Source organism: Cobetia sp. 4B (assembly GCF_018831605.1).
Classification (GTDB): Bacteria; Pseudomonadota; Gammaproteobacteria; order Pseudomonadales; family Halomonadaceae; genus Cobetia; species Cobetia amphilecti.
The window spans coordinates 4,257,034-4,314,704 of the sequence record NZ_CP059843.1 but is presented as its reverse complement, the minus strand read 5'-3'; the positions used below and the strand labels follow the sequence as shown (position 1 = coordinate 4,314,704).

The following is a 57,671-nucleotide window of genomic DNA, read 5'->3' as shown; positions in this document are numbered from 1 at the left end:
ATGCCGAGCTGGCACGCCACCAGGCCAGCGTGGTGCGCATCTCGGCGCGCGACAATCAGGGCCTCGATGCGCTGCGCGATCACCTCAAGGACATCATGGGCTTCACCGGCACCGCAGAGGGTCGCTTCAGCGCCCGCCGCCGCCACCTGGATGCGCTGGAACGCGCTGGCGAGTCTCTCGACAACGGCGACGCCCAGCTGCATGGCGCCGGTGCCGGCGAGCTGCTGGCCGAAGACCTGCGCGCCGCCCAGATGGCGCTGTCCGAGATCACCGGCGAATTCTCCGCCGATGATCTGCTCGGGGAAATCTTCGGCAGCTTCTGCATCGGCAAGTGATCGCGCCGAGCTGACTCCCGCCCGCAGGCGGGCTCTCTTGCCGACAGTGCTTGCGTCTGGCTGTCTCCCTCTCGTTATACTGCCTCTGCCGACCCCTCCGAGTGGCGGAGGCGGGCAGGGGCAGACCGGGAGCCGACATGGCGGGACGCGCGACATCGAACAGACCGCAGGATGCCCATCGCGAGTCCCGTGACTCCAGCGCCTCTCCCCCGCCGGCCCCCGCCGCTGAACTGACTTCCGGGCCTCTCCCCGAGGCCCCGTTGCGCCACCTGCTGCTCGACTTCTTCACCCGCCATTGGCCCCGCTATCTGCTGGCCATCGCGTTCCTGATCGGGGTCGCGGGGCTGAATCTGCTGTTGCCGTGGGCGATCGGCGCCACCATCGATGCGTTGCGTGATGGCAGCCTCGACCACGAGGCCTTGCTGAGCCGCCTGTTGTGGCTGGTAGGTGCAGGGCTTGCGCTCTATGCACTGCGCTATGCCTGGCGCGTGACGCTGTTCGGCACCGCCTATCAGCTGGGGACGGAACAGCGTGATGCCTTTCATGCCAAGCTGACGCGCCTGGACCCCGGCTTCTATCAGCGCCATCGCACCGGAGACCTGATGGCGCACGCCAGTCAGGACATCGATGCCGTGGAGATGGCCGCCGCGGAAGGTGTGCTGTCCAGCGTCGATGGCGCCATGACCTTCGTGCTGGTGCTCGGCATCATGCTGATCGCCATCGATGTGCCACTGACGCTGCTCGCCTTGTTGCCCTTCCCCTTCATGGCCTGGGCCTTCGCACGTATCTCGCGACGGATCGGAGAGCGTTTCCGCGAATCGCTGGAGCGCTTCTCGGACCTGAATGACCAGACCCAGGAAGCCTTCGCCGGCATTCGCATGCTCAGAAGCCATGCCTTGCTGGAGGATGAAGGCGCAAGATTCTCGCAGCGTGCCGCCGCCGCCGAAGCCGTCGATTATCGCGTCCAGAAGCTGGAGGCGGCCTTTGATCCGGTGGTGTTCATTGCGCTCTCGGCGGCGACGCTGCTGACGCTGGGCGTGGGGAGCTGGCGCTATCTGGATGACGCCATCACCCTGGGCCAACTGACCAGCTTCACGCTCTATCTGGCGCAGCTGATCTGGCCGATGTTCGCGCTTGGCTGGTGCCTGAATATCCTGCAGCGCGGCGCGGCAGCCGCACGGCGGCTGGCCACCTTCCACGCCGCACCACAAGCCCTTGAAGATAGCGGCACCCTAGACAAGGTCAGTGACCATTCACTACGCCTTGAGATCAATGAATTCCACTACCCGGGCAGCCAGCAACGTGCTCTGGGGCCTCTCTCTCTTCAGGTGGCGGCAGGGGGCAGTCTAGGGATCGTCGGCGCGACCGGCAGTGGCAAGTCCACCTTGCTGCGTCTGCTGTCGCGCAGCTGGCCTCTGACGCCTGAGCAAGGGGTCTTGACGCTCGGCGGCAGAGAAGCGAGTGAGTACACACTATCTGCCTGGCGCCAGCAGTTCTCACTGGTCCCCCAGGACCCGTTCCTGTTTGCGCTCTCGGTAGCCGACAATGTCGCCCTCGCCTGCCCCGAGGCCTCCGACGAGCGAATTCGAGAGGCGCTGCGCGCGGCAGCCTTCGAGGAAGATCTGCGCCGCCTCCCCCAGGGGTTGGAAACGCTGGTGGGTGAGCGAGGCATCACGCTCTCTGGCGGCCAGCGTCAGCGGCTGGCACTGGCACGCAGCCTGCTCAGCGAGGCGCCTATCCTGCTGCTGGACGACACCCTGTCGGCGGTCGACCAGGTCACCGAACGCACCCTGCTGAAGACTCTCGCGCGCCTGCAGCAACCCGATCACCACGGCCTCAAGCGCACGCTGATCATCAATTCCCATCGCCTGTCTGCCGTGCAGGCCTGCCAGCAGATCCTGGTGCTCGAGGATGGGCGCATCCTGGAACAGGGCGATCACGCCAGTCTGCTGGCCGCCCGCGGCGCCTACTGGCGCCTATGGCAGGCCCAGCAGGTCAACCGCGAAGACGATGCCAAGGCGGAGCGCTCATGAGCCACGATGCCGCGACACGACCCGACACCCTCAGCGGCACTCGCCTGCTCAGCCGACGGCGCCTGGCATTGCTCTGGCAACCGCTGGGCAGGCGCCGCGCAGAGGTCCTGCGCGCGCTGTTGATCCTGATCGCGGCGACCGTACTGGATGTGCTTGGCCCGTGGCTGACCCAGCGCTATCTGGATGACTACCTGATTCCCGGCAACCTCGCCCCCGAGGCCCTGGCAGGATTGGTGGGCATCTACGTGATCACCCAGCTGGGCGCCGCCGCCGGACGCTATTTCCAGCAGCTGCGCTTTGCCCGCCTGGCCCTCGCCAGCGTGCGCGATATCCGTGAGCGAGTCTTCACACACCTGTTGCATCAACCACTATCGACCCTCGACAATATCGCTGCCGGTGAATTGGTGGCCCGCGTGACCAACGACACCGAGTCGCTCAAGGAGCTGTATATCGGGGTGCTGGCGACACTGATCGGCAATGTGGTGCTGTTGATCGGCATCCTGTCGGCGATGGCCCTGATGGATGGCACCCTGGCGATGATCGCGACGGCGCTGGTACCGCTCTCCATCGGCATGATCTGGCTGTATCAGCGCTTCTCCGGACGTGCTGCACGCGAGGTGCGCCGCCTGCGTGCCTTGCAGAATGCCAGAATCGCCGAGGCGATCGGCGGCATGAGTGTGCTGCAGGCAAGCGACCAGACCGAACGCTTCAGTCGGCGCTATCACCACCTCAACGTCTCCCAGTATCAGGCGCGCATGCGCACGGTGCGTGTGTCGGGGCTGCTGTTGCGTTCGGCCATCGACCTGATGGCGATGCTGATCACGCTCTCGCTGGTCGCCGTGTTCGGGCTGCGCGAATTGGGGGGCGGTGCGGAACTGGGAGTGCTCTACGCGTTCATCGCCTGGCTGGGGCGCATCAGCGAGCCCCTGATCCAGATCACGCAGCGACTGCAGGTCTTCCAGTCGGCGCTGGTGGCGACTGGCCGGCTGGAAGAGGTCCTGGACCGGCCACGCGAGACGCCTGAGCCAGACACGCGCGCCGCGAAGGCGGCCACGCGTCGGCAGTCGGACAACACCGTGATAGCGAGTGGTCACTATCAGCTCGAGCAGCTGACCTTCCACCATCAGGGTGCGGAGGGGCCGGCCCTCGATGGCCTGACGCTTGCCATCGAGAGCGGTGAGTTTCTCGGCGTGGTCGGCCCGACGGGCAGCGGCAAGTCCACCCTGCTCGATCTGCTCAGCGGGCAGCGCCCTGCCCCGGCGTCTCAGCTGCTGCTGGATGGTCGTCCGCTGATGGAGTGGTCGGCTCAACAACGCGCTACCGCGATAGCCGTCGTCCCGCAGGAGCCCTTCCTCCGCGCCACGACACTGCGCGACAACCTGCTGCTGGGGCGTGAGATCAGTCAGCAGCACCTGTCACGGGTTCTGCACAAAGCGCATCTGGCGCCGCTGGTCGATAGTCTGCCGCTGGGGCTCGACACCTTGCTGGGCGAGCGCGGCCTCAGTCTCTCCACGGGTGAGCGACAATTGCTGGCGCTCGGACGCGCACTGGTCACGACACCACGCGTGCTGTTGCTGGATGAGGCCACCGCCAGCATCGATAGCCATACCGAAGCCCTGTTGCAGCAGGCACTGCATGAGCTGCGTGGCGAAGTGACCTTGATCGTGGTGGCACACCGGCTTGCCACGGTGCGCGATGCGGACCGCCTGCTGGTGCTGGAACAGGGCCGCATCACCCAGCTGGGGGCCCATGATGCCCTGATGACAGAACCCGGCCTCTATCGGCGGTTATGGCGGGAAGACATCGCGCACTGATCAGGCCACTGGTCACCACAATACAAACGCCCCACGATGCACACGCCCCCGCGATCTAGACGCCCCACAATCTAGAAGCCCCACAATCTAGAAGCCCCACAATGCAAACGCCCCCACAGGCATGGCCTATGGGGGCGTTGTCAGTCCGAGCTCTTGATATGGCGCTCAGCGTTCTGCATTCACACCTGTCATCACGGCTTGCGCGGGCCGCGTGGCTTGTTGCCCTGTTTCTTGCCAGAGCTGTCCTTGCCAGCTGCTGACTTTCCAGAGCTTTCCTTGCTGGCGCCGCCCTTGGCAGCCTTGCCTCTCATGGCATTGCTTTCCTGCTTCTCACGCAGGGCACGCGCTTCACGCGCATCCAGCGGCTTGCCGACATCCTTGTTGTCTTCAGGACGTTGCTTGGCCGCGTACTTCCTGGGCAGTTTGGTCGTGCTGTTCGGGTTGACCTGACCATCACGACCGATCGCCGGCGTGCTGCGCATGCTGACCCGCGTGGAGCCTTCGCGGCGGCCCTTGCCCGGCACGCTGGAGGACCAGTCGCTCCAGCTGGCAGAATCCTTGCCCGCTCCCTTGCCTGCCGTCTCGCCCTTGCCACGCGGACGAGTCGGCTCGACAGCGGCCGTCGACTTGCGCTCGGCAGGCTTCTCGCTGACGCGCTTCTGGCTCGGCGCGGAATGCCCATGCACCTCATCCTTGACCTGCGCCTTGATGCTGGTCTTGGGCTTGGCAGTCGCGGAATGGCGCTTGCCCTTGGCCTTGGGCGTCGCACTGTCATTGCGCACGCGAGGCTTGGCCCAGCCTTCACCACGCTTGAGCTTCTCGCGCTTGGGCTTGGCCTGGGTCACCTCGACATCGCTGTCGCGCTTGACCTTCTGGTTGAGCTTGCGCAGCGACAGCAGGCGCTCACGCGGCATCGGCTTGGGCTCGTTGCGTTCGCGGGCGACTTCCTCCGACAGCCACCACAGGCCCTTGTGCTCGACGGCAACCGACTGCGGAGCCGGCAACGCGCCCTTGAGCACCTCGACCACTTCCTGCATGGCGGTGGAGAACTGACGATCGAACTGCCACGGCGGGTTGATCACCAGCATGCCGGAGCCGTACATGCCGTGCTCGCCTTCCGGCGAATCGATCGTCAGCTCGCTGCGCCACATCGGTGCCGGCGAATGCTTCTTGAGGCGCTCGAGCAGATCATGCTGACGACCCGCCGGCAGCAGCGGATACCAGATCATGATGGTGGCATGACGTGACTTGCGCAGGGTCTCGACCACGACCTCGGCGACATCACGGTAATCATTCTTCAGCTCATAGCTGGGGTCGATCAGCACGGCGACGCGCGGCGTGGTGACCGGCACGGCCGCCAACAGACCGGACAGACCATCCTGCTGACGACGCATGACCTTGCCGAGGCTGTCACGCTGCACCGGGGCCTGATCGAAGTGGTAGATCTCGCCCGGATGCAGCTCATAGGCCAACAGGCGATCGCCGCGACGCAGCGACTGGCTCAGCCACCAGGGCGAACCGGGATAGACGCTCAGCTCGCTGGCGCTGCCCTTGGCGGCATCCGGCTGCATGTCCGCCAGACGTGCCAGCCAGCGAGCCAGCGGCTTGTCAGCGGACGGGGACTTCGGCTCACCCGCATCGGTCAACCAGCGATCACGCACCTGCCACAACGGCAGAACGCCCTGCTCGTATTCGCGCAGCTGTTCCGTCTCGCGGGCCGCCAGCGGATACCAGCCACGACCGGCGTGAGTGTCGATAAACGTAACGGGAGATTCTTTACGTAATAGCTGCTCGGCCAGGGTGGTGGCGAGCAGGTGCTTGTGCAGGTCGGCAAAATTGCCAGCGTGATAGGCGTGCTGATAGGCGAGCAAGAGCGCCTCCTTGATACGGCGATACCTGCCACATCCAGCGAGGCAGCAGATAGAAATCGGGGGGCGGCGACGAGAGGAAAACCAGACAAGGCCGCCGAAGGGGCTGAAGGATAGCAGAGATGATCACTTGTCACCCCAAAAGCCGTGCTTGCCAAGCAACGAGGCCCACGCAAATGCGCAGGCCTCGTGGTCATTCACCGTCATGTCGCCATGACAGCTGATGGGGCTCAGCTTTCCATCGGCGTCAGCGTGATCTCGACGCGACGGTTCTGGGCGCGCCCGGAGGCGGTGTCGTTGGATGCCACCGGGCTGGCTTCACCATAACCGCGCATGTTCAGTCGGTTGAAGGCGATGCCACCACTGGCCAGATAGTTGCCGACGGCCTGGGCACGCAGCTCGGACAGATTCTGGTTGTAGTTGCTGGCACCGGTGGAATCGGTATAGCCCGCGATGTTGACGCGAGTCTCGTCGTATTCCTTGAGCACGGTGATGACGCCATCCATGACCGGCTGAATCTGGCCGGACAGGGTGCTGGAGTCGGAACCGAAGGTGACGTTGGACGGCATGTTGAGGATGATCTGGTCGCCGACACGGGTCACGCTGACACCGGTGCCCTGCAGCTGATCACGCAGCTTGGCTTCCTGAACATCCATGTAATAGCCGATACCACCGCCCGCGGCGGCACCCGCAGCGGCGCCGATCAGCGCCTTGTCGAGACGATGGTTACCACTCTTGGTCGCCCCGGCGATTGCGCCGACGACCGCACCGATGCCGGCACCCTTCGCCGCACTGGAGGTCTGCTGCTCATTGGTATACGGGTTGGTCGTGGAACAACCCGCCATCGCGACGGCGGCTGCCAACGGCAGGGCCAGGAGTACAGACTTCTTCATGGTAACGCTCCCTATCTACACACTCATTAAAGGCAAGACGACAATTGCGCAAATAATCGTCATGCCTCCGATAATGCCTGATCAATCAGGTGTCGAACATGGCCAGCAGGTCATTGAGGAACAATAAGCCCTGGGGCGTGGCGCGCAACAGCACGTCATCCTCAACGATGAGCCCGCGCGAGCGCGCCTGGCTCAGGCCCGGCTCCAATGCCTCGCGATCCAGCCCGGTCGTGCGACGCAGATCCTCGAAGCTGACACCCCCGGTCAAGCGCAGTGCATTCATCATGAACTCCAGCGCCAGCTCATCGCGGTCAATTTCCTGCTGACCCGCCACGAACCCGCGAGGGTCCTGCATCCTGCGCAAGTACGCTTCAGGCTGACGACTTTTCCAACGGCGTTGGAGTTGCAACTCGCCGTTCAAGTTCCCTGCCGAGTCGGTCTTCAACAACGTCAACTTGCCATGCGCGCCCGCTCCGATGCCCAGGTAATCACCGAATTTCCAGTAATTGAGGTTATGACGCGCGCTGCGCCCTTCAAGGGCATAGGCGGAAATCTCGTAACGACGGAAACCGGCAGCCTCCAGCTCGGCGTGACCGTGATCCTGGATATCCCACAGCAGATCATCTTCCGGCAGTACCGGCGGGCGCGAATAGAACTCGGTATTCGGCTCCAGCGTCAATTGATACCAGGACAGATGGGTCGGCTTGAGTGCCAGGGCACGCCGGATATCATCCAGCGCGGTCTCCAATGTCTGGCCCGGCAGGCCATGCATCAGATCGATATTGAAATTGTCGAAGCCCGCCGCCCGTGCGCTGGCCACCGCGCGCCCGGCTTCTTCAGCGGAGTGGATGCGCCCCAGCACCTCGAGCTGCTCCGGCTGGAAGGTCTGCACGCCCAATGACAAGCGATTGATGCCGGCGGCGCGATAGGCGGCAAAGCGGCCCTGCTCCAGCGTGCCGGGATTGGCCTCCAGCGTGACCTCGCAGCCGGCAGAGAACGTCATGCGCGCCCGCAGGCCATCGAACAGTCGCTGGTAAGCCGCCCCGCTCAGCAGACTCGGCGTGCCGCCGCCGATGAAGATGCTGTGCAATTCACGCTCGGGCTGACCCTGCAACAACTGCAGGTCCTGATCGAGATCGGCCAGCAGCGCCGTGATGTACTCCTCTTCAGGCAAGCCGGCATCACGCCCGACCCCGTGGGAGTTGAAGTCACAGTAGGGGCACTTGCGCACGCACCACGGCACGTGAATATAGAGCGACAGAGGCGGCAGGTTCGCGGCGGACATCACGCCTGACCGCTCTGCGCGGCAAGCGCCTCGAGCAACTGCTGCATCGCACGTCCCCGGTGGCTGAGACGGTTCTTGGTCTCGGCCTCCAGGGCCGCGGCGGTCATGCCATGTTCCGGCAGCCAGAAAAGCGGGTCATAGCCGAAGCCACCCTCGCCCTGAGGCGCGTCAAGGACACGCCCCTCCCAACTGGCCTGAACGATGATCGGCACCGGGTCTGCCGCATGGCGCAGATAGACGAGCACGCACCAGTAGCGCGCCGTACGCGCTTGCTCAGGCACGCCCTCAAGCGCTGCCAACAGGGCGGCGTTGTTGTCACCATCACCGCTACCTTGCTGACGCCGCGCGGCAAAGCGTGCGGAATAGATGCCCGGCTCCCCGCCCAGCGCATCGACTTCGATCCCGGAATCATCTGCCAATGCCGGCAGGCCGGTGACCTGTGCGGCGTGGCGCGCCTTGATCAACGCATTCTCGACGAAGGTCAGCCCTGTCTCTTCGGCGTCACTCACTCCCAGCTGCCCTTGAGGCATCGGTTCGATCCCCAGCGGTGCGAGCAGGTGGGAAAATTCACGTAGCTTGCCGGCATTGCCACTGGCCAGTACGAGAGAAGAAGCGGACATGTGAATCTCCGGGATAGGAACAACGAGAATGCGGCCGCGTGTGAGTCACACGGGCAAGGCGCTTGCAGCACCCCATTCTAGCGCGTGAGTCCGGTGCGTACACGCGACGGGTCTGCGCCAGGCACGACTGAGATCCATGATGTCATGGGCCGATGTCACTCATGTGCTCAACTTGATGACTGACAGGCCGATACAGGCTATCTGCCTCAGCGCGGGCTAATGCCTGTGCAGGATTTGTCTGTGCCTCGCGGCTCAAGCAAGTAAACATCAACCGAAAAAATCCCGTAACTCGATGTTTTGTATAGCCTTTAAGTGGGAAATAAAAGAAATGTGCGTTATGCCATCTAACACTATGCGCAGCGCCAGCCCCCAGGTGTCACTCGACTAGACTTCAAGACAACCATCGAATCACCGTGGATTCATGTCTCCGCCTCAGCCTGCTGATGATGAGCCCCCCAAAACGCTTGCGACAGGAGCGCCCCATGACTGCTACCAGAGTCCTGTTCGTGACAAGCCCTTCACCGCAGACCGAACTGTTCGTCGAGTACCTGCAAGAGACACTGAAATGTGTCGTCGAGGCCTGCCACCATGAAGCCCCACTGCCGTCATCTCCCTGCCTGGTGCTGATCGACAGCACCCAGTGCAGTCTGGCCCAGATGATGCGATGGAGCCATATCGACAAGATCGCTGCCTTCAATGTCGAACATGAAGACGATGCCATCTCACTACTTCTGAATATTCCTTTCAGCGGAATCTTCTATCGCCAGGACAGCCTTGAACAAATCAGCAAGGGTATCGGCAAGATACTCGAGAATGAAAACTGGCTGACTCGCAATATCATGCAGACGTTGATTCGTCATTATCGTCAACAACAACAGATTGCCTTCCAGCCTGTCATGGGACTGACACAACGGGAACTGGAAATATTGTCACTCATTGCGTCACAGCAAAGTAATGCAGATATCGCGCATAGATTGATGTTGAGCCAGCACACCGTGAAGTCTCATTTATATAACATCTTTCGCAAGATCAGAGTCCACAACCGCCATCAGGCGATCCAGTGGGCCCACGAGCACCTCAACCTTTACATCCCCAAGCGCACGACGGAGCCGGAATCCTGAGGCTCAGGTGACACTGGACGAGCATCTCTTCCAGCAGGTGAATCTGTGAGGTCACCACAGCGACAGAGCATGTCTCACGCCGGCTACGCGTAGTAAGCGCTTCACTTTTCAAGAGTGAAATGACTCATGTGCAGTACTGCGTCGCATTCCTGACACCCCTCGAATGCGGGGATACAAAAAGACAAGCCCGGTTACATAATGACATTGAAGAGAAGCCTCCAAGCATTAGATATGTGGTACCTTTGAACCAGTGGAAAGCTTGGTAAAAAAAGCGCAAAGGTCTGGTTTTCATTGCACTCTCGAGAAGGGTCATCATGACCAGCGCTATTTTCATCAGGTTTACGTACTGTTTTTCCTATTCTTTTTCTGGGTCAAATCAGGACTGGAGGGGAAGGATAAACTGGTTATTTTAGCAAGTACTGATTAGAGGTTGCCTTATCCCCACTATCGCGCAATCCTATAAAGGTGCTCAGCGCGTAATGCCCGACGTGAATGAGTGCAGTGCTACACGACTCACCCAACCACACTTCAGATATGGCTCCGCCAAGAAAATCGGTACGACAACTCAGAGGTCTCGCACCATGATTACAGGGAACGCAATGGTGCTGCTGGTGACTGACTGCAATCCGCAGTCAGCGCTTTTCATGGATTACATTCGCCAGCAGCTTGAGTGTCAGGTGGCTTCCGCAAGCCCCGACGAGGATTACACACCCGGGCAGGCAGAAAGAACGATAGTGCTGCTGGACACCGACCACGTCGATGAAGGCACGATGCAACGCTGGGATGCAGATGCCAGCCAGGATGCCAGCGCAGAGCTGGCCGCTATCAACATCAGTGATGAAGAGGAAGCTGCCAGCCTGCTGGTCAGCACCCATCTTCAAGGCGTGTTCTACCGACAGGACAGCCTCTCACTGATCAGCAAGGGCATCGCGAAACTGCTGGAAGGCGACATGTGGATGTCCCGACCGCTGATGACCCGCCTGCTGGATTTCTATCGCCGTCAGCAGCTCAACGCCTATCGCCCGGTCTGTGGTCTGACCCAGCGTGAGGTGGAAATCATCGGCTTGCTGGGCACGGGTGCCTCGAATACCGAGATTGCTGACCAGCTGTTCGTCAGTGAACACACGGTCAAGTCACATCTCTACAACATCTTCCGCAAGATCAAGGTGCATAACCGCATTCAGGCCATGAACTGGGCACGTCAGAACCTGGCAATGCCTGTCTCGCGCACCCCACGCATCGCTCGCAGAGCACAGATGTCGTGAACGGTCGGGGCATGACAAGCCGCCAGGTGGTCGCCTGGGGACTGACATGCTTCAGTCTGTCGCCCGCCTTCGCGCAATCCGCGCCGGAGGCGGTGCGACCCGAGGTATCCGTTGCCAGTGAAGAGCAGCAGGCTCGCCGTCAGGGGGAAGATGGGGTCGCCATCCAGCGCACTCGTCCCACGCTCTCCGACGGTCTCAGCGGCGTGATGATCGATCGCACCATGACCATGATCGGCAAGACCTTCTTCCGCCAGTTCAGCCAGCAACGCCTCGATAGCCCAGCCATCCGCAACACATCCCTCAGCATCCATGAACGCCCCTCAGCACGCTGGGGCAGCCTCATCTGGATCACCGAAGGCAACAACGTTCTGTATGAAGCGACGCTCCCTCCGCGCCTTAATGACGTGGATATGTACGCCAGCGCCGCTGTATCAAGCGTCTCCGACCAGTTCCTGCGTCGCAAGGTCATGGAAGCCCTGCGCAACGACCCGGACATGGCCGGTGACGAATTCTGATGTATTGAAGACCGACATAATAAATGGGCTCCGGACACGGAGACCCTGACAATACGCAAGGGAACAGGGGAACATCATGAAGCATCAGACACTCGCGGTGTCGTTGCTGTTGTCGGCGATGCCGCTATATGCCGGTGAACTCATCTATCAGCCCATCAACCCGAGTTTCGGTGGCAACCCTCTCAATGGCAGCTACCTGCTTGGCAAGGCCCAGGCCCAGGACACCCATGAGGATCCTGATGCCTACTCTTTCGATAGCCTCTCCGATACCGAAATCTTCATCAATGACCTGCGCAACAGCCTGGTCTCTGATGCCATCACCGACGCCGTAGAAGCTACGGAACCCGGCCGTTCCAGCGTGATCGACAGTGCGCAGCTGCGCATTGAAGTGGTCAGCAACGGCAATGGCGGTTTCTCCATGCAGGTGCTTGACCGCGCCACAGGTGAAACCACCGTCATCAACCTCGGCACATCAGGCAATACATTCTGATCCGCTACTGATGAAGGGTTTCGTCCAATGAAGATACTCACTCCCATGCTGGCCGTTGCCAGCCTGGCGCTTGCAGGCTGTGCGCCGATGGTCGCCAATACCCAGGGTCTTGAAGGGGTGCCCAGCACCTTGATGCCAAGAACCGCCACCTATCAAGACCTGATCAGTCTGCCGCCTCCCGCCGGGCGTATTCCGGTCGCCATCTATGACTTCCGTGACCAGACGGGCCAGTACCGGCCTGCCCCTGCCAGTACCTTCTCTACGGCGGTCACCCAGGGTGGCGCCGCCATGCTGAGCGCCGCATTGTCGGACTCCGGCTGGTTCATCCCACTCGAGCGCGTGGGACTGCAGAACCTGCTGACAGAGCGCAAGATCATCCGCGCCAACATGGAGCGCACGGGACAGAATGATCTTGCCGCGTTGCAAGCCGCCAACCTGCTGTTCGAGGGTGGCATCATTGCCTTTGACTCCAATGTCAGAACAGGCGGGGCGGGCGCGGAATACTTCGGGATCGGCGCCTCTGGTCAGTATCAGGTGGACCAGGTGACGGTCAATCTGCGCGCTGTCGATATCACCACGGGGCAGGTCATCGCCAACGTCAATACCAGTAAGACGATCTACTCACGCGAGCTGAGGGCGGGCGTCTATCGCTTCATCGATTTCAGTCGCTTGCTGGAGATGGAAGCGGGGTATACCAGCAATGAACCCGTACAGATGGCGGTCATGTCCGCCATCGAATCTGCCGTGATTCACTTGATTGCGCAAGGCGTCGAACGCCAGCTCTGGGTTCTCCAGGACCCGGACAGCCTTCAGACATCAGAGCTGATGGATTACCTGCAAGCCCCGACCCCGATGTTGTAGAGCCAGCCCACATTCAAGACCCCGTAGAGAGCATCTTGGTATTCGCGGTGTTTATCTCTTCCTTAAAAGGCAGTCACCTCACAAGAGGTGGCTGCCTTTTTTCGTGTCTGCGCAAAACATAAGAAATAAATAAAACAACAAAGCATGAAATATCATGCACCTAATACCGTCAACAGTAATACCTCCCTGAACGGTGCTGAAAATCTGGCCACCCTTTGTCATTACTCACCGCTATTGGGCAAGACATTATAAGTAGCAAGCTCTAGCCCTCATAAACCCGAAAAGGACTGATGGTGATGGCCTCGATAAAGACCAATAGTTAGAGCACTTAGACGGTCACCTGGATGGACTCACGCCATGGCTTCGGCAAAGCATCAACAAAGAAGAATGCTACAGGCCTGCCTTTTCTTCTCATCACTGACATTCAGCTTGTGGGTGTTGGCCAATGACCTGGCGACCACCTCCGAATTGGGAAGCAGCCACTCAGTGGCCGTCATCGAGCAATCTGGCACGTACAACACAGCGATGATCGCTCAGCATGGCAATGGCAACGCCTCATTGATTGACCAGAGCGGTGCCCTGAATGAAGCAGGTGTCGATCAATATGGCAATGGAAACACGGCATACACGCTGCAAGAGGGTGCCCTGCATGAAGCCAGCATTCTTCAGCATGGCCAATATCATGATGCGCTGATCATTCAGCAAGGTGTTGGGCAAAGCGCCAGCATTCAGCAGACAGGCATCGGGGGAAGCGCCACGCTTCTACAACAGGCCAGTAGTCAGGTACCGGCAAGTATCACTCAATATTCACGGGGCCATATGCGTGTCCAGGTCATACAACAGTGATCTTTACCACGATGGCTCGCATGACATCGCTCTATGACGATGATGCTTGTGAAGGTGGTGGCTGAATATTCGCTTTCGTCGAATCGACAATATGGATTTTGCTTAGCCAGGAGGTGTTCTCGCTTTCATGTAGTCAAAAGTCCTGCATGACGAATACAACCTTCTGGAAAGGGCACAAAAGAGCAGTAGCAGTACAACATGATGTCGCGGATCACGAAAAACCAGACCGTCATCATGTCAGGGGATGCACGACCAGAAGAAAATCAATAATAAAAACACAACTCAAAAAACGATCTACACAAGGGAACAAACCATGAAAATCCAAATGAGCTTGCTGGCTGCCGCTGTCGCTTTCTCTTCACATGCGATGGCAGTGGACAATGCTTCCGACATCGATCAGACCGGTTTCGCCAATGGCGCGACGGTCACCCAAGGTGATCGCAATGGAAACCCGTTCAACGCCGGAGAGCATACCAGTGATATTGACCAGACAGGGGCCTTCAACGGCGCCACTGTCTACCAGAGCGGCGTCGCGAGCATTGCCAGTGTCAACCAGCAAGGCCTGGCCAATATGGCGGATGTCCTGCAGAGGGGGCAGGCACAGATAGCAACTGTCTACCAGGATGGCCGCCGCAACCACGCTGATGTCGACCAGAAAAGCTTCAAGAACACGGCCACCATCACCCAGGAAGGCCTGCGCAACAACTCCGTCTCCAAGCAAGGCGATAGCGGCCCGAACTCAAGTGGTCGTTTCAATGAGTTGACCGTGACCCAGACAGGCGCCTTCAACTCGTCCATTGCCACGCAAAGCGGTAGTCACGAGAAAGCGACCGTGACCCAGATGGGCCTCGGCCATGATTCGGATGTCGAACAGAGCGGTGACTACAACGTCGCTTCCGTCAGCCAGAGCGGCATCTACCATGACTCCAGCGTGTTACAGAGCGGGAAGTACAGCAAGGCACGTGTCATGCAGACGGGGGCCTTCAGTGACTCGGACATCGCACAATCCGGCAAGCATCAGCGAGCTCGTGTCATGCAAAGCGACAAGTCACACGATTCCGATATCAATCAGGCGGGTGGCTACAACCGTGCCAGCGTATCTCAGTCTGACTTCCACAATGACTCCGAGATAGACCAGTACGGTTACGGTAACCGTAGCATGGTCATTCAGAGCGGTGCCTTCAATGATTCTGATATCAAGCAGGCTGGCCTGGGCAATCTGGCCATGACTGAGCAAAGCGGCTTCAACAACGATGCCAATGTCACGCAGGTTTGGGCGGTTGATAACGAGTCCTATATTACCCAGACCGGTTACAACGACAGTGCGACCGTGCTGCAGGTAGGCGGACATAACGAATCCACCATTCTGCAGCAGGCTGGCGGCTTCATGAGCTTTGCGCCGAATACTGCCAATGTGACGCAGACTGGTTTCACCAACTCTTCCACCATCACCCAGACTGGCGGTGGCAACGTAGCCAACGTGATGCAGTACTGATCACGCCCCAGCCAGGATGTCTTACAGAACCCCGCGCAAGCGGGGTTTTTCGTTTTTCCGCTCGGTGGATCCCCATAATGAAAAAGGCCGCTGACAGGGTTGTCAGCGGCCTTCCAGTACCAGCCGCGAAACATCTATCGCAGCGGCAAGTTACTTCTTTGGCGGTGTCACGACATTCTCCGGGAAGGACTTGCGATAACTCTCAAGGCTTTCATCCACCATCTGACGGCCCTTGCTGACCTGCTTGTTACCGCTGGCGATCCGCGCCTTGCCCTTCTTGATCTGACCATTGCCCTTGTCGATCAGCGCCTGGCCCTTGGCGATATTGGATTCGCCATCATTGACCAGATTCTCACCACTGACGATCTGCTTCTCACCCGCGGCCACCAGAGACTTGCCGCTCTCCCAATTATCGGCCAGCTGATCACGCACCTTGGCGACGGCCTTGGCTTCCTCAGCCTGACCGCGCATGAGATCAGCGGTTGTCGGCTGGCTGGAGCAGCCCGCGAGCAGTGCCAGACTGATGGCAGCGGCGGCGGTATTTACGCATTGTTGGCGCATGATATTTCCTTTCCAGATGCATAGCTTCCCAACCAAAGCCAAGGCTCACTCGGGAGCGCACTATGCAATACAAAAAAGGGCATGGCGGTCATTCCGCCATGCCCCATGACAACGATCGCTCGTCTCAATGCAGCCTGAGCTGCTCACGAATCAGGCGAGCCAAGGTGACATTGGCGTTGGGCGCTGTCGTGTCGATATGGACCAGCTGACCATGCTCTTCTGGCGCAAATGGCTCGCGATTGGCCAATTGCTTGTCGAGCACTTCCAGACCCGCTTCGGAAGCCTCGCCACTGCGCTGACTACGCTTGATGATGCGCTTGCGCAGCGTCTCGTCATCGGCCTCGAAGCTGATCATCAGCACCGGCAGGCCACGGGCTTCTGCCTCATGACGCAGACGATCACGCTGCACCTTCTTCAGGCAGGTGGCATCGATGCAGACGGGGATGCCCGATTCCAGCAGCGTGGCTGACAGATTCGAGAGTCGCTCGTAGGTCGCATGGGTGGCCTGGGGGGTATAGATGCCGCCATTGAGCCCGGACTCGGTATCGGCATCCGCCGCAAAGCCATACAGACGCTTGCGCTCCACATCGCTGCGAATGCGTACACCGCCCAGTTCACGCACCATCTCTTCGGTGAAGCGACTCTTGCCACTGCCGGAGACACCCACACCGATGATCATGTAAGGGAAGCGGATCTCGCTATAGCGCTCCGCCAGCCCGATATAGCGCTCGTACTCGGCCAGCACATCGGCGCGATCCGCTTCACACAGGTCAGGCTGGTGATAGCGAATCATCGCCACCTTGGCCCGGATCAGTGCGCGATAGATCTTGTAGTACGGCAGCAGACGCACCAGCGAGTAATCGCCGGAGAGCTCGAGATAACGGTTGAGCGCATGATGGGCAAAGGCCTGCTCATCACGCGCTTCGAGATCCATCACCAGGAAGGCCAGGTCACAACCGACATCATTCCAGCGCAATTCTTCATTGAACTCGATGCCGTCAAACAGCAGGGCACGGCCTTCATGGCGCACGGCGTTACCCAGATGGATATCGCCATGAGTCTCACGCACGAAGCCTTCCTGCCAGCGACGCTCGAACTCGGGATTGAGGCGCTGGAAGGTCTCTTCGATCCACTGCTTGAGCAGCGCGAGTCGCTTGATGGCCTCGGCATCATCACCGAGGCGCGGACGAATCAGCTCGAACTCGTTGTCGATGGTACGACTGACCATCTGCGGGCTACCCAGCTCGCTATCGCCCTGGATGCGCTCGGCCTGCTCGTGGAAGGCCACCAGCTGGTCGACCAGATCATCCAGCAATTCCAGCGACAGCTCGCCACTGGCCTGCAGGGCGCTGAACAGATGGCGATTGGAGAACTGGCGCATCTTGACCGCGTACTCGAAGACATCACTGTCGTCTCCGATGCGCGGAGCCTCTGGCGTGCCCGAGATCGCCACGGTATCCAGGTACAGCGTCGGCGCCAGACGGCGGTTGAGGCGCACTTCCTGTTCACACAGGAGCTTGCGGCGCTCAAGGGTCGAGAAATCCAGGAAGCTGCCGAAATCCAGCGGCTTCTTGATCTTGTAGGCGTAGTCGCCGGTCAGCACGATCCACGAGATATGCGTCTCGTGCACTTCGATATCCTTCACGGGGTGATCGAAGCAATCGGCTGTGTGAAGGGCTCGAATCAAGGCCTGGCTCAAGGTCGTCTCCGCTAAGGCAAGCTGGCTATAAGGTCATTAGCGCAATCGCTATCGTTGGCGACAAGTGTACCGGATGGCAGCCCGCCCGGCAGCCTGCCGAGCGGGTTCCTGTCTGCGTTGGCCAACCCGCGGACTCAGGTACTGTCTCGCGTCGCACTCAGTTCGATGCGGACATCTGCGCAAAGACCCGCTCAGCCGCATCCAGCGTGGCCTGGATATCAGCATCGGTATGCGCCGCGGACATGAAGCCGGCTTCATAGGCGGACGGCGCCAGATAGACGCCTTCGGCGAGCATCGCGTTGAAGAAGGTCACGAAATCCTGCTGACGGCAGCGCGTGGCGGAGGCGAAATTGCTGACCTCAGCGTCATCGGTAAAGAAGACACCGAACATGCCACCGGCATGCTGGGTAATCAGACGGATGCCTGCCGCCTTGGCACGGCTTTCCAGGCCTTCACACAGCATCTCGACCTTGCGTGAAAGCTCGGCGTGGAAGCCGGGGGCCTTGAGCTTGCGCAGCAGCGCGACACCAGCGGCCATCGCCAGCGGATTGCCTGCCAGCGTCCCGGCCTGGTAGACCGGCCCCAGCGGCGAGAGGTGGTGCATGATCTCGCGCTTGCCGCCGAAGGCACCCACCGGCATGCCGCCGCCGACGATCTTGCCCAGGCAGGTCAGGTCCGGCGTGATGCCGTAATGCGCCTGAGCGCCACCCAGGGCGACACGGAAGCCCGTCATCACCTCATCGAGGATCAGCACGCTGCCGTGGGCATCGCACACTTCACGCAGGCTTTCGAGGAAGCCCGGAACCGGCGGAATGCAGTTCATGTTGCCGGCGACCGGCTCGACGATGATGCAGGCGATCTCGTCACCCAGCTCGGCGAAGCAACGGCGCACGCCCTCGGCGTCGTTGTAGTCCAGCGTGATGGTGTGCTCGGCCAGCGAGGCCGGCACGCCCGGGGAGCTGGGCTCGCCATGGGTCAGCGCGCCGGAGCCGGCCTTGACCAGCAGTGAGTCGGAGTGACCGTGATAGTTGCCCTCGAACTTGACGATCTTGTCGCGACCGGTGAAGCCCCGCGCCAGGCGGATCGCCGACATGGTGGCTTCGGTGCCGGAGTTGGTCATGCGCACCATGTCGAGGCTCGGCAGCATCTCACAGATCAGCTCGGCCATCTCGGACTCGATCTCGGTGGGCGCACCGAAGGACAGACCACTTTCGAGACGCTCGCGCACGGCGCTGAGCACATCTTCATCGGCGTGGCCGGTGATCATCGGGCCCCAGGAACCGACGTAATCGATATAGCGCGTGTTCTCCACATCGAACAGATACGCGCCCTTGGCATGGTCGATGAACACCGGCGGACGATGCAGTCCCTTGAAGGCGCGGACCGGCGAGTTGACGCCACCGGGAATATGACGGCTGGCGCGTTCGAACTGGGCAGCGGACGTGGTCATGACATACCTCTTGATAAGCGGCGAGCGGCCATCGGCCGCGAAAATGGAGAAAAAGGGGATCAGACACTAAGACGCTGTGGATAACGTGAATGCAGCTTGTCCACAGGCGATGAAACGGCCCGATAGCCTCGGGGCGGCAAGGGGGTGTGGATAACCCGAATGCCATCGATGGCGACAGCTTAACGCGACTTACGGGTGAGTTGCAGCCGCGCGAGCGCGAGGGGTGCCGGCGTCGAAAAGGGCAATAGCGCTATCGCCAGGGCAGAAACTGGGCCTCGGGCAACGCACCTTTCCGCCCACGTTGCTGGCCATCGACGAGACTCTGCCAGGTGGCCTGCTGGGCAGCCTGCCATGCCGATGGCAACGTCATGCCGCGTGCCAGACGCACCGCCAGGTGCGAGGCCAGCGTGCAGCCGCTGCCATGGAAGCTGCCTGTCAGTCGCGGGCAGTCCAGTGCGAGCGTGGCGTGGTCACGGCGATACAGGCGATGGATCACCGACGGCTCAATCAGCGAATCAGCATCGCGCTCGACAGGATCGGTACCGGTGACCAGCACGGCCCCGGCGCCTGCCGCCAGCAGATGTTTGGCGAGTTGGCCGTCGCCCGTCCCCGTGGGGCAGGCCGCCAGCCGCGCAAGCTCCGTGCGGTTGGGCGTGAGCACATCCACGTGCGGCAGCAAGCTCTCACGCGCCTGATGGATCAGCGACTCGGTGGAAAGCTCCAGCCCGCCGCCCGCCTTGAGCACCGGGTCCCACACCACGGGCAGCCCCGGCCAGCGCTGCTGGAGTTCCTCGATCAGCGTCACGCACGCCGTGAGCGCCGCTTCGCTGGCGAGCAGACCGATCTTGAGCGCGCCCGGGCGGAAGTCCTCACACAGGGTGCGGGCCATGGCGAGCATCGACTCGCCCGATTGCGGGATCACCGCCTGCACATTGCAGGAGTTCTGCACCGTCAGTGCCGTCGGCACCGTCAGCGCCCAGCCGCCACCGGCACGGATCGCCTCGCTGTCGGCGATCAGACCCGCGCCGCCACTGGGATCATGCCCCGCCAATACCAGCACGTAGGGCAGTTGCGCTGAGCACTCGGTCATGGCTGAACCATCCCTCAGAACGGTTTGACGATGACGCAGATGACGATCACCACCAGCATCAGCACCGGCACTTCATTGAAGAAGCGGAAGTAGCGCGAGGTTCTCTTGCAGGTATCGGCGGCGAACTGCTTCAGATACAGGCCGCAGGCATGGTGATAGCCGACCAGCAGCACGACCATGGTCAGCTTGAGGTGCATCCAGCCCATGCTCATGAAGCTCGGCACCAGCGCCAGCAGCCAGATCCCCAGCACCAGGGTCGCGATCATCGATGGCATCATGATGCCGCGATAGAGCTTGCGCTCCATGGTCTTGAAGTACTCGATGGCCTTGTGGTCGCCGGCATCACGCGCCTGGGCGTGATAGACGTACAGCCGGGGCAGATAGAAGAGGGCAGCAAACCAGCACACTACGGCAATCAGATGGAAAGCCTTGATCCACAGATACATGAGGGAGCTCCGTCAGTCAGGGTCGGGAAGGTCAGAAAGTGGACGCGCGGATGAAGCAATCGGATCGCCACGATGGCATGTGACACCGCCAAGGCCCATGCGGTATGCGGTCGCGGCCAGGCGCACGCAGAGCGAATTCGCGCCGAGGAGACAGCTGCCACGCCACGCGTCAGGGCGTATAGCGATAGTAGCTCTCTATTGCATCCCGCGTGATGATACCTGAAATCTTGCGAATCATCGGTGCCGTGGTGTGCTCGACATAGAGGGCATCGACATCGCTGGGCAGCAGCCGCTCATAGGCCTCGGACAAGGTAGCCTGCAGGTGGATGGGCGCGAGATCCAGACGCTGAGCCGGGATCTCGAGCAGGTCGAGCTCTTCCTGCTCCCGCCAGTGCTCATCCATCAGCACACGCACCAGATCCGCCGCCGGCAGCGCGACCATCGGCTTTTCCGGCGTCGAGCGCGTGACCACCAACCAGACCGGCTTGCTGTCGAGCAGGGCGCGAGCACGTTCACGCGTGATGCGGCGCGGCACGCTGACCAGCGAGCGCTCCATCACCGCCGGCACCGCCACCCGCGACAGCGCCTGCATCAATGGCTGCTGGAGCGGATGCAGGCCCTGCGCCGTCAGCGTCGAGATGAAGAAGCCCTGGCAGTGACACAGCTGGCGACAGGTCAGGCCTGCCACCACCACCGCCAGCATGCCGGGCAGGATGATATTCGGCGAATGCGTCAATTCGAGCAGTGCCATCAGGGCGGCCAGTGGCGCCTGAAGCACCGCGCCCATCATCGCCGCCATGCCGAGCAGGGCGTAAAGCGCGATGTCCGAGGCCTGATCCGGCAACAGCCAGCCGCCCAGCATGCCCATCAAGGCCCCGGCAGCGGCACCCGCCACCACCACCGGGCCGATGATGCCGATCGGCACGCCACAGGCCACGCACAGTGCCGACAGCACCAGCTTGCCGATCACCAGCGCCAACAGGATATCCAGCGCCAGCTGGCCGTCGAGCAGCTGGGCCAGGCTGTCATAGCCGATACCTTGCACCTGGGGATACCACCACGCCACGACGGCCGTCGAGACCCCGACCAGCGCCATGCGCATCCCCCATGACAGGTGTGCCACGCGCGCCTGCTGACGCGCCAGATGCACGAAGCCCCCCGCCAGCAGGCCGATGACCAGCGCCGTGACGATGACCCAGGGCAGGTCGAGCAGGGAATGCAGCAGCAGGGAGGGCACCGCGAAGGCCGGTGCCGAGCCGTAGACCATCTGCGTGACCACCGCGCCGGTGGTCGAGGCCAGAATCACCGGCATGAAACCCATCAGGGTGTACTCCATCATCACCACTTCCATGGCGAAGATGACTCCCGCGATCGGCGTATTGAAGGAGGCGGAGATGCCCGCCGCCGTGCCGCAGGCGACCAGCACGCGCAGGCTGTTGTTGGGCAGCTTGAGGCGCTCGCCGATCCAGCTCGAGGCGCCGGCGCCCAGGTGGATCGCCGGGCCTTCACGTCCGGCCGACAGGCCGCCGAGCACGCTCACGACCCCGACCACGACCTGATTGAGCCAGGCACGCAGCGGCATCTTGCCCTGATGGTAGGTCAGGCGTTCGATGACATGACCGATGCCCAGCTTGCGCTGCGCCGGATGCTGTCGCCCCAGCACGATGCCGATCACCAGCACTGCCAGCAGCGGCAGCGATGCGCGCACCCAGGGGGCAAGCCCTTCGAAGTTCTCCGGGTTGTCATCGGGCATGAAGCCCAGGGCACCGGCGCTCAACAGCAGACGGAAGCCGACCATCAATGAGCCGGTCAGCAGCCCTGCCACCAGCCCCAGCAGACACAGTTGCGGGAGTGCATCGACCGCCGCCAGCTTGCGCCGAAAATTGTCGAGACTGGGACGAGGCAGATGCGGACGCGTCAGGCGTGACACTCACGACTCCTTGAAGGCACTGGCAATGACAGAGGACATCCATGTCGGCAGCGCATTACTGCCCGCCTGACACCTGTGTATCATATCGATTGCGAACCGTCGCGACCGTGCGCAATCCGACAACCTCGGCACAGCATGGCGCAACGCCTGTCTCGCGCACAGGCCACCAAAGGTCGCAGCAGCAGATCGGACACAAGATTACATCTCGCATCAACAGGACACCGCCCGAAGGCGGGGAGGCAGCATGATCAAGGTAGGTATCGTCGGCGGCACCGGTTACACCGGAGTGGAACTCCTCAGGCTCCTGGCCAGCCACCCGCAGGTGGAAGTGACCGTGATCACCTCGCGAAGCGAGAAGGGCGTGCGTGTCGACGAGATGTACCCCAATCTGCGCGGCCACTACGACACCCTCGCGTTCAGCGAGCCGGATGCCGACGTGCTGGCCGCCTGTGACGCCGTATTCTTCGCCACGCCTCACGGTGTCGCTCACGCCCTGGCCGGCGATCTGCTGGCACGCGGCACGCGTGTCATCGACCTGTCCGCGGACTTCCGCATCAAGGACGCCGACGTCTGGGCCGAGTGGTATGGCCAGCCGCATGGCGCGCCGGAGCTGCTCGGCGAGGCCGTCTACGGCCTGCCGGAAGTCAATCGCGATGCCATCCGCGAAGCGCGCCTGATCGCGGTGCCGGGCTGCTACCCGACCTCCGTGCAGCTGGGACTGATCCCGCTGCTGGAAGCCGGCCTGATCGAGACCGACAACATCATCGCCGACTGCAAGTCCGCCGTCTCCGGCGCGGGTCGCGGTGCCAAGGTCGGCTCGCTGCTGTGTGAAGCCGGCGAGTCCATGAAGGCCTACGGCGCCTCCGGCCACCGCCACCTGCCGGAAATCACCCAGGGGCTGGACCTGGCAGCCGGCAGCGCGGTCGGCCTGACCTTCGTCCCGCACCTGACGCCGATGATCCGTGGCATCCACTCCACCCTCTATCCGCGTCTGAGCGGCTTCAGCGGCACGCTGGAAGATCTGCAGGCGCTGTTCGAGCAGCGCTACGCCGATCACCCCGCCGTCGATGTCATGCCGCTGGGCAGCCATCCGGAGACGCGCAGCGTGCGTGGCACCAACCTGTGCCGCATCGCCCTGCATCGTCCGGGCAACGGCGACACCCTGGTGGTGCTGTCGGTGATCGACAACCTGGTCAAGGGCGCATCAGGTCAGGCCATCCAGAACCTCAACCTGATGTTCGGTCTCGATGAGATGATGGGCATCGGCGCGCCGGCGATGATGCCCTGAACCGCCAGCGTACGCCCGCAAGGCAGCACGTCAGACAAAGTTGACCCTTTTGCTCGGATATAGGGATAATAGGCGTCATTCCGTTCTCTATACCGTGCCGGGCGCTGTCTCCAGCGTCCGGCCTCCGACTCCTTCCAGGAGGCCCGCATGAGCGAAGCACAAAGCTTCATCCCCACGCCGTTGTACCTGTCCGAGCGCGCCAGTGCCCGGATTGCAGCGCTGCGCGCGGAAGAAGCCAACCCGGAGCTGCGTCTCAGGGTCTACGTCACTGGCGGCGGCTGTTCCGGCTTCCAGTACGGTTTCGATATCGCCACCGATCTGGGCGATGACGACACCGTGGTCGAGCTGGGCGAAGCCGCCATCGTGATCGACCCGCTGTCCTACCAGTATCTGGTCGGCTCGACGATCGACTATGAGGAAGGTCTGGCGGGCGCCCGCTTCATGATCCAGAACCCCAATGCCACCAGCACCTGTGGCTGCGGGTCTTCCTTCATGGTCTGATCATTGAGGGTCTGACCGTCGGGGCTGACAGGCCCGCACACGACATTGGCGCCTTGCTGACGCCTGATCGCCCCCTACCGGTTCCCGGTAGGGGGCGTTTTTTTTCGTCATCTCAGTGGCTTGCAAGCTTCCCTTCGCCGCATGGCAGCAGCGGGAGACTTGACGGGGTCCGGTGTGCTCGTCAATCTAAAAACGCTATACATCCTAAAATCTAAATATAAAGAGGAATGTAAAATGCGCAGATCTCACCTGCTGGCCTCCCTCTCTGGCCTCGCGGCCGCCACCTTCATGGCCAGCGCTGCCCATGCCGTCACCCTCAAGGCGGCGACCGACCCGAGCTTCGTGCCCTTCGAGATGCTCGACCAGGAAAGCGGCGAGATGGTCGGCTTCGATATCGACATCCTCAATGCCATCGGCGAGCGCGCCGGCTTCGATATCGACCTCAAGACCATGGACTTCAATGGCATCATCCCGGCCGTGCAGACCGGTAGCGTCGATGTCGCCATCGCCGGCATCACCATCACCGAGGCGCGCGAGAAGATCGTCGACTTCACCGATCCCTACTATGACTCCGGCCTGCAGATTCTGACCTCGGCCAACAACGGCGACATCGAGGATATCGAGGGCCTGGAAGGCAAGAAGATCGGCACCAAGATCGGCTCCACCAGTTACGACTACCTCACCGCCAACCTTGGTGACTCCACCATCACGCCTTACCCGGGCAGCGCCGACATGTACATGGCCCTGATGTCCGGCAGCGTCGATGCCGTCTTCTACGATGCCCCCAACGTCGGCTACTTCGCCAAGACCAAGGGCAATGGACGCGTCAAGACGGTGGGGCCGCTCTATGAAGGCCAGCAATACGGCATCGCCTTCACCGAAGGCAGCGAGTGGACCGAGGCCGCCAACAAGGCGCTGACCGAGATGAAGTCCGATGGCAGCTATGCCGAGATCTACCAGAAGTGGTTCGGCGCCATGCCCGGCGACAGCCAGTAAGCCGCTTTCGACTCGTCTCAGGCGCCTCGCGTCGCGTAGTGCAGATCATCATCACGACATTTCGGCAGCGACAGCCTGCCGGAATGTCGGTCGTCTCGAACCTCCGGCGCGCCCAGCAGCGCATGAGAGGTTCGTGCCAAGGAGCCCCCCGTGGACGTTCAGTTCCAGTTTGATTGGCAGGCCGCACTCAATTCGGTGCCCTACCTGCTCGAGGGCATTCCCTGGACCCTCGCCATTTCCTTCGGTGGCCTCGCCATCGGCTTCGTGCTCGGCATCCTGTTCGGACTGCTGAGCCTGTCTCCCAGCCGCATCCTGCGCTGGGTCGCCACCGCCTATATCGAGATCTTCCGTGGCACCCCGGTGCTCGTCCAGGTGCTCTTCATCTTCTATGGCCTGCCGCAGATCATCGGTGGCCCCATCGATGCCCTGACCGCCGGCATCGCCGCGATCGCCTTGAACTCGGCCGCCTATATCTCGGAAATCGTGCGCGGTGGCGTGCAGTCCATCGCCCGTGGCCAGCGGGAAGCCGGCCTGTCACTCGGCCTCTCCACCCCGCAGACCTTCCGCTATGTCATCTGGCCTCAGGCGCTGCGCCGCATGATTCCCGCGCTGGGTAACCAGGGCATCGTCTCGATCAAGGACACCTCGCTGTTCTCGGTGATCGGCGTCGGTGAGCTGGTGCGTCAGGGGCAGATCTACATCGCCACGACCTTCAATGCGCTGGAAACCTACTTCATGGTCGCGCTGCTGTATCTGGTGATCACCCTCAGCCTGTCATTTGGCTTGCGGATGCTCGAGCGCCGCGGGTTGGTGGGCCAATGATGTCTCTCTGCCCCCCAAACGTGACGGATATTGCCGCGCCCTCTCTCCTTATGCCTGATCTCATTTCTCTGACGACCTTCCGGCATGCAGCGCCGGTTCGGAGCGCCCCATGACTGCCATCGTGAAGATGCACAAGCTCAACAAGCATTTCGGCAGCCTGCATGTCCTCAAGGACGTCGAGCTCGAGGTCGCCCAGGGGGAGGTGGTGGTGATCATCGGCGCCAGTGGCTCCGGCAAGTCGACACTGATTCGCTGCGTGAACGGCCTGGAGGAGTTTCAGGACGGCAACATCGAGGTGGATGGGCATTCGCTGATCCCCCACGGCAAGAGCCACCGGGCGCTCAAGGCGATACGCACCGAAGTCGGCATGGTCTTCCAGCAGTTCAACCTCTTCCCGCACATGAGCGTGCGTGACAACGTCAGCCTGGCCCCCATCAAGGTGCGCGGTACCTCGCGACCGGCGGCCGAGCAGCAAGCCGATACGCTGCTCGAGCGGGTCAATATTCTCGAGCAGGCCGACAAGTACCCGGGGCAACTCTCTGGTGGCCAGCAGCAACGCGTGGCCATTGCCCGCTCATTGGCAATGGAACCGCGCCTGATGCTGTTCGATGAGCCCACCTCGGCACTGGACCCGGAAATGATCGGCGAGGTACTCGATGTCATGCGCAAGCTGGCCCGCGAAGGCATGACGATGATGATCGTCACCCATGAAATGAGTTTTGCCCGTGAAGTGGCAGACCGGGTGGTGTTCATCCATCAGGGCAGCATCGTCGAGGAAGGCACGCCAGAGCAGGTCTTCGATACGCCGCAACATCCACGCACCCAGAGCTTCCTGGCCCGCGTACTGTCCCACTGAGCGCCTTCCACAAGGCTCGCTGAGCCACTGGTCAGAGAAGCGTTGAGCACGTGATGCCCCTACCCGCTGCCATGCGTGCAGCGGGCATGCCCCGACCGTCAGGTCGGGGCATTTTTTTGTCCCCAGAGAGGCTTGCGAGCCCTGCGGGTCGCCAAACGATGAAAAATCTTCTCCCTCCACGCCATCTGTCGGCATTTCGAGAAGAAAAAAACGAATTTTTTTGGCCCCGGCCCCCCCCTTGCCAGGTCACGCAAACACGCCTTGGCGTTCGAAGGAATGACGCTTTCCCCGCCTGAAAGTCCTCGCTGAGGCGTCGCTTTAGCGTGTGAAAAACAGGGATAAATCAGGGGCCTAGCCGGAAAACCACACGAGGATAGCGCGCGCCGCCAGTCGCTGGAGCAGTGTTCAGGCAGTCTCAGCGGCCGAACGGGCAAAACAAGCGAAAAAGTATCCACAGGCTGGGGCGTGTCGCGTCATTGGCACCATTGGCGAGGGCTGTAGCCATTCACGCACCACTTATCCCATGACTGTCTACAGCCTTGGGCAGCGCAGGAAATCGACATTTGCCTCTGTGGACATTTTCCGGCATTATCCGCGGCCTTCTTGCCGTCAGGCCATGCAGCACTAGGGGTTGTGGGTAACAACGCCACTTGTGCACAGCAGGGCAGAAAAGTCGGGTACCAGCTCGGTATGAATCAGGGGATAATCGGGGCTGTGGACAAGGGCGCATTTCATCCACAGGAAGCGACCGGTGGCGTCCTCAGGTACTCCGCATTTTCTCCCCAACTATATCAACATCGTAAGCTTTTGATTTGTAACGGATAAAGTCGATTTCCCACTGATTTTGTCCACAACAGTAGTTACAACATCAACAGAACCCCTTTTTCTTTTCTTTATATAATCTTGTTATCCGGAAACCCGAAGGACGGACCGAGGCCTCACGATCGACCTGACGTGAACTCGCCGAATTCAAAGTGTTCGGGATAACGAACGGCTGTCTGGGTAGCGCATCCCTCGCCGGAAAATCGACGCGTCGTATCCGCAAGACTCATGAATCGTCACGGCGTGGATTGATGCCCCAGAAGAAACAACCCGGGCATTCGCTCATGGGTTGCCAGAGCAAGGCGCTGTGGAAAACTCCTGACGCTTACCCACAGGCGGTTTATACTGTGCGGCCCGGACGTCATCCTGCTGGCTTGCAAGCTCCCTCACCGGTCGAGCACATGCCTTCGGCGACGGACATCATTCGCCATGCCGTCTGGCAGTCCTTGATTCATCCAGGCATCGATTCATCGCCCTGCCTGGCCGATTTGCCTGCTTCGCCAACCAGCGAACAGCGCTTCACCCAAGTTTCGTGATACCCCGAGGTGCCAACGTGGATTACCCGAACCGCTTTGACGTGATCGTCATCGGCGGCGGTCATGCCGGTACGGAAGCCGCACTGGCTGCTGCCCGCATGGGCCGTCAGACCCTGCTGCTGACCCATAACATCGAGACGCTGGGCCAGATGTCCTGCAATCCCGCCATCGGCGGGATCGGCAAGAGCCATCTGGTCAAGGAGATCGATGCGCTGGGCGGTGCCATGGGCCTGGCCACCGACATGGCGGGTATCCAGTTCCGTACCCTGAATGCCCGCAAGGGGCCGGCAGTGCGTGCCACTCGTGCACAGGCTGACCGGGCGCTGTACAAGGCCGCGATCCGCAACGTGCTGGAAAACCAGCCGAACCTGACGCTGTTCCAGCAGGGTGCGGAAGACCTGATCGTCGAAGGCGAGACCGTGCGGGGTGTCGTCACCCAGACCGGGATCCGCTTCCACGCCACCACGGTGGTGCTGGCGACCGGGACCTTCCTCGGCGGCGTGATCCACATCGGCCTGGACAACCATGCCGGTGGCCGTGCCGGTGATCCGCCCGCCAATGGCCTGGCCTCGCGTCTGCGTGAACTGCCGTTCCGGGTCGATCGCCTCAAGACCGGCACCCCGCCGCGCATCGATGCCAAGAGCGTCGACTTCAGCAAGATGGAAGCCCAGCCGGGCGACACTCCGCGTCCGGTGATGTCCTACATGGGCAGCCGTGAGATGCAGCCGGAGCAGGTCAACTGCTACATCACGCACACCAACGAGCGCACTCACGAGATCATCTTCGCCAATCTCGACCGCTCGCCGATGTACTCCGGCGTCATCGATGGCATCGGGCCGCGTTACTGCCCGTCCATCGAGGACAAGGTGCACCGCTTCGCCGACAAGAACAGCCACCAGGTCTTCATCGAGCCGGAAGGCCTGAATACCCATGAGCTGTATCCCAACGGCATCTCCACCTCGCTGCCCTTCGATACGCAGCTCGAGGTGGTGCGCTCGATCCGTGGCATGGAGAACGCGCACATCACGCGTCCCGGCTACGCCATCGAGTACGATTTCTTCAATCCCCAGGACCTGCATCACTCCCTGGAGACGCGTTTCATCAATAACCTGTACTTCGCCGGTCAGATCAACGGCACCACCGGCTATGAAGAAGCCGGTGCCCAGGGGCTGCTGGCGGGCGTCAATGCCGCCTTGCGCGCCACTGACGACGAGTCCTGGCATCCGCTGCGAGACGAGGCCTACACCGGTGTGATGGTCGATGACCTGATCACCCTCGGCACGCGCGAGCCGTACCGCATGTTCACCTCGCGCGCCGAATATCGCCTGCTGCTGCGTGAGGACAATGCCGATCTGCGTCTGACCGCCAAGGGTCGCGAGCTGGGCCTGATCGATGACGCCCGCTGGGAAGCCTTCGATCGCAAGCGTGAAGCCATCGCCCGCGAGACCGCGCGTCTCGAGAGCACCTGGCTGACGCCGAAGAGCCCGGAGCTGGCCCCGTTGAGCGACAAGCTCAGCTCGCCGCTCAAGCGCGAAGCCAGCCTGATGGAGCTGCTCAAGCGTCCGGAGCTCGAGTATCCGGATGTGGCAGGCCTGAAAGGGGAAGGGGTCGACGACTGGCGCATCGCCGAACAGGTACAGATCACTGCCAAGTACGCAGGCTATATCCAGCGTCAGCAGGAAGAGATCGACCGCCTGCGCCGTCACGAGCACACCGAACTGCCGACCAGCCTCGATTATGATTCCGTCGATGGTCTCTCCAACGAGATCAAGCAGAAGCTCAACGAAGCGCGCCCGGCGACGCTGGCCCAGGCCGGTCGTATTTCCGGTGTCACGCCGGCAGCTGTCTCTATCCTGTTGATTCACTTGAAGAAGCGTCAGCTGATCAAGGCGGAGACACCCGCAGATGCCGCAACGGCTGACACGGGAGCCGCGCAATGAGCCAGACGCTCAACGAGACACAGCGTGAACGTTGCGCTCAGCTGCTCAGTCGTGGTGCCAGCGCCATGGGAGTGGCGCTGAGCGAGGAACAGCACGCCCAGCTGATGACGTTGCTGGTGCTGTTGCACAAGTGGAATCGCGCCTATAACCTCACCGCGGTACGTGAGCCGGAGGCGATGGTGACTCGCCATCTGCTCGACAGCCTCAGTGTGCTGCCTTATATCAGTGGGCCACGTCTTCTGGATGTCGGCGCCGGCCCGGGCCTGCCCAGCATCGTGATCGCGATCATGCGTCCTGACATCGCCGTCGTGCCGCTGGATTCGAATGGCAAGAAGGTGCGCTTCCAGATTCAGGCCGGCCATGAACTGGGCCTCAAGAATCTGAGCCCGACCCAGGTACGTATCGAAGCCTATGATGGCGCGCCGTTCGAACAGATCATCTCGCGTGCCTTCGCCGATACCGATGCCTTCGTCAATCTGTCGGCGGCCGTGCTCGCCGAGGGCGGCGAATGGCTGGCCATGAAAGGGCGCATCCCCAGTGATGAGATTGCCCGCCTGCCGATGGGGGTCTCGCTGGTCGAGACATTGGTGCTGGAAGTGCCGGGCGAGGAAGGGGAGCGTCACCTTCTGCGCCTCAAGCGCGACTGATAAAGCGCCTCAAGGCGTGCGCAGGGATTGTGCCGGGCGCAAAAGGCAGGCAGCCTGATGTTTTCACGAGGGCAGATCATTGATCTGTCCTCGTGAGCATGTGGCTGGTGCCAATGGCCCCGCTTCTCAAGGAACCAAGGAAGTCGCTCGTGACCAAGATCATCGCGCTGACCAACCAGAAGGGTGGCGTCGGCAAGACCACCACTGCCGTCAATCTGGCGGCGTCGCTGGCGGCACTCGATCGCCGCGTTCTGCTGATCGATCTCGACCCGCAGGGCCATGCCACCATGGGCAGTGGCATCGACAAGCACGACCTCGAAGGCAGCGTGCTGGATGTGCTGTTGGGCGAGCTGCGTGCCAGTGACGTGATTCTCGATTGTCCCGATGCCGGCTACGCCCTGTTGCCCGGCAATGGCGACCTTACCGCCGCCGAGGTCGATCTTCTCGGTGTCGAGGGGCGTGAGCGCCGCCTCACGGAAGCTCTGGCGCCGATCGCCGCGGAATATGACGTGGTACTGATCGACTGCCCGCCCTCGCTCAACATGTTGACCGTCAATGCCCTGACCGCCGCCCATGGCGTGCTGATCCCGCTGCAGTGCGAGTTCTATGCACTGGAAGGTCTGTCAGCGCTGCTCGATACCGTCGAGCAGATTCAAGGCAACGTGAATCCGGCCCTCGACGTGTTCGGGATCGTGCGTACCATGTACGACGCTCGCAACAGTCTGACCCGCGATGTCAGCAAGCAACTTTCCGATTACTTTGGCGATACCCTGATCAAGGCGACCATTCCGCGCAACGTGCGGGTGGCGGAAGCGCCGAGCCACGGCCTGCCGGTGACCAAGTATGCGCGTCTGTCGCGTGGCAGCCAGGCCTATCGGGTGCTCGCCAAGGAATTGATTCGTCGTCTCTCGCTGTAACTTCACCGAGGAAGGTCCATGACGCGTAAGCGTGCCCTGGGAAGGGGCCTGGATGCCCTGATTGGCGCCGGAAACCGCCGCCGCCATGTCGAAGCCGATATAGAAGCTGTCGATGGCGACGCCATCGATGCGTCACCGGATGCCGCGCTGGCTGCGAATCCGGCCGCTGCCACGGCGGAATTGCCCAGCGAGCGCCTCGAGCGCCTGCCGCTCGGGCAGCTGCAGCGTGGCAAGTATCAGCCACGGCGTGACATTCAGCCGGAAGCGCTCGAGGAGCTGGCGGATTCCATCCGGGCTCAAGGCGTGATGCAGCCCATCGTGGTGCGGCCGGTGGGGGAGGGGCGCTACGAGATCATCGCCGGCGAGCGCCGCTGGCGTGCCTCGCAGCTGGCGGAGCTGGATACCATCCCCGCCGTCGTCCGCGAAGGCATCAGCGATGAGATCGCGCTCGCGCTGGCATTGATCGAGAATATCCAGCGCGAGAACCTCAATCCGGTCGAGGAAGCCCTGGCGCTCAAGCGCCTGCTCGAGGAATTCGAGCTGACCCAGCAGCAGGTGGGCGACGCGGTCGGGCGTTCACGCGCCCAGGTCACCAACCTGCTGCGACTGCTGACGCTGGAACAGGAAGTGCAGACCCTGCTGGAGCGAGGTGAGCTCGACATGGGCCATGCGCGTGCCCTGATCGGCCTGACCCCGGCACGCCAGCGCAAGCTGGCCCATGAAGTGGTCGAGCGCGAGCTGACCGTGCGCCAGACCGAAGCGCTGGTGAAAAGCGTGCAGAAGGGTGAGCAGCCCAAGCCGGCACCGGCACGACCGGACGCCGACATCCAGCGTCTGGAAACGCGCCTCTCGGAGCAACTGGGCGCCGCCGTCAATATCCGTCACGGCAAGAGTGGCAAGGGCAAGGTCACCATCTCCTACACCAGTCTGGATGAGCTGGACGGCATTCTCGGCCATATCCACTAGTGGGTGAGCAGGGGAGGGTTGACCATGCGTCACACCTCCCCGGGCGGCAATTTTCCGCGTGACGGATCACGATCCTCTTTCGCGCCCCTGTGACTCATTGTCGCAGGGGCGCGAAATGCATCTGACATTCAAGATATTGAAGGATGTTGCTGACGTCAGGTTGTGATTCATGCAACCCTGTGTCGCTCGCACCGCAAGCGACTGTCAACGTAAGCAAACTGTCATCGGTTTCCCGCAAGATAGTGAGGCTTTGGTCGTAAGCTTGCGAAAGATCAAGGAATTTAGCTTGTCGTTTGGTTGATGGCGGTGAAGCGCTCCCCTATAATCCGGCGAGTTTGCTCCCGGGCTGTGTCCAGCGCAGCGCCAGAAATGGCGAAGGCCATCATTGCGAGACACAGGTCCAAGATGCACAAGACGACACCCGCTGCTCTACAACGCCCTCAGGTGGCTCGATTGCTCTGGGGCCAGGCGCTGGTCATCGTGATTGCCGTCTTGCTGGCGGGAGTGATGAAAGGCAGTGGTGCGGCGCTTTCCGCGCTGTGTGGTGGGCTGGTCTGCCTGCTGCCCAATCTGTTTTTCGCCTGGCGTTCACTGCGTGTGACCGGTGCACGCTACGCCCAGGCAATGGTCAAGGCCTTCTATCAGGCCGAGGCCGGTAAGTTCGGTTTGACGGCCGTATTGTTTGCGTTCTTCTTCATCGCAGTGCCGCCCTCAAACCCCGCTTTATTTTTTTGCGCTTACGTGGCGGCAATGGCGGTTCACTGGCTGGGCCCCTGGCTGGTGAAGCGAACACCGTACACACGAACCTGAGGCAGAGTCATGGCAGGCACCAACCCGAGTCCCTCCGAATATATTCAGCACCACCTGCAGAATCTGACGTACGGCAACCACCCGGAACACGGATGGTCACTGGCGCACAGCGCTCAGGAAGCGGCCGACATGGGATTCTGGGCCATCCACCTGGATACCATGGGCTGGTCCATCGGTCTGGGCCTGATCTTCCTGTGCCTGTTCCGCAAGGTCGCCAAGTCCGCCACCACTGGCGTTCCCAGCGGTCTGCAGAACTTCGTCGAATTGATGGTCGAGTTCGTCGATCAGTCCGTGCGTGAGACCTTCCACGGTCGTTCACGCCTGATCGCACCGCTGTCACTGACGATCTTCTGCTGGATCTTCCTGATGAACCTGATGGACTTGATCCCCGTCGACTGGCTGCCTGGCGTTGCTGCCAAGGTCGGTGAGATGTTCGGCGCCGATCCGGCTCACGTGTTCTTCAAGGTGGTGCCGTCCACTGACATCAATGCCACGCTGGGCATGTCACTGTCCGTGTTCGCGCTGATCATCTTCTATTCCATTCGCGTCAAGGGCCTCAAGGGCTTCCTGGCCGAACTGACGCTGCACCCGTTCAACACCCCGAACAAGCTGGCACAGATCGCGCTGATTCCGGTCAACTTCCTGCTTGAGTTCGTGACGCTGATCGCCAAGCCGATCTCTCTGGCGCTGCGTCTGTTCGGTAACATGTATGCAGGCGAGCTGATCTTCATCCTGATCTCGCTGGTCGGTATCTGGCAGCTGCCCCTGCACTTCCCGTGGGCGGTCTTCCATATCCTGGTCATCACCCTGCAGGCATTCATCTTCATGATGCTGACCATCGTCTACCTGAGCATGGCCAGCGAAGACCACTGATGTAATTCGCCCCACGCCATTCGTGGCGTGGGGCAAGATTTCCGAGCTCTGCTCACACCCTCAACCCTTGACTTAAACTTGACTAAAACTGGAGTTCCACAATGGAAGCACAAGTTCTTGGCATGACCGCTATCGCCGTCTCCCTGCTGATCGGCCTGGGCGCCCTGGGCACCGCCATCGGTTTCGGTATCCTCGGTGGCAAGTTCCTGGAAGGCGCAGCGCGTCAGCCGGAAATGATCCCGCAGCTGCAGGTCAAGATGTTCATCGTCGCTGGTCTGCTGGATGCCGTGACCATGATCGGTGTTGGTATCGCGCTGTTCTTCACCTTCGCCAACCCGTTTGTCGGTTAAACATCGGCTGGCCTCCGGCCTACCGTGTTTTTGACCCAACAATCGTGAAGCGAGAGGTGCTGGCGTGAATCTGAACTTAACCCTGATTGGTCAGGCCATCGCCTTTGCGGTCTTCGTTTATTTCTGCATGAAGTATGTCTGGCCGCCGGTCACACAGGCTCTGGCAGAACGTCAGAAGAAGATTGCAGATGGTCTGGATGCTGCCAGCCGTGCTACCCGTGACCTCGAACTGGCGCAGGAAAAAGCCACCGAGACTCTGCGGGAAAGCAAGGATGAAGCAGCACGCATCATTGAGCAGACCCATAAGCGCTCCAACCAGATGATCGAGGAAGCACGTGAAACTGCACGTGCGGAAGGCGAGCGTCTCGTTGCGCAGGCCCGTGCCGAAATCTCCCAGGAGATCAACCAGGCCAAGGACGAGCTCCGTGGTCAGGTCGCTGCTCTTGCAGTGGTCGGTGCCGAGCGCATCCTGGAATCCTCCATCGACGAAGCCAAGCACCGCGAGCTGATTGACAAGCTCGCTGCCGAGCTCTGAGGAGACTGATTCCATGGCTGAAACGTCTACCTCCACCGCGGCTCGCCCGTACGCCAAGGCGGCGTTCGAGTTTGCACGCGGCCAGCAGGCGCTAGAGGCCTGGTCCGGCATGTTGTCGACAGCGGCGCTCGTCGCTGTCGACGCAAACGTCAAGGCGGTGCTCGACAACCCCAAGCTCTCCACCGAGCACAAGGTTGGCACCTTCCTGGACGTGTGCGGTGAGGCGCTGGATGACAGCGCCCGCAACTTCATCCGGACTCTCGGTGAGCAGGACCGCCTTGCGGCCCTGCCCTCCGTGGCCGAATTGTTCGAGGCCCAGAAGGCCGAGCAGGAACAGCGTGTCGAGGTGACCCTGGTGTCTGCCTTTGCACTGGAGAGTGAGCAGGAAGAAAAGCTCGCCACTGCCCTGCGCAAGCGTCTGAACCGCGACATCTCCATTACCACTCAGGTGGATAGTACGCTGCTCGGCGGCGTCATCATCCGTGCCGGAGATACCGTCATTGACGGCTCCGTGCGCGGCAAGCTGGCCCGGCTTTCCGAAGCACTGAACTCCTGAGTCCGAGGGACATGGCATGCAGCAACTGAATCCTTCCGAGATCAGCGACATCATCAAGCAGCGTATCGAAAAGCTTGACGTCGCATCCGAAGCCCGTAATCAGGGCACCATCGTCAGCGTCTCCGACGGCATCGTGCAGATCCACGGCCTCGCAGACGTCATGTTCGGTGAGATGATTGAATTCCCGGGTGGCGTCTTTGGTATGGCGCTTAACCTTGAGCGCGACAGCGTCGGTGCTGTCGTTCTGGGTGACTACCTCCAGCTCGAAGAGGGCATGACCGCGCAGTGCACCGGTCGTATCCTCGAAGTGCCGGTAGGCCCGGAAATGGTCGGCCGTGTGGTCGACGCGCTGGGTAACCCGATTGACGGCAAAGGCCCGATCGACGCCAAGCTGACTGACGCGGTTGAGAAGGTCGCTCCGGGCGTCATCGCCCGTGAGCCGGTCGACCAGCCGGTGCAGACAGGTCTGAAGTCCATCGATGCCATGGTGCCGATCGGCCGTGGTCAGCGCGAGCTGATCATCGGTGACCGTCAGATTGGTAAGTCCGCCATCGCGATTGATGCCATCATCAATCAGAAGGGCAAGGGCATTACCTGCGTCTACGTCGCCGTCGGCCAGAAGCAGTCCACCATCGCCAACGTCGTGCGCAAGCTCGAAGAGCACGGCGCGATGGAACACACCATCATCGTCGCTGCTGGCGCTTCCGACCCGGCTGCCATGCTGTTCCTGGCACCGTACGCCGGTTGCACCATGGGTGAGTACTTCCGCGACCGCGGTGAAGACGCGATGATCGTCTATGACGATCTGACCAAGCAGGCATGGGCGTATCGTCAGATCTCCCTGCTGCTCAAGCGTCCGCCGGGCCGTGAAGCCTACCCGGGTGACGTCTTCTATCTCCACTCCCGTCTGCTTGAGCGTTCCGCACGCGTCAACGCCGATTATGTCGAGCAGTTCACCAAGGGTGAAGTGAAAGGCAAGACCGGCTCCCTGACTGCGCTGCCGATCATCGAGACCCAGGGTGGCGACGTGTCTGCGTTCGTTCCGACCAACGTGATCTCCATCACCGACGGTCAGATCTTCCTCGAGACCAGCCTGTTCAACTCCGGCATCCGTCCGTCCATCAACGCGGGTCTGTCTGTTTCCCGTGTCGGTGGTGCTGCTCAGACCAAGATCATCAAGAAGTTGGGTGGTGGTGTGCGTCTGGCACTGGCTCAGTACCGTGAGCTGGCAGCTTTCTCCCAGTTCGCCTCTGATCTGGACGAAGCGACCCGCAAGCAGCTCGAGCATGGTCAGCGTGTCACCGAGCTGATGAAGCAGAAGCAGTACTCTCCGATGTCCGTGGCCGACATGGCGATCTCGCTGTTCGCGGCCAACGAAGGCTACCTGGATGACGTCGACGTCGCCAAGGTGCTGGGCTTCGAGAAGGCGCTGCTGGACTTCATGCGCTCCGAGCACGCGGATCTTCTGGACAAGATCAATCAGTCCGGCGGCTACGATGACGAGATCAAGAATGGTCTCAAGGCTGGCGTCGAGAAGTTCAAGGCGACTCAAAGCTGGTAAGTGGCATGGCCCGGCCAGTCCGGGCCCTGTCGTTTCCCTTCGGGTGGCATGAATAAGGCAGATCGCTATGGCAGCTGCAAAAGAGATTCGCTCCCAGATCGGGAGCATCAAAAATACGCAAAAGATCACCAGCGCCATGGAAATGGTGGCTGCGTCCAAGATGCGTAAAGCGCAGGATCGCATGGCGGCCAGCCAGCCTTATGCTCATCAGATCCGCAAGGTTGTAGGACACATCGCCCGGGCCAACCCGGAATATCGCCATCCGTATCTGATGGAACGCGATGTGAAGCGTGTCGGTTATATCGTGGTCTCCAGTGATCGCGGCCTGTGTGGTGGCCTGAACGCCAATCTGTTCAAGGCTGTCACCAAGCATGCGAAGAGCTGGCGCGACCAGGGTGTCGAGGTGGACTTCTGTGCCCTCGGCTCCAAGGCCGGTACCTTCTTCCGCAACTACGGTGGCAACCTGCTTGCCGCCAAGTCCGGTCTCGGGGATTCCCCGGGCACCCAGGATCTGATCGGTAGCGTCAAGGCCATGCTGGACGCATTCGACGAGGGCAGCCTCGACCGTCTGTACGTGGTGTTCAACGAGTTCGTCAACACCATGACGCAGAAGCCGGTCGTGCGTCAGCTGCTTCCTCTCGAAGCTGATCTGAATGACGAAGAAACCGGTCCCACTACATGGGACTACCTGTATGAGCCGGATGCCGTCTCGTTGCTCGACAAGCTGCTCAAGCGCTATGTCGAGGCCCAGGTCTACCAGGCCGTGGTCGAGAACATCGCCTGCGAACAGGCAGCGCGAATGATCGCAATGAAGAGTGCGACCGATAACGCCGGCGACCTGATCGACGACCTTCAGCTGGTCTACAACAAGGCCCGCCAGGCAGCGATCACTCAGGAAATCTCCGAGATCGTATCCGGTGCCGCCGCCGTCTGATGACAGCGTGGCAACAGGCAAGCAGGTTTCAATCGCAGGTTTAAGAGGAACCAGGAATGAGCGGACGTATCGTACAAATCATCGGCGCGGTGATTGACGTCGAGTTTCCGCGGGACGCAGTGCCCAAGGTCTACGACGCCCTGAACGTCGCCGATAGCGAGACCGTACTCGAAGTCCAGCAGCAGCTGGGCGACGGCGTGGTCCGTACTATCGCAATGGGTTCGACCGAAGGCCTCAAGCGCAGTCTCGCAGTTGAGAGCACCGGTGCTCCGATCTCCGTGCCGGTCGGCACGGCGACTCTGGGTCGCATCATGAACGTGCTGGGTCAGCCGATCGACGAAGCTGGCGACGTGGGTGCTGAAGAGCACATGCCGATTCACCGTGCAGCCCCGAGCTTCGCGGAACAGGCAGCGTCCAGCGAGCTTCTGGAAACCGGCATCAAGGTCATCGACCTGGTCTGCCCGTTCGCCAAGGGCGGCAAGGTCGGTCTGTTCGGCGGCGCCGGTGTCGGCAAGACCGTCAACATGATGGAGCTGATCCGCAACATCGCCACCGAGCACAGCGGTTATTCCGTGTTCGCGGGCGTGGGTGAGCGTACTCGTGAAGGTAACGATTTCTTCCACGAAATGAAGGAATCCAACGTTCTCGACAAGGTTGCCCTGGTCTATGGCCAGATGAACGAGCCGCCGGGTAACCGTCTGCGCGTGGCACTGACCGGTCTGACCATCGCCGAGAAGTTCCGTGACGAAGGTCGTGACGTTCTGCTGTTCGTCGACAACATCTATCGTTACACCCTGGCGGGGACCGAAGTGTCCGCACTGCTGGGTCGTATGCCGTCCGCGGTAGGTTATCAGCCGACTCTGGCGGAAGAGATGGGCGTCCTGCAGGAACGCATCACTTCTACCAAGACAGGCTCGATCACTTCCGTGCAGGCCGTCTACGTCCCCGCGGATGACTTGACCGATCCGTCTCCGGCGACCACCTTCTCGCACCTTGACGCGACTGTCGTACTGTCCCGTCAGATTGCCGAGCTGGGTATCTATCCGGCCGTTGACCCGCTCGACTCCACCTCTCGTCAGCTCGACCCGCTGGTCGTTGGCGAAGAGCACTACAACACTGCCCGTAACGTTCAGGGTGTGTTGCAGCGCTACAAGGAGCTGAAAGACATCATCGCCATCCTCGGGATGGACGAGCTGTCTGACGAAGACAAGCAGACCGTGGCACGTGCGCGCAAGATCCAGCGCTTCCTGTCACAGCCGTTCTTCGTTGCGGAAATCTTCACCGGCGCGCCGGGCAAGTACGTGTCCCTCAAGGACACCATCCGCGGCTTCCAGGGTATCCTGGACGGCGAATATGACGCACTGCCGGAGCAGGCGTTCTACATGGTCGGCACCATCGACGAAGCTGTCGAGAAAGCCAAGGGCATGTAATTTCCCTGTTCAGGCATGAGGAAACAGGTATGGCTATGAGCGTCCATTGCGACATCGTCAGCGCTGAGAAAGGCATCTTTTCCGGCCTGGTCGAGCGTCTCGTGGCTGCCGGCAGCGAAGGTGACCTCGGCATCATGCCGGGTCACGCTCCGCTGCTGACCGAGCTGCAACCCGGCCCGATTCGCGTTCAGCGTCAGGGTGGGGCCGAGGAAATCTACTACGTCAGTGGCGGATTCCTCGAAGTGCAGCCGAACCTCGTTTCAGTCCTCGCCGACACCGCAGTACGTGCCGACGATCTGGATGAGGCGGCAGCCCAGGAAGCCAAGGAAGTGGCCTTGAAGGCCATGAACGACCAGGCTTCCGAACTGGAATACTCACGCGCCACGGCCGAACTGGCCGAGGCGATGGCCAAGCTGCGCACCGTGCAGCAGATGCGTCGTCACACGCGCTGAGATGCACTGGGCCATGACGGCCAGTGACAGGAAAGAGGCGACCTTCGGGTCGCCTTTTTTTGTGCTCGTCACCAGGGGATTACCCGTCTTGCCGCTGGGGTAGCCTGGCGCGATTCAAGGTTGAGCGTGCTCATCCGTCAGCACCTTGAGCGCTGAGCCGGTTGGCTGAGAGCTCTTGCGGGAGCACTGCTACTTTCTCGGGTCTGTTCTCGGCGACAGTCCCGTGGGTAAACCTCGTCACTGGCAGGTCACGGATCAGCTGCTATCATGGCGCCACTATTTTCAGGGCTTCAGGTATGAAGACCCGCTTTCTACAGGAGTTCACCGATGAGCAGCGCAGAGCGTACCGACGTCGTCATTCTTGCCGCAGGCCAGGGCACCCGCATGCGTTCCAAATTGCCGAAGGTGCTGCACCCGTTGGCAGGCAAGGCGATGGTGCGTCATGTGACTGACACCGCCGCAGGCCTGGACGGTGCGCATCTGAATGTCGTCATCGGTCATGGTGGTGAGCGCGTCCAGCAGCAGCTGGCCGATACCGGTGCCAGCTTCGCGGTGCAGGCAGAGCAGAAGGGCACCGGTCACGCCGTGGCCCAGTCACTGGACGCCATCGATGATGGCAAGGTGCTGATCCTGTATGGCGATGTGCCGCTGATTCGTCGCGAGACCCTCGAGGCGCTGCTGGCCGAAGTCAGTGAGCAGACCCTGGGCCTGCTGACGGTGATTCTGGAAGACCCGACAGGCTATGGCCGTATCGTGCGTGACGCCGAAGGCCGCGTCAGCGCCATCGTCGAGCACAAGGATGCCACACCGGAGCAGCTGGCCATCCAGGAAGGCAACACCGGTATTCTCGCCACCACCGGTGCCCAGCTCAAGCGCTGGTTGCCGGCGCTGTCCGCCGACAATGCTCAGGGCGAGTACTACCTGACCGACATCATCGCCATGGCAGCCAGCGAAGGCGTCAACATCGCCACCGCCCAGCCGGCGGCGGTCGAGGAAGTGCAGGGCGTCAACAATCGCCTGCAGCTGGCCGATCTCGAGCGTGCCTTCCAGCGTCGTGAGGCCAACCGCCTGATGACCGAAGGCGCCAGCCTGGCCGATCCGTCACGCATCGACGTGCGCGGCAAGCTGACCATCGGCACTGACATCAGCATCGATGTCGGCTGCATCTTCGAAGGCGACGTCACCCTGGCGGATGATGTGGTCATCGGCGCCCACTGCGTGATCCGCAACGCCACCATCGGTGCCGGTGCCAACATCGCGCCGCACAGCGTCATCGACGGCGCCGTGCTGGAAGGCGACAACAACGTCGGTCCGTTCGCGCGTCTGCGTCCGGGCACCGAGCTTGCGCGTGGCGCACGCATCGGCAACTTCGTCGAGACCAAGAATGCCCAGGTCGGTGTCGATGCCAAGATCAATCACCTGAGCTATGTCGGCGATGCCACCCTCGGTGAGGCCGTCAATGTCGGCGCCGGCACCATCACCTGCAACTACGATGGTGCCAACAAGTTCCGCACCGAAATCGGCGCCAATGCCTTCATCGGCTCCAACTCGGCGCTGGTGGCACCGCTCAAGATCGGTGCCGGTGCCACCGTGGGTGCCGGCTCTACCTTGAGCCGCGATGTCGCCGAGGGCGCGCTGAGCGTGGCGCGTGGCAAGCGTATCGACAAGCCGGAATGGCCGCGTCCGACCAAGAAGTGATCGGCTGCAGTGATCGGCAGTAGTGGTAGTGATGCTTGCCCCTGAGGGGAGATGAGCATCACCGGCGGGGAGGCACCGACAGGTGTCTCCCCGTTTTTCGTCACGGCCGGTTGTGCTGGACGACCTGCCGGGAGTGAATCGCCTCATCCTCTAGCGTCTTTCACTTGATGTTTCGATTCATCTCTCTTATCTTTCGGTTCGAAACTTTATGGGAGTCCCCGATGTCAAAGCGACTGACACCACAACGGCGTCACCAGATCCTTGATCAGCTGGCGCGTGACGGTGAGGTCAGTGTCGAGGCACTGGCGCGGGAGCTTGCCACCTCGGAGGTCACCATCCGCAAGGACCTGGCCTTCCTCGAGAAGAGTGGCCTGCTGCTCAGACGCTATGGCGGCGCCGTGGCCATGCCGCGTGAGCTGCTGGTGCATGACGAGCCGGTCAGCGCCGCCAAGCAGGCCATCGCCCGTCTCGCCGCGAGCCGTATCCGCGCGCACCAGCGCATCATCATCGACAGCGGCACCACCACGGTGGTGTTGATTCCCGAGCTTAAGGGCCGGGATGACCTGATCGTGATGACCAACTCGCTGAGCGTGGCCAATGCCATCCGCGAGCTGGAAAACGAGCCGGTGCTGCTGATGACCGGTGGTACCTGGGACCCGCACTCCGATTCCTTCCAGGGGCAAGTGGCGGAGCAGGTGCTGCGCAGCTATGACTTTGATCAGGTGTTTCTCGGCGCGGATGGTCTCGATCTCGAGCGTGGCACCACCACCTTCAACGAGCTGATCGGCCTGTCGCGCGTGATGGCCGAGGTGTCGCGTGAAGTGGTGGTAATGGCGGAATCCCACAAGCTGGGCCGCCGCATTCCCAACCTGGAGCTGGCCTGGTCCAGCGTCAGTACCCTGATAACCGATGACGCGTTGCCTGATGCTGCGCGTGACCAGATTCGTGCTCATGGCGTCGAGGTGTTGATCGCCCCGCTCATCGAGCCAGCAACTGCATAAGGAGATCGCTCATGTGTGGCATCGTCGGCGCCGTCGCCAGTCGTAACGTCCAGAACATCCTGCTCGAGGGCCTGCACCGCCTCGAATACCGTGGCTACGACAGTGCGGGCATGGCCGTCCTCTCCGAAGAAGGTCGCCTGAACCGCGTGCGCGCGCTGGGCAAGGTCGGGGCGCTGCAGAGCCGCCTCGAGGAAGCCCCGCTCAAGGGCCGTGTCGGCATCGCGCACACCCGTTGGGCCACCCATGGCGCGCCGAGCGAAGCCAATGCCCACCCGCACCAGTCCGGCGATAGCCTGGCCGTGGTTCACAACGGCATCATCGAGAATTACGAGACCCTCAAGCGCGAGCTGGAAGGCCAGGGGTATGTCTTCACCTCCGAGACGGACACCGAGGTGGTCGCCCACCTGCTGGCGCGGGAATACACCCTGAGTCAGGACCTTCTGACCGCGGTGCAGAAGGCCGTGGCGCTGCTCGATGGCGCCTTCGCGCTGGGCGTGGTGCATCGTGCCCAGCCAGACGTGCTGATCGGCGCGCGTCAGGGCAGCCCGCTGGTGATCGGTGTCGGGATCGATGAGCACTTCCTGGCCTCCGATCAGCTGGCGCTGCTGCAGGTCACCGATCGCTTCATCTACCTGAAGGAAGGCGATCTGGTGCGCATGACCGCCGAGCAGATCGAGATCTTCGAGCAGGGCGAGCGTCTGGTCACCGAGGCCAACGAGCGTCCGGTGCAGACCTTCGAGCACGCGCAGGATGCCGCTTCCAAGGGCGATTATCGTCACTTCATGCTCAAGGAAATCCACGAGCAGTCGCGTGTGCTGGCCGCCACGCTGGAAGGCCGCCTGAACGGTGATCACGTGCTGGTGCGCAGCTTCGGCAGCGAGGCGGAAAACCTCTTCCGCCAGGTCAAGCAGGTGCAGATCGTCGCCTGTGGTACCAGCTACCACGCCGGCATGGTCGCGCGTTACTGGATCGAGCGTCTGGCCGGCATTCCGGCGGCGGTCGAGGTTGCCTCCGAGTTCCGCTACCGTCCGGTGGTGGTAGCCGATGGCACCCTGTTCGTCACTCTGTCCCAGTCCGGCGAGACCGCCGATACGCTGTCCGCGCTGCGTTATGCCCAGTCGCTGGGTGGCTTCCTCGGCAGCCTGGCGATCTGCAACGTCCCGGGCAGCTCGCTGGTGCGGGAATCAGACCTCAGCCTGATGACCATGGCCGGCCCGGAAATCGGCGTCGCCTCCACCAAGGCCTTCACCACCCAGCTGGTCGGCCTGATGCTGCTGACACTGTCGCTGCGTCGTGTGCGTGGCGGTGATGAGGCCGGTGAAGCCGAGGTGGTGCGCGAGCTGCGTCAGCTGCCGTCGCTGGTCACCAAGGCACTGGCCATGGACAGCGAGATCGAGCGTCTCTCCGAGGCCTTCGCCGACAAGCACAATGCGCTGTTCCTCGGGCGTGGTACCCAGTTCCCCATCGCACTGGAAGGCGCGCTCAAGCTCAAGGAAATCTCCTACATCCACGCCGAGGCCTATCCGGCGGGTGAGCTGAAACATGGCCCGCTGGCACTGGTCGATGCCGACATGCCGGTAGTGGCGGTGGCACCGAACGACGAGCTGCTCGAGAAGCTCAAGTCGAACCTGCAGGAAGTGCGCGCGCGTGGCGGCGAGCTTTACGTGTTCGCTGACGAGAACATCAGCCTTGAAGAGAGCGAAGGCGTGCGCGTGCTGCGCATGCCGCATGTCAGCGAAGTGCTGGCGCCGATTCTCTACACCCTGCCGCTGCAGCTGCTGTCCTATCACGTCGCCGTGCTCAAGGGCACCGATGTCGATCAGCCGCGCAACCTGGCCAAGAGTGTCACGGTCGAGTAATTTGCGATGCAAGACGGCTGCGCCATATCTGGCGCAGCAGCAGATGAGCCCAGTCTCATTGTGCCAACGGCAGCCTCAGGGCTGCCGTTTTTGGTATCCTGTGCGCCTGCCTTCTTATCCTCTTCCGTCCGCTGCGCGTTCATCGCCCGGCGCACGCACGTGACCTGCCATGACTGATCGCGACGCATCGCTTACCCGCCTCAACAAGTTCATCAGCGAAACGGGCTTCTGCTCGCGGCGCGAGGCCGACCGTTACATCGCCGATGGGCGAGTGACCATCAATGGGGTGGTGCCGGAGATGGGCACCAAGGTGGCGCCGGGCGATGAGGTGCTGGTCAATGGCAAGCCATTGAAAGCCAAGCAGGAAGCGGTCTACCTGGCCTTCAACAAGCCAGTGGGCATCACCTGTACCACCGAGCGCCATGTCGATGGCAACATCATCGATTACATCGGTCATCCCAAGCGCATCTTCCCGATCGGTCGCCTCGACAAGCCCTCCGATGGCCTGATCTTCCTGACCAGTGACGGCGATATCGTCAACAAGATCCTGCGTGCCGGCAATGCCCACGAGAAGGAATACGTGGTGCGGGTCGACAAGCCGATCAACGGCGACTTCCTCAAGCGCATGGCCGCTGGCGTGCCGATTCTGGACACCATCACCCAGCCGTGTCGCATCGAGCAGATCTCGACCTATGTGTTCCGCATCATTTTGACCCAGGGCCTCAACCGTCAGATCCGTCGCATGTGTGAGGCGCTGGGCTATGAGGTCTTCAAGCTCAAGCGGGTGCGCATCATGAATGTCAGCCTGGACGGGCTGGGAGTCGGCGAATGGCGGTATCTCACCCAGCGCGAGATGGCGGATATCCAGCAGATGATCGAGGGCTCCAGCGGCACTGAGGAAGCCTCGCGCCTGGCGGCGGCACCGCCTCCTTCCCAGCATGCGACGGCCGCGCGCCATCAGCGCGCCGCCCAGGATACGGACGCTGGGCGGCGTAGCGGGACTCGGCGTCAGGAAGGCGGCAAGAGCGGCTCCGGCCAGCGCGACACACGTCAGCGCAGCTCAGATCAGCGCAGCCCTGATAAACGCGAGACACGTCAGCGCGGTGCTGGTCAACGCCATCCGGGCCAGCGTTCAGGCACTCCTCAGGCAGGAGCCAAGCAAGAGGGTGCAGGGCGTCGCGAGCGTTCTGACGAGCGCACCACGGGTCGTGGCAATCAGGAAGGCAGAAGCGACGGCAGTAATTCCAGCAGGAATGCCACCAAGAGTGCGGGCGGCGCCGGCAAGCTTGCCAGCGGCCTCAAGCCGCGCACGCGTGGCAATGCCAGTGATGGCCGCAATGAGCGTGGCGCGGCCAACAACAAGGGCTCTGCCAACAGCAAGACCTCTGCCAACAAGGGCGGCAGCAGCAAGAGTTACGGCAACACGAGCTCGGGGAAAAACAGCCCGACTGGCAAGGGCGCCTCGTACAAGGGCGGCGGTTCTTCCAACGGGGGACGCGGTCGCCGCTAGTGAGCCGTCTGCACCTGCTTGTCATGCGCCGGTGAGGCAGGCTGTGCGGTCTGAGGCGTGCGGCGATGGTAGCGGCCCAGCACGAAGGACAGTGTCGCGAATGCCAGCGCCGAACAGATGACCTGTGGCCAGGGGTAGACCAGCGCGGCGATCGCGATCAGCAGCAGGTCGAAGGCGAAGGTGGTGCGACCGGCATGGATGCCGAAGCGTCGCTCCAGATGCAGCGCCAGAATGTTCAGGCCGCCCAGCGAGGCGTTCTCGCGAAACAGCAGCGTGATGCCCAGGCCGATCAACAGGCCTGCGGCAATCGCCGCGACCGGCAGGCTGACGGCACCCAGCGGCAAGCTGACCGCCAGCACATCGGACAGCACGGAGAGCAGGCTGACGCAGCCCAGCGTGCGCAGGGTGAAATTCAGCCCCAGCTGTTTCCAGGCTAGGCCGTAGAAGGGCAGGTTGATCAGGAAGAACAGGCTGCCGAAGCTCAGTGCTGTCAGGTCGGCACCCAGCAACGACATGCCGGCAGTGCCACTGACCAGCAGGCCACCGGCCTGCAGCAGGCGTACGCCGAGCGCCACCAGCAGGCAGCCCTCGATGAGCGTGATCAGGCTGCGCAGGGTGATGGCATTTGCCGCGCGAGAGCGGCTACCGCTGGCGCGCAGAATGAGTCGTTGGAAAGCAGTCATGACAGGCTCCGGGGTATGGGCAGTCAACAAGAGTGTCTTCCGGCGCGGCTTGTGGCTGGCTGGAAGCGGAGTCAGGGCGGTGGGTGGACCGCCTGCTGACGTGTCATGCAGGATGCGGACCATAGCATGCCGTGATGACAGTTTTTATTGTGCTTACGTCGCTCTGCCAGACGATATTCTTCGGCTTATTGGCTCTTTGACCCTTATATTCCTCTAGTTCTGGCCTCTTCATGCACCATTTTCATGCAGCCTCCGCACCGTCGGATGCCTCGCACTCGGCGGGGCATCTTCATCTCGGACTCGCGATGTGGGCCAATGATGACTGGCGCGGCAGCCTGTTGCCGGGCAGCGGCCCGCGGGAACATCTGGCGGATTACGCCCGGATCTTCGATAGCGTCGAGGGCAATACCAGCTTCTATGCCCAACCCACGCCTGCTGCCATCGCCAGCTGGGCACGTCAGGCGCCGGCCAATTTTCGCTTCTGCTTCAAGTTGCCGGGCCGACTGACTCATGAATTGCGCCTGCAGGGCATCGAGCACGAGCTGGCGGAATTTCTCGATTGCCTGGCGCCGATAAAGGACCGCCTCGGTCCGATCATGATTCAGCTGCCGCGTGACCTCGGGGCGGAAGTCCTGCCACGCCTCGAGCAATTCCTGCAGTCGGTGAAGGGAGCAGGGCTTGCCTGGTCGGTGGAGCCCCGCGACCCGGTATTCTTCGCCAAGGGCGAGGCGGAACGACAGTTGAATCGCTTGTTGATAACTCACGCAGTCGATCGCGTGATGCTGGATGTGCGTCCACTCTTCAGTGGCCCCACCACCGCGCATCCGGGCCTTGCGGTGGCGCGCTCGGAAAAGCCTCACCGCCCATTGCATGTGTTCTCCAGCGGACAACATCCCGTGGTGCGCTTCATCGGTCATTACGATGAAGCCACCAACCGGGCACTGTTCGCTCCTTGGATAGAGCGACTTTTCTTGTGGATAAGTCAGGGGAAAAGCCCGTTTCTCTTTGTGCATACACCGGACAACAAGGCAGCGCCCGCGCTGGCACGCCTGTTGGCCAATCAGGTGCTGGCGAAACTGGACCGCCCCTTGATCGGGGCCTTCCCGGGAGAGGGGCAGGGCAGCCTGTTCTGACGCTCCACCTGGCCGTGAGGTTTCTCCTGTGAGGCCATGGTCTGATGGTGGCTTGCTGGCAGATGGCCCCTCAATCGAGTAGCTTTAGCCACATGTTGCCGTTACCGCGGCGATATTTACCGGAGATGGGCAGTCTGCCCGTTCCGGCGTGCCTATCGGCACTTGCCTGTCATTCCCCACGACCTACCCGGTCAGCGTGAATGCCGGGAGCACCACAGCAGTGATCCTGCGACGCCATCGTGTTGGCCACGGATGATCCGTCCGCATTGGCAGCATGATGCAACAAGCACAACAAGGTGCCCGAAGTCGCTACCAGCGACTGGCACCCTCGCGACGAATCAGGGATTCACATGTCATCCAAACCGCATTCCCACGCACAGTGGTCTTCTCGCCTGGCCTTTACCCTGGCTGCCGTCGGTTCATCCGTCGGTCTGGGCAATATCTGGAAATTCCCCTACATGACAGGTGAGAGCGGCGGCGGTGCCTTCGTCCTCGTCTATCTGATCTGCATCCTGCTGATCGGTCTGCCGATCCTGATGTCGGAATGGCTGCTGGGTCGTCTGGGGCAGAAGAACCCCATCTCGACCATGAGCCACATCAGTGCCCGGCTCAAACGCAGTCCCGCCTGGGTCTTGATCGGGGTGGCCGGCGTGCTCGGCGCCTACCTGATCCTGTCCTTCTACAGCGTCATCGGCGGCTGGGCGCTGGCCTTCATCGCCGACGCGGCCAGTGGCAGTTTCGAAACCCTGACCTCTGACACGGCCGGTAGCCTGTTCGGCGGTCTGCTGGGGGACCCGACCACACTGCTGGCCTGGCACAGTGCCTTCATGCTGATGGTGATCCTGGTCGTGGCCGGCGGGGTCGCCGGTGGCCTGGAGCGTGCCGCCAAGATCCTGATGCCGCTGCTGGCGGTGATGTTGATCGTGCTGGTCGGCTACGCCGCCACCACCGATGGCTTCGCTGATGCCGCTGCCTGGCTGCTGACGCCGGACTTCTCCAAGCTCGACAAGGATGGCGTGCTGGCGGCCATGGGGCATGCCTTCTTCACCCTGTCACTGGGCATGGGCATCATGATGGCCTACGGCTCCTACCTGTCCGATGACGTCAACATCGGGCGCACCGCGCTGGTCGTGGTGGTGCTGGATACCGTCATCGCCCTGCTGGCCGGTCTGGCCATCTTCCCGGTGGTGTTCTCCAACGGCCTTGACGCTGCCGCGGGCCCGGGCCTGATCTTCCAGACCCTGCCGCTGGCCTTCGGTCACATGCCGGGCGGTGAAGTCTTCGGCGTGGTGTTCTTCGTGCTGCTGGTATTCGCGGCCTGGACCTCGGGCATCTCGCTGCTGGAGCCCATCGTCGAATGGCTGGAAGAGAAGACGCCAATGTCGCGCGTCGGCTCGGCCTGGGTCGCGGGTATCGCCACCTGGCTGCTGGGCATCGCCACCATCCTGTCCTTCAACCTGTGGAGTGACGTGGCGCCGCTGGGCATGTTCGCCAAGTTCGAAGGCATGACCATCTTCGACCTGCTCGACTACGCGACCAGCAAGCTGATGCTGCCGCTGACCGGTCTGGCGACCATCGTCTTCGTCGGCTGGTTCATGGGCCGTGACGAGGTGCGCAGCCAGCTCAACATGAGCGACTCGGCCTTCTCGCTGTGGAGCTTCGTGGCGCGCTATATCGCCCCGATCGGTGTGGTCGTGGTGTTCGCGTCCAGCCTGTAGGTCTCGTGAGATCTCGAGAGATATAGAGAGATCTCGTGAAACACTTGCCATGACATGCCTCAGGTCTGTCATGGCAGGCAATGCGAAAGGCCCGCCATCCGGCGGGCCTTTCCTGTTTCTGAGCCTGGAGAATCTCAACCCGGTCGCGCGCTTGCCTGGCAGGCGTCATGGCTGGGTAGCGCTGCGCTGCGTGGCCGTCGTCTGTCATGCGTTTGACGTAGAAGATTCATCCTTCCCGAGAGGAAAAGTCGCCAGCAGGTGTGAGCCTGGTTTCAGGTATTGAGAGGCGCATGACGGCGGATGTGCACTGAAATGGTGCATCAAGGATGATGGCGGCACGCGATAGAGGAGAAATGTGACAAACAAAAGAAGAGCGGTGGGGCGGAAAATGAGGTGAGAAAAAACGAATATTTCGGGATTGATGAGCAGGACACCGGGCATGACAGCGCAGAAGAGACTTCAGTCAGGGGTGATGATGCTGAAATTGCGCGAGAGGGGGGGTACGACCATGCTCGAAAGAGATGGTGGAGGGTGTCGCATGGAGCCCGAACCCTGGCGGATCAGAGCGTGAAAACATCACTGATCGGCGGGGAGCGTATCGCCTCCCCGCCTGGAATCAGTGGGTGTCGATATCGCTTTCAGTATCCATTTCCAGCACTTCGATGTCGCTTAAATCCTCGCTTAGGCGCTTGATTTCGTTGTGCAATTCTATTCCACGTCGGGCGCGGAGATGGCGGACTGCGCTTTGTTTCTTGCGGGCCTGATGTTCGTCGGCACCGAGAGTCATGAAAATATCGAGAAGCTCTTTCTTGAGCGTATCTACCTGCTCTGAATTACGCATGATTCGACCTCCATGGCATCCAAAGGATGTGGGCTTTCACTGGCGCCACACCGTTTTACTATAGCTCACTTGACAAAATTGTGACTATCGCCTGCCTGTGCAGGCGACACCCCTGGGGGGATGACGTAAGCTCAGGCATGCCCATGAAGTCTGCAAGGAGTGTGCCGTGAGCCATGCCATCTTCGACGACCTGAGGAGCCGGATGGAGAATTTCCGCCGCTCTGAACAAAAGGTCGCACGCTATGTCCTTCGCCATCCGGAGGAAGTGATTCACATGCGGATCGTCGATCTGGCCAGCGAGTCATCGGTCAGTGAGCCGACGGTCGTGCGTTTCTGTCGGGCAATGGGCTTTGCCGGCTTTCAGGATTTCAAGCTGCAGCTGGCGCAACGCCTCGCCACCGGCACCCAGTTCGCCCAGTTCTCCATGAATGACTCCGACAGCGTGGCCGAGTTCTCGCACTCGCTGTTCGATTCCACCATCGGCACCCTGCTGTCGGTGCGTGACCGTCTGGACGCCGAAGCCGTCGCGCGCGCCATCCACTCGCTGGCCTCCGCCAGCCGGGTCGAGTTCTACGGCTATGGTGCCTCGGGTGCCGTGGCTCACGATGCCCAGCACAAGTTCTTCCGCCTGCAGATTTCCACCGCCGCCTACACCGACCCGCACATGCAGAACATGTCAGCGGTGACGCTGGGGCCGCGCGACGTGGTGGTGGCCATCTCCCAGACCGGCCGCACCAAGGCGCTGATCGCCAGCGTGCGTCTGGCGCGTGACGCCGGCGCGACCGTCATCGGGCTGTGCCCGAGTGGCTCGCCACTGGCGGATGAAGTCACGCTGCCGCTGCATATCGATGTGCACGAAGACACCGAGATCTACACCCCGATGAGCTCGCGTATCGCGCACCTGGTGATCGTCGATACGCTGGCGGTCGGTGTCGCCAAGGCGCGCGGACCCAAGCTCAAGGAGCAGCTGGAGGCGGTCAAGAAGAGCCTCGCCACCCTGCGCATCGACGACCACGACTTCGATACCCACTGAGCACCGCCCGGGCGTCATCTGTCTTGAAGGCAAGTGCAAGGAACCTATGTGCAAGGAAGGCCGGTGCAGGGAAGAGCAGGGCAGGCCGCTGTGATAAGGTGGATGCCTGAACAGGGGCAGCGAATCTCACGCTGCTCCGCTCCTCGACTCCTCTGCCCTGTGGTGAGCCCTGCATGTCCGAATCGCCCCTCCTCGATCACCTCAACACGCATCAGCGTGAGGCCGTGTCCGCGCCGCCGGGCAACATGCTGGTACTGGCGGGGGCCGGTTCCGGCAAGACCCGCGTGCTGGTTCACCGCATCGCCTGGTTGATGGACCAATACCAGTTCTCGCCCTACGCCATCCTGTCGGTGACCTTCACCAACAAGGCCTCGCGGGAGATGCGCACGCGTCTCGAGGCGCTCAATGGCAGCAGCCTGCGCCACATGTGGGTCGGCACCTTCCACTCCATCAGTCACCGTCTGCTGCGCACCCACTGGCAGGAGGCGCGCCTGCCCGAGCACTTCCAGATCATCGACAGCGATGACCAGCTGCGCATGGTCAAGCGGCTGCTCAAGGAGCACAACGTCGATGACGAGCGCTGGCCGCCCAAGCAGGTCCAGTACTTCATCGCCGGCTGCAAGGAGGAAGGTCTGCGCGCCCATCAGGTGCAGACCCATGGCGATGCCTACATGGGCAAGATGGTCGAGATGTATGAGCTCTATCAGCTCGCCTGTGAACGCGGCGGCCTGGTCGATTTCGGCGAGCTGCTGCTGCGCTCGCTGGAGCTGCTGCGCGATACGCCGCATCTGCTGGCGCATTACCGCGAGCGCTTCGCCCACCTGCTGGTCGACGAGTTCCAGGATACCAACACCCTGCAGTACGCCTGGCTGAAGCTGCTGGCCGGTGATCGCGAGTGCATGACCGTGGTCGGCGATGATGACCAGTCCATCTACGGCTGGCGTGGCGCGCGGGTCGAGAACATCCAGCGCTTCACCGAGGAGTTCGCCAACACCCGCGTGGTGCGTCTGGAGCAGAACTACCGCTCCTCCAGCGCCATTCTGGAAGCCGCCAACGCCCTGATCAGCCACAACGGCGGGCGCATGGGCAAGGAGCTGTGGACCGACAGCGGTCGCGGCGAGCGCATTCGTGTCTATGCCGGCTTCAATGACATCGACGAGTCGCGCTACATCGCCGACACCATCCGTGAACTGGTCAATGAGCATGGCTACAGCCGCGACGAGATCGCGATCCTGTATCGCTCCAACGCCCAGTCACGCGTGCTGGAGGAGACGCTGATCCGCCAGGGCATGCCGTATCGCATCTATGGCGGTCAGCGCTTCTACGAGCGTCTCGAGATCAAGAACGCGCTCGCCTATCTGCGTCTGATGAACAACCGCGAGGACGATGCCGCCCTGGAGCGCGTGATCAACGTGCCGGCGCGCGGCATCGGAATGCGCACCGTCGAGCAGCTGCGCGAGCGCGCACGCTACGGCAACCTGACCATGTGGCAGGCGATGAGCGATGCGGTCTCCGATGGCGCCCTCAAGGGACGCGCCGCCACCGCCGTGCGAGCCTTCGCCGACATCATCGATGGCCTCGACAACGACACCGCCGGCATGGCGCTGCATGAGCTGGTCGAGCACGTCATCCACGTCTCGGGCCTGCGTGAGCATCACGCCGCCGAGAAGGGCGAGAAGGGCCAGGCGCGCCTCGAGAACCTCTCGGAGCTGGTCAACGCCTGCCGCGCCTTCAGTCAGGGCGAGCGCATGGACCCGGAAGCCCCCAGCGAAGGGGCCGAGGCGCTGGAACCCTTCCTCGCCGAAGCCGCGCTGGATGCAGGCGATCACGAAGCCGCCGAAGGCGAGGAATGCGTGCAGATGATGACGCTGCACTCCGCCAAGGGGCTCGAATTCCCGGTGGTATTCGTCGCCGGGGTCGAGGAGGGGCTGTTCCCGCACAAGATGTCGCTGGAGGAGCCGGGGCGTCTCGAGGAAGAGCGTCGCCTGTGCTACGTCGGTGTCACCCGCGCCATGCAGCGCCTCTACCTGACCTACGCCGAGCTGCGTCGCATGCACGGCAAGGAGACCTTCCAGCGGCCGTCGCGCTTCCTGCGTGAATTGCCGGAAGAGCTGATGGAAGAGGTGCGTCTGCGTGGTCAGGTCTCGCGTCCGGTCTCGACCCAGCGCGCCACGCCGAATCGTCGTCCTTCCGGTCCGCGTCAGGAGAGTGTCGAGGCCAATGGCGACATGCCGGCACTCTCGCTCGGCAGCCTGGTGCGGCATCCGCTGTTCGGAGAAGGCGTGGTCATCAATGCCGAAGGCCAGGGCGAGCGAGCGCGCGTGCAGATCAGCTTCGAGGGCGAAGGCGACAAGTGGCTGGTGCTGGGCTTTGCCAAGCTGGAAGTGCTGAGCTGATCCTGCATTGATGGCAGACGCAGCCATGAGGCGCTGACAGCAGGCGCTGGCAAGAAGTGAAAAGCGGAGCAGGGGGGCGGTGTTCGTGCACCATTACGGCCTTGGTGCAGTTGTGGGCCATCCATGGGTCGCGGCATAGTGGCAGACAATCTGCTGTCTAGATGCCGCGTCATGCATTGCCCACAACTCGAACAAGGAATGTCCCATGCAACGCCGCCGTTTTCTCTCTGCTCTTGGGGCCGGTGCTGCCGGTCTCGCCGCCGCGCCTTTCGTGTCCACCGCCAATGCCGCCGAGGGCGAGACCATCCACTGGAAGATGGTCACTTCCTGGCCGAAGAACTTCCCGGCACTGGGCACCGGTGCCAATGAATTCGCCAGCCTGATCGGTCAGCTCTCCGGTGGTCGCCTGCAGGTCAAGGTCTATGGCGCCGGCGAGATGGTGCCGGCGCTGGAAGTCTTCGATGCCGTGTCCTCCGGTACCGCCCAGATGGGCCACTCGGCCTCCTACTACTGGAAGGGCAAGGTGCCCGCGGCCCAGTTCTTCACTGCGGTGCCCTTCGGCATGAACACCACCGAGACCAACGCCTGGCTGTATCACGGCGATGGCATGAAGCTGTGGGACGAGATCTACTCGCGCCACAACCTCAAGCCGCTGGCGGTGGGCAACACCGGCACCCAGATGGCCGGCTGGTTCAACAAGGAAGTGAATAGCCTCGAGGACATGAAGGGCCTGAAGATCCGCCTGCCGGGGCTGGCGGGCGAAGTGATGAATCGCATCGGCGCCAGCGCGGTCAATCTGCCGGGCAGCGAGATCTTCACCGCGATGGAAACCGGCGTGATCGATGCCACCGACTGGGTCGGCCCCTACAATGATCTGGCCTTTGGCCTGCATCAGGTGGCCAAGTATTATTACTCGCCGGCCTGGAACGAGCCTTCCGCCATCCTCGAAGGCACCGTCAATCTCGAGGCCTGGCAGGCATTGCCGGAAGACCTGCAGCAGGTGGTGATTCAGGCGGCCAGAATCGCCAATCACGCCATGGTGGATGAATTCGCGCTGCGCAACGCCACCGCGCTGACCTCGCTGGTCGAGGAGCACGGTGTGGAGCTGCGTGAATTCCCCCAGGACGTCTATGCGGCGCTGTTCGATGCCTCCAACGAGGTGCTGGACGAGTTCATCGCCAAGGATGAGGACGCCAGGCGCGTCTATGAGTCCTACCGCGCCTTCCAGCAGCAGGTCGCCCCCTGGTCGCGTATCGGTGAGCAGGCCTATCTGGATGCGCGTGGACGGGTGCTGGGCGAAGCCTGAGCGAGTCTCTTTCCGACTGCCTGCCGGACTGCCTGCTTGACTGTGTAACGAAAAAGCCGCCCCTGAGGGCGGCTTTTTCTTGGCGTGTGGCTGACAGGAAGAGAGGGGAGGCGCCAGGCTCAGTCCTGCTCAGGATCAGTCCTGCTCCTCGATGATGGCGGTGCTGGCCTGCTCCGGTACGGCACGGATGCGGCCATTGTCATCGAGTGCCACCATCACGTAGCAGGCTTCGGTCACCTTGGTCAGTGCGTGTTGATTGCGCTCCTGCGGCGGGCGGATCCAGACCTCGACGGAGAGCCTGATCGAACTGCGCCCGACCTCGGCCACCTGAGTGAAGATATTGACCACCGAGCCGATTCGCACCGGCGACAGGAAATCGAGGCCTTCGACGGCCACGGTGGCAGTGCGTCCGTGGGCGACGCGCCCGGCGGCCAGCTCGCAGGCCTCGTCCATGCGGTGCATCAGCCAGCCGCCGCTGATGTCGCCATAGAGATTGGTGTCCTGGCGTTGGGCGATCAATTTGAGCGTCAGTGTGCCGTTCGGCGTCGGGATATCATCCAGAGCTTGCATGTCATGACTCGCTATCTTGTTGTTATAAAATGGTCATTTCATTTCTGCACCCTTGCGTCTGAAAAGGTGCGTCTTTTGGCGCAGGGCGCTGCCTTGCACAGGGCGCCTCCTTGTACAGGGCACTGCCTTGCACAGGGGGCCTTATACAGGGGACTTCGGCAATCGCCGAGAAAAGTCACCGGGTGCCATCGATAGCATCAGCGCGACGCAGACCATGGCGGATGAGCCGCAGCGGCTTCATCATCTCCTGTATCCTACTCCGGCGGACAAAGCACTGTCCTCACTGACAAGGGACTGTCAGGAGATTTTTTGCGCTGCAGCATGGAGTATCGTTCCTCAACGCAGCAATGACGGATACTCGCTGTCTTTCGCCATGCTGCACGGGCCGCCTTGATCCACCGTCGCATGCCCGTCGCCACGGGCGTGGCAAGCCGTGGCCAGCACCGTGTCGCATCGTCATCTTGTTCATTCTCTGGTGGGAAGTCGCCATGTCAGTTTCCGTCGGGTCGCTTGTCCGTTCAGGCTTTCGCGCCGTGTTCGCGCCACGTCGCGGGTCATCCGTGTCCTCCTCATATGTGTCCTCCTCATATGTGTCCTCCTCATGCGTGCCCCGCCTGCGCTCAGGGCTGCCGTCGTTGCGGCTGATGTCGCTTGCCTGCCTGCTGGGGCTCTCGACGCTCTCGGCTCCGGCACTGGCCGACAAGGTGCCTGAATATCGCCCGGTGTCCGGGGTGGTGGGCAACCTGACGGCGGTGGGCTCCGATACCCTGTCGGTGCTGGTGACGCGCTGGGCTGCCCAGCTGCGCCGCTATCATCCGGGGGTGCGCGTGCAGCTGCAGGCCGCGGGCTCCTCGACGGCACCGCCGGCATTGATCGCCGGCACCACTCGCATCGGCCTGATGTCGCGCCCGATGAGCGATCAGGAGCGTCAGGACTTCACGCGTGAATTCGGCTATCCGCCGCTGGGTGTGCCCGTGGCGCTGGATGCGATGGGCATCATCGTGCATCGCAGCAATCCGCTGGAGGAGATCAGCATCGCGCAGCTGGATGCCATCTTCTCCGCCACGCACAACTGTGGTGGCCAGGCAGCCAATCGCTGGGGCCAGCTCGGGCTGAGCGATGAGTGGAATGACCGCCAGATCACGCGCTTCGGGCGCAGTGCCACCTCGGGCACCTACGGCGCCTTCCGCCGTATCGCGCTGTGCGATGGTGACTTCCGCCTCGATGTCAGCGAACAGCCGGGCTCGGCCTCCATCATCGGTGCGGTGGGCTCCTCGCCCAATGGCATCGGCTATGCCAGCTTCAGCACCTCTTCGCCGCTGGTGAAACAGCTGTCCGTCAGCCGTGAGGCGGGCGGCCACGCCGTCTTCCCGAGCCGGGCCAGCATTCGTGATGGCCGCTATCCGCTGACCCGCGCGCTGTACATCTACGTCAATCGCGTGCCTGACGAGCCGCTCCCGGCGCTGGAGCAGGCCTTCCTGTCATTGATCATGTCGCGCCAGGGCCAGCAGGCC

General features: G+C 61.9%; 52 protein-coding genes (2 of these 52 only partly in view). 39 read left to right on the top strand and 13 right to left on the bottom strand.

Annotated elements, in window-relative coordinates; translation table 11 throughout:
* The 3 genes from mnmE to H2O77_RS17750 all read left to right on the top strand — a co-directional run.
* On the top strand, positions 1-335 hold the final stretch of the coding sequence (mnmE, locus tag H2O77_RS17760; RefSeq protein WP_043331660.1) for a tRNA uridine-5-carboxymethylaminomethyl(34) synthesis GTPase MnmE. Its footprint begins 1,084 nt before the window's first position; the window shows 335 of its 1,419 coding nt (coding positions 1,085-1,419); its start codon lies off the left edge, out of view; its stop codon occupies positions 333-335.
* Positions 336-472: 137 nt separating this feature from the next.
* Positions 473-2,368, top strand: coding sequence for an ABC transporter transmembrane domain-containing protein (locus H2O77_RS17755; protein ID WP_215823645.1), 1,896 nt, complete (start codon positions 473-475; stop codon positions 2,366-2,368).
* On the top strand, positions 2,365-4,182 hold the full coding sequence (locus tag H2O77_RS17750) for an ABC transporter transmembrane domain-containing protein (protein ID WP_240548656.1): 1,818 nt from the start codon (positions 2,365-2,367) through the stop codon (positions 4,180-4,182). Before H2O77_RS17755 ends, H2O77_RS17750 begins: the two co-directional genes overlap by 4 nt.
* 191 nt (positions 4,183-4,373) lie before the next feature.
* Here the strand turns inward: H2O77_RS17750 and rlmJ are convergent, their stop codons facing one another.
* The 4 genes from rlmJ to rdgB all read right to left on the bottom strand — a co-directional run bounded on the left by rlmJ (position 4,374) and on the right by rdgB (position 8,848).
* Positions 4,374-6,053 (bottom strand): 23S rRNA (adenine(2030)-N(6))-methyltransferase RlmJ, encoded by a 1,680-nt coding sequence (gene rlmJ, locus H2O77_RS17745; protein WP_215823644.1) that lies wholly within the window; start codon positions 6,051-6,053, stop codon positions 4,374-4,376.
* Positions 6,054-6,280: 227 nt separating this feature from the next.
* Positions 6,281-6,943, bottom strand: a complete 663-nt coding sequence (locus H2O77_RS17740; protein ID WP_043331663.1) for an OmpA family protein — start codon at positions 6,941-6,943, stop codon at positions 6,281-6,283.
* 85 nt (positions 6,944-7,028) lie between these two features.
* Positions 7,029-8,228, bottom strand: coding sequence for a radical SAM family heme chaperone HemW (gene hemW / locus H2O77_RS17735; protein ID WP_215823643.1), 1,200 nt, complete (start codon positions 8,226-8,228; stop codon positions 7,029-7,031).
* Positions 8,228-8,848, bottom strand: coding sequence for an RdgB/HAM1 family non-canonical purine NTP pyrophosphatase (gene rdgB / locus H2O77_RS17730; protein WP_192839022.1), 621 nt, complete (start codon positions 8,846-8,848; stop codon positions 8,228-8,230). The genes hemW and rdgB overlap by 1 nt, the downstream gene beginning before the upstream one ends.
* A gap of 482 nt (positions 8,849-9,330) precedes the next feature.
* On the opposite strand from rdgB, the gene H2O77_RS17725 reads away from it, so the two are divergent.
* From H2O77_RS17725 to H2O77_RS17695, 7 genes are all read left to right on the top strand, one after another.
* A complete protein-coding gene (locus H2O77_RS17725; protein ID WP_052384307.1) occupies positions 9,331-9,969 on the top strand; it encodes a LuxR C-terminal-related transcriptional regulator in 639 nt (212 codons plus the stop codon).
* A gap of 581 nt (positions 9,970-10,550) precedes the next feature.
* Entirely contained in the window at positions 10,551-11,234 is a 684-nt protein-coding gene (locus H2O77_RS17720) for a LuxR C-terminal-related transcriptional regulator (RefSeq protein WP_043331668.1), read from the top strand.
* An 11-nt stretch (positions 11,235-11,245) separates the two neighbouring features.
* Positions 11,246-11,749 (top strand): CsgE family curli-type amyloid fiber assembly protein, encoded by a 504-nt coding sequence (locus H2O77_RS17715; RefSeq protein ID WP_043331669.1) that lies wholly within the window; start codon positions 11,246-11,248, stop codon positions 11,747-11,749.
* A gap of 76 nt (positions 11,750-11,825) precedes the next feature.
* Positions 11,826-12,239: a curli assembly protein CsgF gene (locus tag H2O77_RS17710; RefSeq protein WP_043331671.1), complete on the top strand. Its 414-nt coding sequence runs from the start codon at positions 11,826-11,828 to the stop codon at positions 12,237-12,239.
* Positions 12,240-12,266: 27 nt separating this feature from the next.
* The gene (locus tag H2O77_RS17705) at positions 12,267-13,100 is read left to right on the top strand and encodes a CsgG/HfaB family protein (protein WP_043331673.1); all 834 of its coding nucleotides are present in this window, start codon (positions 12,267-12,269) and stop codon (positions 13,098-13,100) included.
* Between the two features lie 357 nt (positions 13,101-13,457).
* Positions 13,458-13,946: a hypothetical protein gene (locus H2O77_RS17700; RefSeq protein ID WP_153636733.1), complete on the top strand. Its 489-nt coding sequence runs from the start codon at positions 13,458-13,460 to the stop codon at positions 13,944-13,946.
* 244 nt (positions 13,947-14,190) lie between these two features.
* A complete protein-coding gene (locus H2O77_RS17695) occupies positions 14,191-15,441 on the top strand; it encodes a hypothetical protein (RefSeq protein WP_153636732.1) in 1,251 nt (416 codons plus the stop codon).
* 150 nt (positions 15,442-15,591) lie between these two features.
* Here H2O77_RS17695 and H2O77_RS17690 read toward each other — a convergent pair whose 3' ends face one another.
* From H2O77_RS17690 to H2O77_RS17665, 6 genes are all read right to left on the bottom strand, one after another.
* Positions 15,592-16,002, bottom strand: a complete 411-nt coding sequence (locus tag H2O77_RS17690) for a hypothetical protein (protein ID WP_215823642.1) — start codon at positions 16,000-16,002, stop codon at positions 15,592-15,594.
* A 124-nt stretch (positions 16,003-16,126) separates the two neighbouring features.
* Positions 16,127-17,647 carry a bifunctional aminoglycoside phosphotransferase/ATP-binding protein gene (locus H2O77_RS17685; protein WP_240548655.1) on the bottom strand — a complete coding sequence of 507 codons (1,521 nt, stop codon included), beginning with the start codon at positions 17,645-17,647 and terminating at the stop codon, positions 16,127-16,129.
* 211 nt (positions 17,648-17,858) lie between these two features.
* Positions 17,859-19,151 (bottom strand): glutamate-1-semialdehyde 2,1-aminomutase, encoded by a 1,293-nt coding sequence (gene hemL, locus H2O77_RS17680; RefSeq protein WP_043331681.1) that lies wholly within the window; start codon positions 19,149-19,151, stop codon positions 17,859-17,861.
* A 250-nt stretch (positions 19,152-19,401) separates the two neighbouring features.
* Positions 19,402-20,241 carry a hydroxymethylpyrimidine/phosphomethylpyrimidine kinase gene (locus tag H2O77_RS17675; protein ID WP_215823640.1) on the bottom strand — a complete coding sequence of 280 codons (840 nt, stop codon included), beginning with the start codon at positions 20,239-20,241 and terminating at the stop codon, positions 19,402-19,404.
* 14 nt (positions 20,242-20,255) lie between these two features.
* Entirely contained in the window at positions 20,256-20,687 is a 432-nt protein-coding gene (hemJ, locus tag H2O77_RS17670; protein ID WP_043331686.1) for a protoporphyrinogen oxidase HemJ, read from the bottom strand.
* 169 nt (positions 20,688-20,856) lie between these two features.
* Positions 20,857-22,608 (bottom strand): chloride channel protein, encoded by a 1,752-nt coding sequence (locus H2O77_RS17665; RefSeq protein ID WP_152965405.1) that lies wholly within the window; start codon positions 22,606-22,608, stop codon positions 20,857-20,859.
* A 253-nt stretch (positions 22,609-22,861) separates the two neighbouring features.
* Between H2O77_RS17665 and argC the strand changes: the two genes are divergently transcribed.
* From argC to rluF, 23 genes are all read left to right on the top strand, one after another.
* A complete protein-coding gene (gene argC, locus H2O77_RS17660; protein ID WP_107335774.1) occupies positions 22,862-23,905 on the top strand; it encodes an N-acetyl-gamma-glutamyl-phosphate reductase in 1,044 nt (347 codons plus the stop codon).
* Positions 23,906-24,052: 147 nt separating this feature from the next.
* Positions 24,053-24,406, top strand: coding sequence for an iron-sulfur cluster insertion protein ErpA (gene erpA, locus H2O77_RS17655; RefSeq protein ID WP_215823639.1), 354 nt, complete (start codon positions 24,053-24,055; stop codon positions 24,404-24,406).
* Positions 24,407-24,694: 288 nt separating this feature from the next.
* Positions 24,695-25,402 (top strand): transporter substrate-binding domain-containing protein, encoded by a 708-nt coding sequence (locus H2O77_RS17650; protein ID WP_240548818.1) that lies wholly within the window; start codon positions 24,695-24,697, stop codon positions 25,400-25,402.
* Between the two features lie 150 nt (positions 25,403-25,552).
* Entirely contained in the window at positions 25,553-26,224 is a 672-nt protein-coding gene (locus tag H2O77_RS17645) for an amino acid ABC transporter permease (protein ID WP_043331697.1), read from the top strand.
* A gap of 109 nt (positions 26,225-26,333) precedes the next feature.
* Positions 26,334-27,080: an amino acid ABC transporter ATP-binding protein gene (locus H2O77_RS17640; RefSeq protein WP_276315212.1), complete on the top strand. Its 747-nt coding sequence runs from the start codon at positions 26,334-26,336 to the stop codon at positions 27,078-27,080.
* Positions 27,081-28,153: 1,073 nt separating this feature from the next.
* Positions 28,154-28,438: a hypothetical protein gene (locus tag H2O77_RS17635; protein ID WP_215823637.1), complete on the top strand. Its 285-nt coding sequence runs from the start codon at positions 28,154-28,156 to the stop codon at positions 28,436-28,438.
* Between the two features lie 17 nt (positions 28,439-28,455).
* Entirely contained in the window at positions 28,456-30,378 is a 1,923-nt protein-coding gene (mnmG, locus tag H2O77_RS17630; protein WP_215823636.1) for a tRNA uridine-5-carboxymethylaminomethyl(34) synthesis enzyme MnmG, read from the top strand.
* Entirely contained in the window at positions 30,375-31,025 is a 651-nt protein-coding gene (gene rsmG / locus H2O77_RS17625) for a 16S rRNA (guanine(527)-N(7))-methyltransferase RsmG (RefSeq protein WP_043331700.1), read from the top strand. The genes mnmG and rsmG overlap by 4 nt, the downstream gene beginning before the upstream one ends.
* Positions 31,026-31,174: 149 nt before the next feature.
* Positions 31,175-31,942 (top strand): ParA family protein, encoded by a 768-nt coding sequence (locus H2O77_RS17620; RefSeq protein ID WP_043331702.1) that lies wholly within the window; start codon positions 31,175-31,177, stop codon positions 31,940-31,942.
* 18 nt (positions 31,943-31,960) lie between these two features.
* Positions 31,961-32,908, top strand: a complete 948-nt coding sequence (locus tag H2O77_RS17615; RefSeq protein WP_043331703.1) for a ParB/RepB/Spo0J family partition protein — start codon at positions 31,961-31,963, stop codon at positions 32,906-32,908.
* A 405-nt stretch (positions 32,909-33,313) separates the two neighbouring features.
* Positions 33,314-33,718, top strand: a complete 405-nt coding sequence (locus tag H2O77_RS17610) for an ATP synthase subunit I (RefSeq protein WP_043331819.1) — start codon at positions 33,314-33,316, stop codon at positions 33,716-33,718.
* A 9-nt stretch (positions 33,719-33,727) separates the two neighbouring features.
* Positions 33,728-34,591: a F0F1 ATP synthase subunit A gene (gene atpB, locus H2O77_RS17605; protein WP_043331706.1), complete on the top strand. Its 864-nt coding sequence runs from the start codon at positions 33,728-33,730 to the stop codon at positions 34,589-34,591.
* 101 nt (positions 34,592-34,692) lie between these two features.
* The gene (atpE, locus tag H2O77_RS17600) at positions 34,693-34,941 is read left to right on the top strand and encodes a F0F1 ATP synthase subunit C (protein ID WP_011508579.1); all 249 of its coding nucleotides are present in this window, start codon (positions 34,693-34,695) and stop codon (positions 34,939-34,941) included.
* Positions 34,942-35,005: 64 nt separating this feature from the next.
* The gene (locus H2O77_RS17595; RefSeq protein WP_043331708.1) at positions 35,006-35,476 is read left to right on the top strand and encodes a F0F1 ATP synthase subunit B; all 471 of its coding nucleotides are present in this window, start codon (positions 35,006-35,008) and stop codon (positions 35,474-35,476) included.
* Between the two features lie 13 nt (positions 35,477-35,489).
* Complete coding sequence (locus tag H2O77_RS17590; protein WP_043331710.1) at positions 35,490-36,032, top strand: F0F1 ATP synthase subunit delta; 543 nt, start codon at positions 35,490-35,492, stop codon at positions 36,030-36,032.
* Positions 36,033-36,048: 16 nt separating this feature from the next.
* Entirely contained in the window at positions 36,049-37,593 is a 1,545-nt protein-coding gene (gene atpA, locus H2O77_RS17585; protein ID WP_043331712.1) for a F0F1 ATP synthase subunit alpha, read from the top strand.
* A gap of 67 nt (positions 37,594-37,660) precedes the next feature.
* On the top strand, positions 37,661-38,527 hold the full coding sequence (gene atpG / locus H2O77_RS17580) for a F0F1 ATP synthase subunit gamma (RefSeq protein WP_043331714.1): 867 nt from the start codon (positions 37,661-37,663) through the stop codon (positions 38,525-38,527).
* 56 nt (positions 38,528-38,583) lie between these two features.
* Positions 38,584-39,957, top strand: coding sequence for a F0F1 ATP synthase subunit beta (gene atpD, locus H2O77_RS17575; RefSeq protein ID WP_175088900.1), 1,374 nt, complete (start codon positions 38,584-38,586; stop codon positions 39,955-39,957).
* A gap of 29 nt (positions 39,958-39,986) precedes the next feature.
* The gene (locus H2O77_RS17570) at positions 39,987-40,409 is read left to right on the top strand and encodes a F0F1 ATP synthase subunit epsilon (RefSeq protein ID WP_054556360.1); all 423 of its coding nucleotides are present in this window, start codon (positions 39,987-39,989) and stop codon (positions 40,407-40,409) included.
* A 327-nt stretch (positions 40,410-40,736) separates the two neighbouring features.
* A complete protein-coding gene (glmU, locus tag H2O77_RS17565; protein ID WP_215823635.1) occupies positions 40,737-42,107 on the top strand; it encodes a bifunctional UDP-N-acetylglucosamine diphosphorylase/glucosamine-1-phosphate N-acetyltransferase GlmU in 1,371 nt (456 codons plus the stop codon).
* Positions 42,108-42,328: 221 nt separating this feature from the next.
* Positions 42,329-43,108, top strand: a complete 780-nt coding sequence (locus H2O77_RS17560) for a DeoR family transcriptional regulator (protein WP_043331724.1) — start codon at positions 42,329-42,331, stop codon at positions 43,106-43,108.
* An 11-nt stretch (positions 43,109-43,119) separates the two neighbouring features.
* Entirely contained in the window at positions 43,120-44,967 is a 1,848-nt protein-coding gene (gene glmS, locus H2O77_RS17555; RefSeq protein ID WP_043331725.1) for a glutamine--fructose-6-phosphate transaminase (isomerizing), read from the top strand.
* 169 nt (positions 44,968-45,136) lie between these two features.
* Entirely contained in the window at positions 45,137-46,477 is a 1,341-nt protein-coding gene (rluF, locus tag H2O77_RS17550) for a 23S rRNA pseudouridine(2604) synthase RluF (protein ID WP_215823634.1), read from the top strand.
* Here rluF and H2O77_RS17545 read toward each other — a convergent pair.
* A complete protein-coding gene (locus H2O77_RS17545) occupies positions 46,474-47,160 on the bottom strand; it encodes a YitT family protein (protein WP_082388683.1) in 687 nt (228 codons plus the stop codon). The genes rluF and H2O77_RS17545 overlap by 4 nt on opposite strands.
* A 230-nt stretch (positions 47,161-47,390) precedes the next feature.
* On the opposite strand from H2O77_RS17545, the gene H2O77_RS17540 reads away from it, so the two are divergent.
* Both H2O77_RS17540 and H2O77_RS17535 read left to right on the top strand, forming a co-directional pair.
* Entirely contained in the window at positions 47,391-48,293 is a 903-nt protein-coding gene (locus H2O77_RS17540) for a DUF72 domain-containing protein (RefSeq protein ID WP_215823633.1), read from the top strand.
* Positions 48,294-48,643: 350 nt separating this feature from the next.
* Positions 48,644-50,011 carry a sodium-dependent transporter gene (locus H2O77_RS17535; RefSeq protein WP_043331727.1) on the top strand — a complete coding sequence of 456 codons (1,368 nt, stop codon included), beginning with the start codon at positions 48,644-48,646 and terminating at the stop codon, positions 50,009-50,011.
* Between the two features lie 616 nt (positions 50,012-50,627).
* Here the strand turns inward: H2O77_RS17535 and H2O77_RS17530 are convergent.
* Positions 50,628-50,852, bottom strand: a complete 225-nt coding sequence (locus H2O77_RS17530; RefSeq protein WP_043331728.1) for a hypothetical protein — start codon at positions 50,850-50,852, stop codon at positions 50,628-50,630.
* A gap of 166 nt (positions 50,853-51,018) precedes the next feature.
* Here H2O77_RS17530 and hexR point away from each other — a divergent pair, with 166 nt between their 5' ends.
* From hexR to H2O77_RS17515, 3 genes are all read left to right on the top strand, one after another.
* On the top strand, positions 51,019-51,885 hold the full coding sequence (hexR, locus tag H2O77_RS17525; protein WP_043331730.1) for a transcriptional regulator HexR: 867 nt from the start codon (positions 51,019-51,021) through the stop codon (positions 51,883-51,885).
* A 173-nt stretch (positions 51,886-52,058) separates the two neighbouring features.
* The gene (gene uvrD, locus H2O77_RS17520; RefSeq protein WP_043331731.1) at positions 52,059-54,281 is read left to right on the top strand and encodes a DNA helicase II; all 2,223 of its coding nucleotides are present in this window, start codon (positions 52,059-52,061) and stop codon (positions 54,279-54,281) included.
* A 205-nt stretch (positions 54,282-54,486) separates the two neighbouring features.
* Positions 54,487-55,587: a TRAP transporter substrate-binding protein gene (locus tag H2O77_RS17515; RefSeq protein WP_043331733.1), complete on the top strand. Its 1,101-nt coding sequence runs from the start codon at positions 54,487-54,489 to the stop codon at positions 55,585-55,587.
* Positions 55,588-55,722: 135 nt separating this feature from the next.
* On the opposite strand, the gene H2O77_RS17510 is transcribed toward H2O77_RS17515, so the two are convergent.
* Positions 55,723-56,157: an acyl-CoA thioesterase gene (locus H2O77_RS17510; RefSeq protein ID WP_043331734.1), complete on the bottom strand. Its 435-nt coding sequence runs from the start codon at positions 56,155-56,157 to the stop codon at positions 55,723-55,725.
* A 644-nt stretch (positions 56,158-56,801) separates the two neighbouring features.
* On the opposite strand from H2O77_RS17510, the gene H2O77_RS17505 reads away from it, so the two are divergent.
* Positions 56,802-57,671 carry the 5' portion of a phosphate ABC transporter substrate-binding protein gene (locus H2O77_RS17505; protein WP_054556469.1) on the top strand. The gene runs 90 nt beyond the window's last position, so the window shows 870 of its 960 coding nt (coding positions 1-870); it begins with the start codon at positions 56,802-56,804; its stop codon lies beyond the right edge, outside the window.

Bases quoted from the DNA above. Each gene is read 5' to 3' on its own strand.
- H2O77_RS17755 (WP_215823645.1), top strand. From the start codon at position 473: ATGGCGGGACGCGCGACATCGAACAGACCGCAGGATGCCCATCGCGAG.
- H2O77_RS17750 (WP_240548656.1), top strand. From the start codon at position 2,365: ATGAGCCACGATGCCGCGACACGACCCGACACCCTCAGCGGCACTCGC.
- H2O77_RS17740 (WP_043331663.1), bottom strand. From the start codon at position 6,943: ATGAAGAAGTCTGTACTCCTGGCCCTGCCGTTGGCAGCCGCCGTCGCG.
- hemW (WP_215823643.1), bottom strand. From the start codon at position 8,228: ATGTCCGCCGCGAACCTGCCGCCTCTGTCGCTCTATATTCACGTGCCG.
- rdgB (WP_192839022.1), bottom strand. From the start codon at position 8,848: ATGTCCGCTTCTTCTCTCGTACTGGCCAGTGGCAATGCCGGCAAGCTA.
- H2O77_RS17725 (WP_052384307.1), top strand. From the start codon at position 9,331: ATGACTGCTACCAGAGTCCTGTTCGTGACAAGCCCTTCACCGCAGACC.
- H2O77_RS17720 (WP_043331668.1), top strand. From the start codon at position 10,551: ATGATTACAGGGAACGCAATGGTGCTGCTGGTGACTGACTGCAATCCG.
- H2O77_RS17715 (WP_043331669.1), top strand. From the start codon at position 11,246: ATGACAAGCCGCCAGGTGGTCGCCTGGGGACTGACATGCTTCAGTCTG.
- H2O77_RS17710 (WP_043331671.1), top strand. From the start codon at position 11,826: ATGAAGCATCAGACACTCGCGGTGTCGTTGCTGTTGTCGGCGATGCCG.
- H2O77_RS17705 (WP_043331673.1), top strand. From the start codon at position 12,267: ATGAAGATACTCACTCCCATGCTGGCCGTTGCCAGCCTGGCGCTTGCA.
- H2O77_RS17700 (WP_153636733.1), top strand. From the start codon at position 13,458: ATGGCTTCGGCAAAGCATCAACAAAGAAGAATGCTACAGGCCTGCCTT.
- H2O77_RS17695 (WP_153636732.1), top strand. From the start codon at position 14,191: ATGCACGACCAGAAGAAAATCAATAATAAAAACACAACTCAAAAAACG.
- H2O77_RS17690 (WP_215823642.1), bottom strand. From the start codon at position 16,002: ATGCGCCAACAATGCGTAAATACCGCCGCCGCTGCCATCAGTCTGGCA.
- hemL (WP_043331681.1), bottom strand. From the start codon at position 19,151: ATGACCACGTCCGCTGCCCAGTTCGAACGCGCCAGCCGTCATATTCCC.
- H2O77_RS17675 (WP_215823640.1), bottom strand. From the start codon at position 20,241: ATGACCGAGTGCTCAGCGCAACTGCCCTACGTGCTGGTATTGGCGGGG.
- hemJ (WP_043331686.1), bottom strand. From the start codon at position 20,687: ATGTATCTGTGGATCAAGGCTTTCCATCTGATTGCCGTAGTGTGCTGG.
- argC (WP_107335774.1), top strand. From the start codon at position 22,862: ATGATCAAGGTAGGTATCGTCGGCGGCACCGGTTACACCGGAGTGGAA.
- erpA (WP_215823639.1), top strand. From the start codon at position 24,053: ATGAGCGAAGCACAAAGCTTCATCCCCACGCCGTTGTACCTGTCCGAG.
- H2O77_RS17650 (WP_240548818.1), top strand. From the start codon at position 24,695: ATGGCCAGCGCTGCCCATGCCGTCACCCTCAAGGCGGCGACCGACCCG.
- H2O77_RS17640 (WP_276315212.1), top strand. From the start codon at position 26,334: ATGACTGCCATCGTGAAGATGCACAAGCTCAACAAGCATTTCGGCAGC.
- H2O77_RS17635 (WP_215823637.1), top strand. From the start codon at position 28,154: ATGCCCCAGAAGAAACAACCCGGGCATTCGCTCATGGGTTGCCAGAGC.
- rsmG (WP_043331700.1), top strand. From the start codon at position 30,375: ATGAGCCAGACGCTCAACGAGACACAGCGTGAACGTTGCGCTCAGCTG.
- H2O77_RS17615 (WP_043331703.1), top strand. From the start codon at position 31,961: ATGACGCGTAAGCGTGCCCTGGGAAGGGGCCTGGATGCCCTGATTGGC.
- H2O77_RS17610 (WP_043331819.1), top strand. From the start codon at position 33,314: ATGCACAAGACGACACCCGCTGCTCTACAACGCCCTCAGGTGGCTCGA.
- atpB (WP_043331706.1), top strand. From the start codon at position 33,728: ATGGCAGGCACCAACCCGAGTCCCTCCGAATATATTCAGCACCACCTG.
- atpE (WP_011508579.1), top strand. From the start codon at position 34,693: ATGGAAGCACAAGTTCTTGGCATGACCGCTATCGCCGTCTCCCTGCTG.
- H2O77_RS17590 (WP_043331710.1), top strand. From the start codon at position 35,490: ATGGCTGAAACGTCTACCTCCACCGCGGCTCGCCCGTACGCCAAGGCG.
- atpA (WP_043331712.1), top strand. From the start codon at position 36,049: ATGCAGCAACTGAATCCTTCCGAGATCAGCGACATCATCAAGCAGCGT.
- atpG (WP_043331714.1), top strand. From the start codon at position 37,661: ATGGCAGCTGCAAAAGAGATTCGCTCCCAGATCGGGAGCATCAAAAAT.
- atpD (WP_175088900.1), top strand. From the start codon at position 38,584: ATGAGCGGACGTATCGTACAAATCATCGGCGCGGTGATTGACGTCGAG.
- H2O77_RS17570 (WP_054556360.1), top strand. From the start codon at position 39,987: ATGGCTATGAGCGTCCATTGCGACATCGTCAGCGCTGAGAAAGGCATC.
- glmU (WP_215823635.1), top strand. From the start codon at position 40,737: ATGAGCAGCGCAGAGCGTACCGACGTCGTCATTCTTGCCGCAGGCCAG.
- H2O77_RS17560 (WP_043331724.1), top strand. From the start codon at position 42,329: ATGTCAAAGCGACTGACACCACAACGGCGTCACCAGATCCTTGATCAG.
- glmS (WP_043331725.1), top strand. From the start codon at position 43,120: ATGTGTGGCATCGTCGGCGCCGTCGCCAGTCGTAACGTCCAGAACATC.
- rluF (WP_215823634.1), top strand. From the start codon at position 45,137: ATGACTGATCGCGACGCATCGCTTACCCGCCTCAACAAGTTCATCAGC.
- H2O77_RS17545 (WP_082388683.1), bottom strand. From the start codon at position 47,160: ATGACTGCTTTCCAACGACTCATTCTGCGCGCCAGCGGTAGCCGCTCT.
- H2O77_RS17540 (WP_215823633.1), top strand. From the start codon at position 47,391: ATGCACCATTTTCATGCAGCCTCCGCACCGTCGGATGCCTCGCACTCG.
- H2O77_RS17535 (WP_043331727.1), top strand. From the start codon at position 48,644: ATGTCATCCAAACCGCATTCCCACGCACAGTGGTCTTCTCGCCTGGCC.
- H2O77_RS17530 (WP_043331728.1), bottom strand. From the start codon at position 50,852: ATGCGTAATTCAGAGCAGGTAGATACGCTCAAGAAAGAGCTTCTCGAT.
- uvrD (WP_043331731.1), top strand. From the start codon at position 52,059: ATGTCCGAATCGCCCCTCCTCGATCACCTCAACACGCATCAGCGTGAG.
- H2O77_RS17515 (WP_043331733.1), top strand. From the start codon at position 54,487: ATGCAACGCCGCCGTTTTCTCTCTGCTCTTGGGGCCGGTGCTGCCGGT.
- H2O77_RS17510 (WP_043331734.1), bottom strand. From the start codon at position 56,157: ATGCAAGCTCTGGATGATATCCCGACGCCGAACGGCACACTGACGCTC.